General features: G+C 71.7%; 50 protein-coding genes (1 of these 50 running past the window's edge). 33 read left to right on the top strand and 17 right to left on the bottom strand.

Features of this window, described 5'->3' with window-relative positions:
- The 3 genes in view from ABD298_RS12270 to ABD298_RS12260 are tightly spaced (at most 49 nt apart) and all read right to left on the bottom strand, a layout consistent with a single transcriptional unit that may run on beyond the window.
- Positions 1-40, bottom strand: partial view of a flavin reductase gene (locus ABD298_RS12270; protein WP_344299998.1) — the 5' end (the start) only. It extends 1,109 nt beyond the left edge of the window; only the first 40 of its 1,149 coding nucleotides appear in the window; it begins with the start codon at positions 38-40; the stop codon falls past the left edge of the window.
- Positions 41-89: 49 nt separating this feature from the next.
- Positions 90-1,517 carry an MmgE/PrpD family protein gene (locus tag ABD298_RS12265; RefSeq protein WP_344299997.1) on the bottom strand — a complete coding sequence of 476 codons (1,428 nt, stop codon included), beginning with the start codon at positions 1,515-1,517 and terminating at the stop codon, positions 90-92.
- 37 nt (positions 1,518-1,554) lie between these two features.
- Entirely contained in the window at positions 1,555-3,048 is a 1,494-nt protein-coding gene (locus ABD298_RS12260) for a 4-hydroxyphenylacetate 3-hydroxylase N-terminal domain-containing protein (protein ID WP_344299996.1), read from the bottom strand.
- Positions 3,049-3,298: 250 nt separating this feature from the next.
- On the opposite strand from ABD298_RS12260, the gene ABD298_RS12255 reads away from it, so the two are divergent.
- Both ABD298_RS12255 and ABD298_RS12250 read left to right on the top strand, forming a co-directional pair.
- Entirely contained in the window at positions 3,299-4,666 is a 1,368-nt protein-coding gene (locus ABD298_RS12255) for an MFS transporter (protein ID WP_344299995.1), read from the top strand.
- A 161-nt stretch (positions 4,667-4,827) separates the two neighbouring features.
- Positions 4,828-6,162 carry an NtaA/DmoA family FMN-dependent monooxygenase gene (locus ABD298_RS12250; RefSeq protein WP_344299993.1) on the top strand — a complete coding sequence of 445 codons (1,335 nt, stop codon included), beginning with the start codon at positions 4,828-4,830 and terminating at the stop codon, positions 6,160-6,162.
- Between the two features lie 18 nt (positions 6,163-6,180).
- Here ABD298_RS12250 and ABD298_RS12245 read toward each other — a convergent pair whose 3' ends face one another.
- Positions 6,181-7,116, bottom strand: a complete 936-nt coding sequence (locus ABD298_RS12245) for a LysR family transcriptional regulator (RefSeq protein ID WP_344299992.1) — start codon at positions 7,114-7,116, stop codon at positions 6,181-6,183.
- A 79-nt stretch (positions 7,117-7,195) separates the two neighbouring features.
- Here ABD298_RS12245 and ABD298_RS12240 point away from each other — a divergent pair, with 79 nt between their 5' ends.
- The 4 genes from ABD298_RS12240 (at position 7,196) to ABD298_RS12225 (ending at position 13,054) form a co-directional block, all read left to right on the top strand.
- On the top strand, positions 7,196-8,830 hold the full coding sequence (locus tag ABD298_RS12240) for an FAD-binding oxidoreductase (protein WP_344299991.1): 1,635 nt from the start codon (positions 7,196-7,198) through the stop codon (positions 8,828-8,830).
- Between the two features lie 122 nt (positions 8,831-8,952).
- On the top strand, positions 8,953-10,932 hold the full coding sequence (locus tag ABD298_RS12235; RefSeq protein WP_344299990.1) for a flavin-containing monooxygenase: 1,980 nt from the start codon (positions 8,953-8,955) through the stop codon (positions 10,930-10,932).
- Entirely contained in the window at positions 10,929-12,350 is a 1,422-nt protein-coding gene (locus ABD298_RS12230) for a carboxylesterase family protein (protein ID WP_344299989.1), read from the top strand. Before ABD298_RS12235 ends, ABD298_RS12230 begins: the two co-directional genes overlap by 4 nt.
- Positions 12,351-12,379: 29 nt before the next feature.
- Positions 12,380-13,054, top strand: a complete 675-nt coding sequence (locus ABD298_RS12225) for a GntR family transcriptional regulator (RefSeq protein ID WP_344299988.1) — start codon at positions 12,380-12,382, stop codon at positions 13,052-13,054.
- Positions 13,055-13,083: 29 nt separating this feature from the next.
- Here ABD298_RS12225 and ABD298_RS12220 read toward each other — a convergent pair whose 3' ends face one another.
- A complete protein-coding gene (locus ABD298_RS12220; protein WP_344299987.1) occupies positions 13,084-14,337 on the bottom strand; it encodes a MinD/ParA family ATP-binding protein in 1,254 nt (417 codons plus the stop codon).
- Between the two features lie 231 nt (positions 14,338-14,568).
- Here ABD298_RS12220 and kynA point away from each other — a divergent pair, with 231 nt between their 5' ends.
- The 4 genes from kynA (at position 14,569) to ABD298_RS12200 (ending at position 18,622) form a co-directional block, all read left to right on the top strand.
- Entirely contained in the window at positions 14,569-15,438 is an 870-nt protein-coding gene (kynA, locus tag ABD298_RS12215; protein WP_344299986.1) for a tryptophan 2,3-dioxygenase, read from the top strand.
- Positions 15,439-15,440: 2 nt separating this feature from the next.
- The gene (locus ABD298_RS12210; protein WP_344299985.1) at positions 15,441-16,733 is read left to right on the top strand and encodes a kynureninase; all 1,293 of its coding nucleotides are present in this window, start codon (positions 15,441-15,443) and stop codon (positions 16,731-16,733) included.
- Positions 16,730-17,584, top strand: a complete 855-nt coding sequence (locus ABD298_RS12205) for a PaaX family transcriptional regulator (protein ID WP_344299984.1) — start codon at positions 16,730-16,732, stop codon at positions 17,582-17,584. Before ABD298_RS12210 ends, ABD298_RS12205 begins: the two co-directional genes overlap by 4 nt.
- Before the next feature lie 168 nt (positions 17,585-17,752).
- Complete coding sequence (locus ABD298_RS12200; RefSeq protein WP_344299983.1) at positions 17,753-18,622, top strand: PaaX family transcriptional regulator; 870 nt, start codon at positions 17,753-17,755, stop codon at positions 18,620-18,622.
- Between the two features lie 56 nt (positions 18,623-18,678).
- Here ABD298_RS12200 and ABD298_RS12195 read toward each other — a convergent pair whose 3' ends face one another.
- Both ABD298_RS12195 and ABD298_RS12190 read right to left on the bottom strand, forming a co-directional pair.
- On the bottom strand, positions 18,679-19,293 hold the full coding sequence (locus ABD298_RS12195) for a dihydrofolate reductase family protein (protein WP_344299982.1): 615 nt from the start codon (positions 19,291-19,293) through the stop codon (positions 18,679-18,681).
- Positions 19,294-19,562: 269 nt separating this feature from the next.
- Positions 19,563-19,988, bottom strand: a complete 426-nt coding sequence (locus ABD298_RS12190; RefSeq protein WP_255405438.1) for a RidA family protein — start codon at positions 19,986-19,988, stop codon at positions 19,563-19,565.
- Between the two features lie 144 nt (positions 19,989-20,132).
- Here ABD298_RS12190 and ABD298_RS12185 point away from each other — a divergent pair, with 144 nt between their 5' ends.
- From ABD298_RS12185 to ABD298_RS12160, 6 genes are all read left to right on the top strand, one after another.
- Positions 20,133-20,984, top strand: coding sequence for a fumarylacetoacetate hydrolase family protein (locus tag ABD298_RS12185; protein WP_344299981.1), 852 nt, complete (start codon positions 20,133-20,135; stop codon positions 20,982-20,984).
- A 35-nt stretch (positions 20,985-21,019) separates the two neighbouring features.
- On the top strand, positions 21,020-21,514 hold the full coding sequence (locus tag ABD298_RS12180; protein ID WP_344299980.1) for a cupin domain-containing protein: 495 nt from the start codon (positions 21,020-21,022) through the stop codon (positions 21,512-21,514).
- Positions 21,511-22,464 (top strand): acyl-CoA thioesterase, encoded by a 954-nt coding sequence (locus ABD298_RS12175; RefSeq protein WP_344299979.1) that lies wholly within the window; start codon positions 21,511-21,513, stop codon positions 22,462-22,464. Before ABD298_RS12180 ends, ABD298_RS12175 begins: the two co-directional genes overlap by 4 nt.
- A gap of 73 nt (positions 22,465-22,537) precedes the next feature.
- Entirely contained in the window at positions 22,538-24,196 is a 1,659-nt protein-coding gene (locus ABD298_RS12170; protein WP_344299977.1) for an AMP-binding protein, read from the top strand.
- Positions 24,197-24,210: 14 nt separating this feature from the next.
- Positions 24,211-26,619, top strand: coding sequence for a bifunctional salicylyl-CoA 5-hydroxylase/oxidoreductase (locus tag ABD298_RS12165; RefSeq protein WP_344299976.1), 2,409 nt, complete (start codon positions 24,211-24,213; stop codon positions 26,617-26,619).
- 104 nt (positions 26,620-26,723) lie between these two features.
- Complete coding sequence (locus ABD298_RS12160; RefSeq protein WP_344299975.1) at positions 26,724-27,218, top strand: acyl-CoA thioesterase; 495 nt, start codon at positions 26,724-26,726, stop codon at positions 27,216-27,218.
- An 18-nt stretch (positions 27,219-27,236) separates the two neighbouring features.
- Here the strand turns inward: ABD298_RS12160 and ABD298_RS12155 are convergent, their stop codons facing one another.
- Positions 27,237-28,085, bottom strand: a complete 849-nt coding sequence (locus ABD298_RS12155; protein ID WP_344299974.1) for an SDR family NAD(P)-dependent oxidoreductase — start codon at positions 28,083-28,085, stop codon at positions 27,237-27,239.
- A 73-nt stretch (positions 28,086-28,158) separates the two neighbouring features.
- Positions 28,159-29,865, bottom strand: a complete 1,707-nt coding sequence (locus ABD298_RS12150) for a thiamine pyrophosphate-binding protein (RefSeq protein WP_344299973.1) — start codon at positions 29,863-29,865, stop codon at positions 28,159-28,161.
- 277 nt (positions 29,866-30,142) lie between these two features.
- Here ABD298_RS12150 and ABD298_RS12145 point away from each other — a divergent pair, with 277 nt between their 5' ends.
- Positions 30,143-31,462 (top strand): MFS transporter, encoded by a 1,320-nt coding sequence (locus tag ABD298_RS12145; RefSeq protein WP_344300200.1) that lies wholly within the window; start codon positions 30,143-30,145, stop codon positions 31,460-31,462.
- 101 nt (positions 31,463-31,563) lie between these two features.
- Here ABD298_RS12145 and ABD298_RS12140 read toward each other — a convergent pair whose 3' ends face one another.
- Both ABD298_RS12140 and ABD298_RS12135 read right to left on the bottom strand, forming a co-directional pair.
- Complete coding sequence (locus tag ABD298_RS12140; RefSeq protein ID WP_344299972.1) at positions 31,564-33,030, bottom strand: MFS transporter; 1,467 nt, start codon at positions 33,028-33,030, stop codon at positions 31,564-31,566.
- Entirely contained in the window at positions 33,027-34,046 is a 1,020-nt protein-coding gene (locus tag ABD298_RS12135) for an MBL fold metallo-hydrolase (RefSeq protein ID WP_344299971.1), read from the bottom strand. The genes ABD298_RS12140 and ABD298_RS12135 overlap by 4 nt, the downstream gene beginning before the upstream one ends.
- Positions 34,047-34,204: 158 nt before the next feature.
- Here ABD298_RS12135 and ABD298_RS12130 point away from each other — a divergent pair, with 158 nt between their 5' ends.
- Positions 34,205-34,687 carry a cupin domain-containing protein gene (locus tag ABD298_RS12130; RefSeq protein ID WP_344299969.1) on the top strand — a complete coding sequence of 161 codons (483 nt, stop codon included), beginning with the start codon at positions 34,205-34,207 and terminating at the stop codon, positions 34,685-34,687.
- A 14-nt stretch (positions 34,688-34,701) separates the two neighbouring features.
- Positions 34,702-35,436 carry an alpha/beta hydrolase family protein gene (locus ABD298_RS12125; protein WP_344299968.1) on the top strand — a complete coding sequence of 245 codons (735 nt, stop codon included), beginning with the start codon at positions 34,702-34,704 and terminating at the stop codon, positions 35,434-35,436.
- Positions 35,437-35,446: 10 nt separating this feature from the next.
- Here ABD298_RS12125 and ABD298_RS12120 read toward each other — a convergent pair whose 3' ends face one another.
- Positions 35,447-36,268, bottom strand: coding sequence for a PaaX family transcriptional regulator (locus ABD298_RS12120; RefSeq protein ID WP_344299966.1), 822 nt, complete (start codon positions 36,266-36,268; stop codon positions 35,447-35,449).
- A 70-nt stretch (positions 36,269-36,338) separates the two neighbouring features.
- Complete coding sequence (locus tag ABD298_RS12115; RefSeq protein WP_344299965.1) at positions 36,339-37,136, bottom strand: coniferyl-alcohol dehydrogenase; 798 nt, start codon at positions 37,134-37,136, stop codon at positions 36,339-36,341.
- Positions 37,137-37,320: 184 nt separating this feature from the next.
- Between ABD298_RS12115 and ABD298_RS12110 the strand changes: the two genes are divergently transcribed.
- From ABD298_RS12110 to ABD298_RS12080, 7 genes are all read left to right on the top strand, one after another.
- A complete protein-coding gene (locus ABD298_RS12110; protein ID WP_344299964.1) occupies positions 37,321-38,739 on the top strand; it encodes an aldehyde dehydrogenase family protein in 1,419 nt (472 codons plus the stop codon).
- Positions 38,740-38,753: 14 nt separating this feature from the next.
- Positions 38,754-39,689, top strand: coding sequence for an MBL fold metallo-hydrolase (locus ABD298_RS12105; RefSeq protein ID WP_344299963.1), 936 nt, complete (start codon positions 38,754-38,756; stop codon positions 39,687-39,689).
- 92 nt (positions 39,690-39,781) lie between these two features.
- Entirely contained in the window at positions 39,782-40,543 is a 762-nt protein-coding gene (locus ABD298_RS12100) for an IclR family transcriptional regulator (protein ID WP_344299962.1), read from the top strand.
- Between the two features lie 165 nt (positions 40,544-40,708).
- Positions 40,709-41,701, top strand: coding sequence for a PDR/VanB family oxidoreductase (locus ABD298_RS12095; RefSeq protein WP_344299961.1), 993 nt, complete (start codon positions 40,709-40,711; stop codon positions 41,699-41,701).
- A 17-nt stretch (positions 41,702-41,718) separates the two neighbouring features.
- Entirely contained in the window at positions 41,719-42,924 is a 1,206-nt protein-coding gene (locus tag ABD298_RS12090; RefSeq protein WP_344299960.1) for a cytochrome P450, read from the top strand.
- Positions 42,925-42,949: 25 nt separating this feature from the next.
- Positions 42,950-44,347 (top strand): MFS transporter, encoded by a 1,398-nt coding sequence (locus tag ABD298_RS12085; protein ID WP_344299959.1) that lies wholly within the window; start codon positions 42,950-42,952, stop codon positions 44,345-44,347.
- 95 nt (positions 44,348-44,442) lie between these two features.
- Positions 44,443-45,429 carry an aldo/keto reductase gene (locus tag ABD298_RS12080; protein WP_344299958.1) on the top strand — a complete coding sequence of 329 codons (987 nt, stop codon included), beginning with the start codon at positions 44,443-44,445 and terminating at the stop codon, positions 45,427-45,429.
- A gap of 12 nt (positions 45,430-45,441) precedes the next feature.
- Here the strand turns inward: ABD298_RS12080 and ABD298_RS12075 are convergent, their stop codons facing one another.
- Together ABD298_RS12075 and ABD298_RS12070 are read right to left on the bottom strand one after the other, a co-directional pair.
- Positions 45,442-46,101 carry a response regulator transcription factor gene (locus tag ABD298_RS12075; protein ID WP_344299957.1) on the bottom strand — a complete coding sequence of 220 codons (660 nt, stop codon included), beginning with the start codon at positions 46,099-46,101 and terminating at the stop codon, positions 45,442-45,444.
- Entirely contained in the window at positions 46,098-47,345 is a 1,248-nt protein-coding gene (locus ABD298_RS12070) for a sensor histidine kinase (protein ID WP_344299956.1), read from the bottom strand. The genes ABD298_RS12075 and ABD298_RS12070 overlap by 4 nt, the downstream gene beginning before the upstream one ends.
- Positions 47,346-47,612: 267 nt before the next feature.
- On the opposite strand from ABD298_RS12070, the gene ABD298_RS12065 reads away from it, so the two are divergent.
- Entirely contained in the window at positions 47,613-48,740 is a 1,128-nt protein-coding gene (locus ABD298_RS12065) for an ABC transporter permease (RefSeq protein WP_344299954.1), read from the top strand.
- Between the two features lie 42 nt (positions 48,741-48,782).
- Positions 48,783-49,514: an ABC transporter ATP-binding protein gene (locus ABD298_RS12060; RefSeq protein ID WP_344299953.1), complete on the top strand. Its 732-nt coding sequence runs from the start codon at positions 48,783-48,785 to the stop codon at positions 49,512-49,514.
- Here the strand turns inward: ABD298_RS12060 and ABD298_RS12055 are convergent.
- A complete protein-coding gene (locus tag ABD298_RS12055) occupies positions 49,501-51,237 on the bottom strand; it encodes a thiamine pyrophosphate-binding protein (protein ID WP_344299952.1) in 1,737 nt (578 codons plus the stop codon). The two genes, ABD298_RS12060 and ABD298_RS12055, sit on opposite strands and share 14 nt — an antisense overlap.
- Positions 51,234-52,013, bottom strand: coding sequence for a cyclase family protein (locus ABD298_RS12050; protein ID WP_344299951.1), 780 nt, complete (start codon positions 52,011-52,013; stop codon positions 51,234-51,236). Before ABD298_RS12050 ends, ABD298_RS12055 begins: the two co-directional genes overlap by 4 nt.
- A gap of 213 nt (positions 52,014-52,226) precedes the next feature.
- Here ABD298_RS12050 and ABD298_RS12045 point away from each other — a divergent pair, with 213 nt between their 5' ends.
- The 5 genes from ABD298_RS12045 (at position 52,227) to ABD298_RS12025 (ending at position 56,712) form a co-directional block, all read left to right on the top strand.
- Entirely contained in the window at positions 52,227-52,760 is a 534-nt protein-coding gene (locus ABD298_RS12045) for a flavin reductase family protein (RefSeq protein ID WP_344299950.1), read from the top strand.
- A gap of 59 nt (positions 52,761-52,819) precedes the next feature.
- A complete protein-coding gene (locus ABD298_RS12040; protein ID WP_344299949.1) occupies positions 52,820-53,944 on the top strand; it encodes an LLM class flavin-dependent oxidoreductase in 1,125 nt (374 codons plus the stop codon).
- Positions 53,945-54,029: 85 nt separating this feature from the next.
- The gene (locus ABD298_RS12035; protein ID WP_344299948.1) at positions 54,030-55,055 is read left to right on the top strand and encodes an AraC family transcriptional regulator; all 1,026 of its coding nucleotides are present in this window, start codon (positions 54,030-54,032) and stop codon (positions 55,053-55,055) included.
- 92 nt (positions 55,056-55,147) lie between these two features.
- Positions 55,148-56,476, top strand: coding sequence for an MFS transporter (locus ABD298_RS12030; protein ID WP_344299947.1), 1,329 nt, complete (start codon positions 55,148-55,150; stop codon positions 56,474-56,476).
- A gap of 80 nt (positions 56,477-56,556) precedes the next feature.
- A complete protein-coding gene (locus ABD298_RS12025) occupies positions 56,557-56,712 on the top strand; it encodes a hypothetical protein (RefSeq protein ID WP_344299946.1) in 156 nt (51 codons plus the stop codon).
- The last annotated feature ends 5 nt before the right edge of the window (positions 56,713-56,717 follow it).

The following is a 56,717-nucleotide window of genomic DNA, read 5'->3' as shown; positions in this document are numbered from 1 at the left end:
CGACGACCGGTCCGGCGGCGGTGATGGGCTGGGTGGTCATGGTGTCCTCCTTTGGACGGGAAGCTGGGTTGCTGGGAAGGGTGCCGCGCTCAGTCGAGTGCAAGCGAGTCGAGGAGAGGCCCGACGGATGCGGCGCCGGGCAGTTCTCGCGCGAGGGCCAGTGCCCTCCGTGCGCGGGATTGGCTCATGCCGGCGAAGTCCGCGTTGGCGAGGAACTTCGCCTCGACCTGCGCGTCCGTGAGCGGGGAGTGGTGGCGGTCGCCGAGAGGGGCCTCGACCCGCTCGCGGACCGTGCCGCCGTCGTGCAGGAGCACCTCGACCTCTGCGGTGAGGTACTCGCGCGGGGCGAGTGAGGGCACGATCTCAACGGCCTCAGCGGCCGCTGAGATCTCGGGGTCGGCCGCCGTGAGCAGGTGCTCGGGACGCACGGTCCCATGCACCAGCGCGGCCGCCGCGGTGAAGCGGAGGCTGAAGGCGGCATCGACCTCGGGGGTGCGGCCGGGATGCCAGGGGGCCCCGACGAAGCCTGCTGCTGTGCGGGGAGTGACATGCACACGGATCCTCGCGGCATCATCGAGCCGCACACCCCGGGCATGCAGGCGAGCGGCCGCGTCGAGGCTCGGGTGGCTGGCGCGGCACGAGCTGAAGGGCTTGATGACGCGGTCGGCGCAGAAGACCTCGCCGAGGCGTTCGAGCATGACCTCCGGCCGCGGCTCGGAGCAGAAGCGGTCGAGGAAGCCGAAGCGGCCTGCGAGCGGATCGTCCTCGCCGCGGTAGCCGATGCCGGCAAGCTCGACGGCGGTGATGCCGGCCTGCGCCGCGAACGCCATCGGCAGCCGGAACGCGGGCGCGTGGTCGAAGATCGGCGCGACGGACCCCCCGAGCTGCTGTACAGCGATGCCCCACGCGTCGACCAGGCCGTCCGTCCCGATGCCAGCGAGCCTGGCCGCGAGGGCGGTTGCGCCGATGCCGTTGACCGTGCCGGTGTTGTCCTGGCCGGAGTAGACGTCGAAACCGCTGCCCACCGCGAGGCGGGCCGTGATGTCGTCGGCGAGCACCAGAGCGTCGAGCAGGGCCGCACCGCCGGCCCCGCGCCGTTCCGCCTCGGCGAGGGCCACCGGGACGGTCGTGCCCGTGATGTGGGCTGCGACCTCCTCGCCGCCGGGGCCCTCGGCGCTCACGGGCTCGAAGTCGAAGGACCGTGTCAGCACGCTCCCGGCCCACGCCGCGGTGCGCGACGGGACGGCGGTGGAGGTGCCGAGAATGCGGGCCTCGGGCTGGCCTCCCCAGCCGCGGGCGAGGGCCAGGAGGCGGTCGCCTCTCGGGGCCCGGTGCCCCGCCAGGGCACACCCCAGCGCGTCGAGCAGCCGCACGACGGCGCGTTCCCGCGCCTCAGCGGGAATTCCCTCCGGCTGCGTGTCCATGACGTGCGCCGCCAGATGTGCGGTGAGCCGGGCGCGCGCGGCGACCCGGGCGCCGTCGTCCGTCACGCAGTGGTCGGCAGCGGTTGCGCTCATCCTCATCGCCTCCTTCGTGGATCCTGTGGCTTCGGCCTCAGGCGTTGCTCGCCGCGAGGTCGTCGAGCTCTTCGGCCGGTGCCGGTACCGGCGCGATGCCGGCCTCGGCGAACATCGCGGCGAAGGCGCCGGTCTCACCCTTGGCCTGGGCCTTCCGGTGGTCCAGCGCCCTGGCACGTGCCACCGAACCGAGGTAGAACCGCTCGTACAGCTCGATCCGGCTGCCGAGGGCAGATCCCGCGAAGTCCCAGGCGGTGCGGAAGATGCGGGCGCGTTCCTCAGGGGCGATTCCGTTCGCGCCGGGGAGGTACTTGTGGAGCAGCGGCCCCAGCCGGGGGTCTTCGAACGCGCTGGCCGTCGGGGTGGCGAGCAGGTTGTGGGAGCCCATGGACTTGATGATGTCGTTGACCCGGGCCATCCACACGGGCAGGACCGTGCGCAGCGACGAGATGTCGTCGTGGCAGAAGAAGGCGCCACCGCCCCAGTCCGAGGCGCGGTTCTCGGCATCCGCCACCACCGAACGGGCGATGCGGAGGTAGGAGTAGATCTCGCCCAGCATTGCGGCCGTGTCCGGCTTGGCCTCGGTGCCGGTGACCCGGGCCATCTGGGTGCAGAGATCGTAGGCGAACTCGAGTTTGACGGTGGCACGGATTGCCGTCTGCTGCTGGGTGTTGCCGGTGGCCGTCGCCGCGTTGATGGCGTTGTACACCCCCAGGTCTCCGTCGATGAAGACCCGCTCCCAGGGGACGAGGACGTCGTCGAAGATGATGACCGCGTCCTGCTCGTCGAACCGCGAGGAGAAGGGCCTGTCGACGACCTCCATGTCCACCCCGTAGTGGTCTCGGCAGACGGCGACGACGCCGGGGCTCGCCACCGGGATGGCGAAGGAGAGGGCGTACTCCTCGAAGCCCTTCTGGATCGGCGTCGCGGGGTAGACGTAGAGCTCATCGGCGATGGGGCCGAGCGTGGCGAGCATCTTGGCGCCCCGGACGACCAGGCCCTGCTCAGTGCGGTCGACGACGCGCAGCGTCAGCTCCTCGTTGATGCCCTGCAGTTCGCCGACGCTCTTGTCGATGGCCGCGTGCACGATCGTGTGGGTGAGGGCGAGGTCCTGCTCCTGCACGAGCCGCCAGTAGGCCTCCAGACGCTCGAAGTACACCGGGTCGCCGGAGCGGTCATAGATGTCCTTGCGGCTCGCATGCCCGGCCAGGACCACGTTCACGTAGTCAGGGGTGCGGCCCAGCATGCCGTTGGAGTACCGCGCGAGCCGGTCGAACGCCCGGTGCCGGCGGCCGATGTCCTCCGCGCTGCGCGGCCGCATCAGGGACACGTTGTGCTGCTGGCCGGTCTCGGGATCCACCATGAGGCAGTCGTCGGCGTACTTGTGCTGGTAGTCGAAGTACGCGGCCATTCCCGCGATGGAGCCCTGGAAAGCGAGGTGCGTCGAGACGTCGATGCGTGCGTTGCCCAGCCATACCTCTCGGCTGTCGACGAGCCCAGCTCGGTACTGGTCTCCCGTGCGTGCCACCATCGGTGACCTCCTTCTGTAGTGGCCGTGGGCCAGAAAATATAATCTTGACTCGAGATTACAAAGTAGAGGAGTCGCGGCGCAAGTGTTTCTGCGATCTGCCTCACATGCGGGGGTGTCGTCGCGCGCGCAGTGGGGGAGGGGTGGCGGCGGCCAAGGAAAATATTTTCTAGGCCGAAAATGTTCAAACCGTGTTCAGCGTATGCCATCCTGTGGTGAGGACCACATGACTCTCCCGCCGGAAGGCCCGCACATGACGCACGCAACGACGCGAGCTGGGAACCCCTCGGACTCGCTGAATACCAAAGACCTGCGCCGGATCCTCGCTTCGAGCGCGATCGGCTCGATCATCGAGTACTACGACTTCATCCTCTATGCCACTGCCGCATCCCTGATCTTCGACAAGGTCTTCTTCTCGAACCTGCCCCCGGGTGTCGCCCTCTTCGCCTCCTTCGGCACGCTGGCTGTCGGCTACATTGCCCGCCCGCTCGGCGGCGTCGTCTTCGGCCACTTCGGTGACCGGGTCAGCCGAAAGCGCATGCTCGTGGTCTCGATGCTCCTGATGGGCGTCGCGACGGTGGCGATCGGCCTCCTTCCGACCCAGTCCCAGATCGGCCTCGCCGCTCCGATCCTGCTCGTCATCCTCCGGGTGGTGCAGGGCATCTCCGTGGGCGGTGAATGGGGAGGCGCCACGCTCATGGCCCTCGAGCACGCGCCCGAGTCAAAGAGGGGCTTCGCCGCCGCCTTCGCCAACGCGGGCGGACCGGCGGGCGGACTCGTCGCAACGTTCGTCGTCTCCGGGGTCTCCGCGCTGACCGGCCCCGCCTTCCTCGACTGGGGCTGGCGCATCCCGTTCCTGCTCTCCGCCGTCCTCATCCTCATCGGCCTGCTCATCCGCCTCAAGGTGGCCGAATCGCCCGTCTTCCAGGCGCTGGACTCCGAGGCGGCGGATTCGCGGAAGCGGAAGAGTTTCCCGGTCGTCGTGGTGTTCCGCCGGCACTGGCGCCCGCTCGTGCTCACGCTCGTGGCATCCCTCGGCTTCTACACGATGCAGGGGTTCCTCACCTCGTGGGGCGTGTCTGTGGCCAACGCGGAGGGGGTCTCCCGGGAGGGCATCCTCAACGTCAAGGGCATCGCCGCCGTCGTGACCATCATCGGATGCTTCGCCGCCGCCCGGGCCAGCGACAGGCTGGGCCGCAGGGCGGTGCTTGCTGCCGGCGGGGTGCTCGGGATCCTCTGGGTCTACCCGGCGCTCGTCCTCCTCCACAACGGCACCCTGTGGGGCTTCTCGGTAGCCGTGATCGTCGGTAACGGGCTCGTCCAGGGCCTGCTCGCCGGGCCCATCGGCGCCTACATCTCCGAGCAGTTCCCGCCAGAGGTCCGCTACACCGGGTCGTCTCTGTCCTACCAAGCGGCATCGACCCTGGGGGCGGGCCTGACGCCGATGCTCGCGACCCTGCTCGTCATGGTCGACGGCAGCTTCGCCCTCGTCGGGGTCGCCTGGGCGCTGATCCTCGTCGCGGGCCTGGTCGCTGTCTTCTTCAGCCGAGAAGGGGCTCGGCTCGGAGCGGACGCCGCACCTCGTGCGGAGACGGGGAAACCGAGGGCCGCCGTTCGCTGAGCACGGCCGAGCCGCGTCTGCGGATCCAGGTTCCACCTGTCCCATAAAGCCTATTTCTTAGAACATTGAGCCCTAATTTCGATGCTTTACCAGATGAAGTTGGGGTCCCACGATGGAAGTACACCGCGGCGATGCAGCCGGGTGCCCTGAAAGGAACTCTCATGACCAACTCGCGCGGACACCACATGGTGCTCACCACCTTCATGCTGCCGGCGGGCTACCACAAGGACAGCTGGCGCATGCCCGGCAGCCGGGCGGACGAGCTCGGCACCTTCGACTTCGTCGCCGACCTCACGCGCATGGCCGAAGCCGCCAAGCTCGACGCGGTGTTCTTCGGCGACATCGCGCACGCCAACACTGTGATGCGCGGCGACATCAAGATGAACGGCTTCTACGAGCCGATGACGACGCTCGCAGCCCTCGCTGCCGTCACCAAGAACATCGGGCTCATCGGCACGATCTCAACCTCCTTCTACGAGCCCTACAACGTGGCGCGCCTGCTCGCCGGCCTCGATCACATGTCCGGCGGCCGCGCCGGCTGGAACATCGTCACGAGCTCCGACGGCTTCCAGAACTTCGGACTCACGGAAGCCCCGGACGGGCCTGCCCGCTACCGGCGCGCGACCGAATTCGTCGAGGTCGTGCAGAAGCTCTGGGACAGCTGGGAGGACGACGCCGTCATCAACGACCGCGAGTCGGGGTGGTATGCCGACACCTCGAAGATCCACCAGATCGACCATGTCGGCGAGTACTTCCGCGTCCAAGGTCCCCTGCCGGGCCCGCGCTCGCCTCAGGGGCGTCCGGTCCTCGTCCAGGCCGGGTCATCCGGCCCGGGAGTGGAGCTCGGGACCTCAGTGGCGGACGGCATCTACACTGCCCAGCCCCTCCTGCAGCCGTCCATCGAGTTCTACGCGGACTTCAAGGCCAAGGCCGCCGCGAAGGGCCGGGATCCGGAACTGATCAAGGTCATCCCGGGCATCCTCCCGATCATCGGCGACACCCAGGCCGAGGCGGACGAGCTCGCGGAGGAGCTGGCGCGCAACATCCACATGGAGAACGGCCGCCGGCAGCTCGGCGCGGACCTCAAGCTCGACCTCTCCTCCCTCGACCTCGACGAGGCGATCCCCGTCGAGTGGTTCACGGAGGATCCTGCGCGGGGCTCCCGCTACCACATCTACCGCCGCAAGAGCGTGGACCAGGGCATGACGCTGCGCGAGCTCATCGTGGACCTGGCCCGTTCGACCGGCCACCAGTGGATGGCCGGGACGCCGAGCGCCATCGCCGACCGGATGATCGAGTGGTTCGAGGCCCGGGCATGCGACGGGTTCAACCTCAACTCTCCCTTCAACCCCGGGGGCTTCGCACTGATCTGCGACAAGCTGGTGCCGGAGCTCGCGGAGCGCGGCTACTTCCGCCACGAGTACGAGGGCACCACCCTTCGCGAGAACCTCGGCCTCCCCTACCCGTCAGCCACGCGCGAGTCTGCCCTCGCCTGAGGGGCCACGGTGCGCCTCTCAGTCCCCGCCGACCTCGGTGAAGAGCTCGAGCGCCACGTCGATCCAGGCGCGTGCCCTGACCGAGGGACGTGTGCTGCGGGGGCTCGCGAGCGCGACCTGGACCGGCCGGGACAGCTCGGCCCGCGCGCGCAGCGGGAGGAGCCGCACGCCGAGCTCGGCGTACGGCGCCTCGAGCGCGGTCTGCTGGTACAGGACTGCGACGCCGCGCCCCACCGCGACGAGGGACCTCACCGTCGCGTAGGAGCGCGAGCGATGCCGCACCTGGGGGGCCACGCCGGCGTCGTGGAGGAGCTGCAGCACGCGGCTCCCCAGGGGAGGGGAGTCGAAGAGGACGAGCGGTTCGTGCGCGATGTCGGCGAGGCGCACGCCGTCCGCGTCGCCGAGAGGATGGTCGGCCGGGACGAGGACATGCGGGGCCGCGTCCGCCAGGGCGACCGTCGTCAGCGCGGGGTCCACGCCGGCGTCGTACACGAACGCGACGTCGAGCGCGCCGGCGAGCAGCCTCTCCTGCACGTCCTCGTGGAAGCCCTCCACGAAGTCCACTTCCACGCCCGGGCACTGGCGCGCGAAGTCGGTGAGCATCGCCGGGATGATGGTGGGTCCGAGCGTGATGTCGCAGCCCACGGTGAGCGGGCCGCGGAGCTGGGAGCGGTCCTCCCGGGACAGCGCCGCGATGGAGTCCGCGAGGCTCAGGAGCTCGCGGGCCATCCCGAGCACCTGGCGCCCCGTCGCCGTGAGGGCGACTCCCTTGGCGCGGCGCTTGACGAGAAGCTCGGTCCCCACCGCCCGTTCGAGTTCGCCGATCGACGTAGAGATGGCAGAGGGCGCCATGTGCAGCCGACGCGCTGCCTCCGCCAGTGTCCCCGACTCGGCGGCGAGGACGAAGTGCCATGCCTGCCGGAGGGTGAGCGCCGGCTGCTGCTCGGGGATCATGCGCCGAGCCTAGCCTGTCCCGCGCGGCCTCCCCGGGCCAGCCGATGACCACGCCTTGAGAAGAACGAAGGAAATGAACATGTCCGCAGATACCGCCACCTCCTCCCGCGACGAGTTCCTCCGCCGTGCGGCCGCTATCGTCGGCGCCGAGCATGTGGTCCGTCCCGACGCCGAGGACGGATACCTCGACCCGTACCCGCTCAATCCCGGCCGTTCGGCATGGCCCGGGGTCCGGCCCGCAGGCACCGAGGAAGTCCAGGCCCTCGTCCGGCTCGCTGGCGAGACCGGAACCCCGCTGTGGACGTTCTCCCGCGGGAAGAACTTGGGCTACGGCGGCCCGGAGCCGCGGGACCAGGGCATGGTCGCGCTCGACCTGTCCCGCATGAACCGCATCCTGGCCGTCGACGACAGGCTCGGCTATGCCGTCGTGGAACCGGGAGTCACCTTCTTCGACCTCTTCGAGTACATCCGCGAGCACGGCCTCAATCTCTGGATGAGCGTTCCGGCGCTCGGCTGGGGCTCGATCCTCGGCAACATGCTGGACCGCGGCTATGGCATGACCCCGCTGGGCGACCACGTCAAGAGCCTGTGCGGCGTCGAGGTTGTGCTCCCGGACGGCGACCTGCTGCGCACCGGCATGGGAGCGATGGAGGGCACCGACCTCGGGCCGATCTTCCAAGGAGGATTCGGCCCTACCCTCGACGGGCTCTTCACACAGTCGAACCTCGGCGTCGTCGTTTCGGGTGGCCTGTGGCTCATGCCCGCCCCGCAGGCGTTCGCCAACGGGGACATCATGGTCGAGCGCGAGGAGGACCTCCCAGCCTTGATCGACGTGCTCACCCAGCTGCGGCGCGAGGACGTCATCCAGAACAACGCGCTGTGCGGGAACGTCGTGCGCGCCGCAACGATGCGCGGGGCTCGGAAGGACTTCTGGGACGGGGGAGGGTCGATCCCGGACTGGCGGCTGGAGGAGATGCGGCGCGACTTCGGCATCGGGCAGTGGAATGCCAAGTTCGGGCTGTACGGCGACCCGGGACTCGTCCGCAGGCGGCTGGAGATCGTCCGGGACCGCGTCACCGCTGCCGTCCCGGGAGCAAGGGTGGACGCCCGGGTGTACGAGGGCGAGGAGGGCCGCCGGCTCGACCACGAGCGCATCGCCGAGGCGGACCGTACGCAGATGGCCGGTGTCCCGACGCTGAAGCCCCTCTCCACGGTCGCCTGGGCCTCCGAGAACGGCGGCCACATCGACGCCGCGCCCATCATCCCTGCGCGCGGCGAGGAGGTGTACGCGTTCTACCAGGAGGCCAAGGCGCTCTACGCGGAGTACGGCTTCGACCTCTACATCGGGTACCACCTGTACCCGCGGCACATGGTGCACGTGACCATGATCTTCTTCGAGCGCGGCAACGAGGAGATGCTCGCGCGCGCCCGAGAGCTCTACACGCGCCTGCTCGACGCTGCCCGTTCCCATGGCTATGCGCCGTATCGCAGCCACGTCGACTACATGGACCGGATCGCTGCCGGCTTCGACTTCAATGACCATGCGGCCCTGCGCTTCCAGGAGCGCCTCAAGGACGCTGTCGACCCCCGCGGCATCATCTCCCCCGGCAAGCAAGGAGTCTGGCCGGCGCGATTCCGGGGTGCGCACGCGAGCGGGCCTGGGGGCATCCCCCGCGCTGAAGCCGAGCTCACGGCGTCGACCGCGGCCAACTGAGGGCGAAGGCACACGCCACCAGAAGCAAAGAATGCATTTTTCTTGTTTATTGCATTTTAATCGATACTATGGACGGAGACGTGACGCCGCTCACGAGCGGCGCGTGATCCGAGGAGAGCACCGTGACTGAATCCCTGGCCCCTGCCGACGTGCTGAGCGGCATCGACGACCTCTACACCCGAGACGAATACACCCCTATCACCGAGGATGATGCGTTCTTGACGCGTATCGTCCAAAGCGTGGAGCTGCCGGCCCTCATGGTCGCGCTCGCGGCCGCGACCGGAGACTTCAGCCTCCTGCGCGACAGCCTCCGGCCCCCGCAGCCGCCGGTGGACACCGTCGGTAAGCCGCATGGCGCCATGAGCGCAGAGCAGCAGGCCGAGGCCCGCGCCCTCGCCCTCGACGCCCTCAGGAGAGTCCGCGACGAGCGCATCACCCGGGTCCGCACGCTCTCCGACGCCGAGGCTGACGCTGTCGTCGACTGGATCACCAACGGCGCCGACGCTGCGTACCGCCCCCTCCTCAAGCACGACATGGCCCTTGCGCCCCAGGCGAACGGGCGCCCCCGGTGGCGCGTCGACGAGGTGGCTCCGGGACGCAACTTCACCGCCGCCGTCATCGGCGCCGGAGTCGCCGGGATGGCTTCGGCGTACCGGCTCAAGCAGGCGGGGATCGACGTGCGGGTCTTCGAGAAGGGCCACGACGTGGGAGGGACGTGGTGGAAGAACACCTACCCCGGCGTGCGCCTCGACACCCCCAACTACGCCTATTCCTTCTCTTTCGCCCAGCGGGACGACTGGCCCCAGCAGTTCTCCGAGGGCGCCGAGATCCACGCGTACACGAGGGAAGTCGCCGAGCGGGGCGGCTTCCTCGACGACATCGTCTACGGGGCGGATGTCCAGGCCATCACGTGGGACGAGGGCTCCCGCATGTGGGACGTGCGCGTCGCGGTCGACGGCGTGCCGGCCGTCCACCGGGTGAACGCCGTCTTCACCGCCGTCGGCCAGCTCGACCGGCCCAAGATCCCTGACACCCCGGGCCGCGAGACGTTCACCGGTGCGCAGATGCACTCCGCCGAGTGGAACCACGGGGTGGATCTCACCGGCAAGCGGGTCGCCGTGGTCGGAACCGGCGCGAGCGCCTACCAGATCGTCCCGGCGATCGTGGACCGCGTCGCATCGCTCACGGTCTTCCAGCGCAGCTCGCCGTGGATGCTGCCCACGCCCATGTACTACGACAGCATGCCTGATGCCGTCCTGTGGCTCTCCGAGCACCTGCCCCACTTCGGCCAGTGGCTGCGCCTGTGGCAGCACTGGCTCGGCGTCGAGGGGCGCCAGCACACCACTGTCATCGACCCGCAGTGGACCGGCCCGGACTCCATCTCCGAGGTCCATCACCGCGTCCAGGAGTCCCTGCGCGCGCTTCTGGCCGAGCAGTACGCCGGCCGCCCCGACCTGCTCGAGAAGGTCACCCCTGACTACCTCCTCGGCGGCAAGCGCATGCTGCGTGACAACGGAGTCTGGGCGGCGTCCCTCCGCAAGCCCCAGACGCAGCTCGTCACCTCAGGACTGGACCACTTCGTCCCCGAGGGCGTCGTGGACGGAGACGGGGTCCTGCACGAGCTCGACGCCGTCATCTACGCCACCGGGTTCCAGGCGAGCGAGTTCCTCGAGCCGCTCTCCATCACGGGCCGTGGCGGGCAGGATCTCCACGCCTACTGGGGCGGCGACGCGAAGGCCTACCTCGGCATGACCGTGCCCGGCTTCCCCAACCTCTTCATCGTCTCCGGGCCCAACACCGGCCACGTGGTCAACGGCAGCCTCTTCTCGATGATCGAGTACGGCCTCGAGTACGCGCTCGACGCCATCCGCCGCGAGCTCTCCGAGGGGTGGTCCGCGATCGATCTCAAGCAGGAGGCCCTGGACGAGTTCTACGAGCGACTCGATGCCGCCAGCGCCACCAAGGCCTGGGGCCATCCCAGTGTGCACACCTGGTACAAGAACCGGTTCGGCCGGGTCTCCCAGATCTGGCCCCTGCCGGTCCTTGAGTACTGGAACCTCACGCGCTCCCTCGACCCCGAGCAGTACGAGCCGATCCGATGAGCCTCGCGCTCGACGGGCACGCGAAGGAGGCGGGCGACGGCCGCGCGACGCGTGGCGTCGTCGTCACCCGCTGTCGGTGGGCGCGACTCGGCGGTCCAGCGGGCGACGGCGTCCTCCCGCCTGCCGTGCCCGTCCCGCCGGCCGCGGCGGGAACCGTGGAGGACGCGGTCGTGTTCCCCCAGCAGCCCGGGGGCCTGGACTGGCTGCTCGGCCCCGCGGCAGGCGAGGTCGAGCAGGACGAGGACGCCTTCCAGATCAACGTGTACGCTCCCGCCGAAGCGGCTCCCAACGCGCCCCTCGTCGTGTTCCTGCCCGGTGGCGGGTACGTCTCGGGCGGCGCATCGGTCCGCTGGCACGACGCGTCGGCCCTTGCCGAGGGGATCGGCGCGGTCATCGCAGTCCCCGCCTATCGGCTCGGGGCGGCCGCCTGCTTCATCCCCGGACCCGACGGCACTGCACCGGCCGTGGCGGACGCCGTCGCGGCGGTCCAGTGGGCCATCGACCACGCGGCCCACTTCGGCGGAGACCCGGACGACGTGACCCTGGCAGGCCAGTCGGCCGGGGCGTGGCTCGCGTTCGCAGCCGCGCAGGATCCCGCGCTCGCCGGGCGGATCAGACGGCTGGCCCTCTACAGCCTGCCGTACCAGCCTCCGCCGGGTCCCGAGGGCGCTGCCGCCAGGCGCCGGGTGTTCGCTGAGGCGCTCGGCGGCGCCGACCGTTCTGAGCGCAGGCCCGACGACCTCGTGGCGGCCTCGGCGGAGGTGAACCGGGCCTGGGCGGGCCGCGGTCTGGGAGTCCAGCCGCTTGCCGGCGGTCGGCTTCCGGGCGACGTCCAGGACTGGGACGCAGCCGTGGGGCGGCTGGCCGGCGTGGAACAGGTCCTGCTGGCGACGACGGCCCATGAGGCCCGTGCCTTCATTCCGCCCCACGTGGCCGGCAGCCTGCCCTCGTCGGCAGCGGACGCGTACCGGGCGGCCCACTTCGCGACGCCCGGCGAGCTCCCTGCCGCTGACAGCGCGTGGGGGCAGATGACCGCCGACATGACGGAGCACCAGTTCGCCAGTGCAGCCCGCGAACTGGCGGGGCACCTGCGTTCGGCCGGGGTGGCTGTCCACGTTTCGCGCCTCGACGTCGAGGCGGCCGGTGGTGCCGGCTCCGCCCACTGCTTCGACGTGCCGTTCCTGTTCGGGGACCGCGGCCAGTGGCGGGACTCGCCCATGCTCGCGGACCTTGAGGACGATGCCTTCGACGCCGTCGCCGGCGTCTGGCGCGATCCGCTCGCCCGCGCCGTGGCGGGCGAAGCCCCCACCACGGCGCCCGGCGAGGTCCAAGCCGTGGGGTTCGCGGACGGCGTCGTGCACGCCGACCACGTGCCTGACCCCGCCCGCGGCGAGCCGGTACGCAGGGCCGAGCCGTGACCAGCCGGTCGAGAGCCTGAGGAGGGACCATGGGAACGGCTGGACGCCAGGCGTACAGCATGCTGCGCGCCGCGATCCTCGACGGCGTGTGGCGCCCGGGGGAGCGCCTCGCACCCGGTGCGCTCGGCGCGAGGCTCGGCACGAGCACGACGGTGATTCGTGAGGCCCTCACCCGGCTCGCGGCTGAGGACCTCGTCACCCTCCGACCGCAGCGCGGGTTCGCGGTCCGGGACCTGGATGTGCAGGAGCTGCACGACCTGACGGAGCTGCGGTGTCTGACCGAGGTGTACGCGGCGCGGCTGAGCCTCACGCGTGGGGACGTCGCATGGGAGAGCGCGGTGATGGCCGCCTACCACCGGCTGACGCGCACGCCGCGGCGCGACCCGGAAGATCCTGCCGTCACCACTGCTGCGTGGCAGGAGGCGCACCGTGCGTTCCACGAGGCGCTCCTGTCGGCCTGCGCGTGCGCGCCCGTCCTCCGGCAGGCCAGCCAGCTCGGCCGCACCACCGAGCTCTACCGGCGCTGGGCCTCCGCCGCGCCTGCCGCGTCGCAGCGGGACGTCGAGGGCGAGCACCGTGGCCTGCTCGAGGCGGCACTGGCGCACGACGTCGAGGCGATGGCTGCGCGCCTGCGGCACCATTACGAGGCGACGGCGGAGATGGTCCTGGACTCGGGCCTTGCGATGGCCCAGACGGGAGGGTGAGCCTCGGCGGCCCGGCGAAGCCGACAGGTCTAGAGCCCGCGGGCGACCGCGGCGGCCGCGCCAAGCCAGGCCCGCTGGGTCGCGGGCCGGAGGGAACCGTAGCGGAGCGGGCCGCCGACCATGGCGGGGTCGTGGGGGATGGTGACGACCTCGCGTGCGAGCTGGCGGTACCCGTCCGCGATCCGGCGGACCTGGTCCGCTGTTGCCCTCGGATCGGCTTGGCTGACGATGGCGACCGCGTGCTCGGCGAGCCTGGCGGAGTGCTCGTCCCGCTCCGCTAGCGCTTCCAGGAGGAGGGCGCCGGCCTCGGCATGGTCGTCCCGGGTGGTCGTGGCGACCACCAGTTGGTCGGTGCGGTCAATCATGCGCAGCCACATGGGATCGCTCTCGTCGTTGCCGCTGTCCATGAGGATCAAGCGGTAGTACTTGGCTGCAACCGCATGGATCACGTCGACATCGTTCGGCTCCACACGCTGCTCGTGGGCAAGGGCCATCGGCTTGCTTCGGAGGACATCAAAGCGGTCGCGCGTCTGATGGTGCACGAATCGCGCGAGGTCAGCGGACTGGGCGGCGATCCCGAGCAGAGGTTCGACCTGGGGCAGGAGGTCGAGCACGGTGGCCTCGTGCGGTCCCTGCTCGGTGCGCCAGCCGAGCGTTCCCCGGGTCTGGTTGTTGTCCCAGGCCAGGACGCCGGCGCCGCCCTCGCGTGCGAACACGGCGGCGAGGAGGATCGTGCTGGGGGTCTTGGACGCGCCGCCTTTGCCATTGACAACCGCGATCGTGCGGGGTCCCGGCCAGTGCTGGGTGACGGCCTGCACGTCCGCGCGCTCGGTGCGCTCGGCAGCGCCGGGCGGCATCCGGAACCCGGCACGGGTGAGGATCCCTCGCCATCCCTGCGTCGCAGGCTCCTCCGCCTGTTCCTGAGGGAGGAAGGATGTGCGCGACGGGTGCGGTCTGGCGGATTCCGCGGGAGGCCAGCCGGGCTCCGGCGGGCGGCCCTGCGGCCCTGCGCCGGTGGCATCGGGGGCCGCGACCTCTGTGAACGTGCCGTCCGGTGACACGACCACGAGGCTCTGGCCTTCCCCATCCCTCGTGGTGACCTTCACGGGCCGCCCGAGCCGGATCGCCGTTCCGGAGATGAGGGTCAGGGCCTCTCGCAGGGCAGCAAGTTCGTCGTCCGCCTGGAGCGGGTGGGAGGTGCCGTCGATGGTGACCTCTCCGGTGCCGTCGGCGCGCAGTACCGCGTCGATCTTGGGGAAGTCCAGGGCATGGGGTTCCATCATCTCCGCCTTGCTGCCGGCATCGAGACGCATCCAACCTGCGGGCGCTGCATCGAGTTCCTTCGGAGCGGGTGATCTCGCGCTTGTGTCTGTGGGGTCAAGGTACAGCAACGGCAAGACGCCGAGAAGGAGACAGCCGCCAACCGGCCCACTCAGCCGTGCGGCACACGGCGCCTCGGACGAGTGTCAATTTCATTTGCTTGACGTTCGTCACTTATTTGATATCGTGGGGATATGCCCCAGACCACCTCCGCCGAGTCCGCTGGCGTGCGTCAGATCGAGGACGGCGTCCGCACCGACTTCCGCGGCGCCATGACGTACGGGCGCTACCTCGCCCTCGACGAGCTCCTCCACAGCCAGCGCCCGCAGAGCCAGCCCGAGCACCACGACGAGCTGCTCTTCATCGTCCAGCACCAGACGAGCGAGCTGTGGCTCAAGCTCGTCCTGCACGAGCTGCTCGAGGCCCGCCGCCTGATGGACGCCGATGACCTCGGCAAGGCCCTGAAGTGCCTCGCCCGCGTCAAGGCGATCCAGCGGACGCTGACCGAGCAGTGGAGCGTCCTGGGCACCCTCACCCCCCGCGAGTACTCCCAGTTCCGCGGCTCGCTTGGCAACTCCTCGGGCTTCCAGTCGTACCAGTACCGGGCCATCGAATTCGTGCTCGGCAACAAGCACGCGAGGATGCTGGACGTCTTCAGCTCCGAGCCCGAGGCCCACGCGCTCCTGTCCCGGATCCTCGGCGAGCCCACGGTCTACGACGCGTTCCTCGCGCTCGTGGCCCGCAGCGGCTACGACGTGCCGCAGGACATCCTCGACCGGGACGTGCGTGAGCCGTGGACCTTCCGCGAGGACCTCGTGCCGGTGTTCCAGCGGATCTACGAGGAGGACTCCACGCCTTGGGGCCTCTACGAGGCCTGTGAGAGCCTCGTGGACCTCGAGGACAACTTCCAGGCGTGGCGCTTCCGGCACCTGCGCACGGTCCAGCGCACCATCGGCTTCAAGCGCGGCACCGGGGGCTCCTCCGGGGTCGACTTCCTCAAGCGCGCCCTCGACCTGACCTTCTTCCCCGAGCTGTACGCCGTCCGCACGGCGATCGGAGCCTGATCATGACCCTCCCCAGCACCCCCGCCCCGGCCGCGCACGACGCCGGCCGCGCACCCGCCGTCGTCGGCCTCCCCGCGCTGGACGCGGCAGCGCTCGACGACGCCGACCCGCTCGCCGCGTTCCGCAGCCGGTTCCTCAAGCCCGAGGGCGAGCCTGTGGTCGCGTACCTCGACGGGAACTCGCTCGGCCGGCCGCTCGCGGACATCGGCGATCGGCTCGCCGCGTTCACAGCCGGGCCGTGGGGCCAGCGCCTCATCCGGGCCTGGGACGAGGAGTGGATGGACGAGCCGTTCCGGCTCGGCGACCGCCTCGCCGAGGTGGTCCTCGGGGCCGCGGCCGGGCAGACCGTCGTGGCCGATTCGACGTCGGTCATGATCTACAAGCTGGTCCGCGCGGCGCTCGACGCCGCCGGGCCCGGCCGGGATGAGATCGTGATCGACCGCGAGAACTTCCCCACCGACAGGTTCCTCGTCGAGGGCATCGCGGCCGAGCGCGGCGCTGCCCTCCGCTGGATCACGCCCGACCCCGCCACCGGAGTGACCGCCGCGGACGTCGAGGCCGCGCTCTCGCCGCGCACCGCCGTCGTCCTCCTGAGCCACATCGCCTACCGGTCCGGGTACGTCGCCGACGCGCCCGCGATCACCGACGCCGTGCACCGCGCCGGGGCGCTCGTGGTGTGGGACCTGTGCCATTCGGCGGGGTCGGTGCCGGTCGAGCTGGACGCGTGGGGCGTGGACCTGGCGGTGGGCTGCACCTACAAGTACCTCAACGGCGGCCCGGGCTCGCCCGCGTTCGGGTACGTGCGCGCCGGCCTGCAGGAGACGCTGCAGCAGCCGATCTGGGGCTGGATGGGCGCCGCCGACCCGTTCGGCATGACCGAGTCCTACGTCCCTGCCGCCGGCATGCGCCGCTTCATCACGGGCACGCCGCCGATCCTCGCCATGCAGCCGCTCTCCGCCATGGTCGAGCTGATCGCGGAGGCGGGCGGGATCGAGGCCGTGCGTGCCAAGTCCGTGCTCCTGACCGAGTTCGCCGCGTCCCTCGCGGACCGCGACCTGGCCCCGCTCGGGGTGCAGTTCGCGAGCCCGCGCGACCCGTCGGTGCGCGGCTCGCACATCACCATCAACCACCCGCGCTTCCGCGGGGTCACCGCGCTGCTGTGGGAGCGGGGCGTCATCCCCGACTTCCGTCCCCCGCACGGGCTGCGGATCGGGCTGTCGCCGCTGAGCACGTCGTTCGCCGAGGTGGAGGCCGGGATCGAGGCAATCCGGGGCGCCCTGACCGAGCTCGCATGACCCAGAGCCTCCAGGCGGGACGCTCGCCGCGCGTCGCGGACGACATGGTCTCGCGTCCCGGCAGCGCCGTCTCCCTCCTGCGCACGGTGGTGGGGCTGTACCTGCGCGAAGCCGGTGGCTGGATGCCCACCGACGCGTTCCTGGCCCTGCTCGGCGCCCTCGGCGTGCCTGTGCCGCAGGCGCGCACGGCGCTGAGCCGTGTCAAGGCGCGCGGCCTCCTTCATGCTCAGGCGCACGACGGCGTCGCCGGCCTCGCGCTCGCACCCGGCGCCGAGGCGATGCTCGCCCGCGGCGACCGGCGCATCCACGAGCCGCGGGCCATGGCGGCCGACGGCGAGTGGTGCCTCATCGTGTTCTCCGTGCCGGAGGCGATGCGGGACGCCAGGCACCAGCTCCGCAAGCAGCTGAAGTGGATCGGCTGCGGCACCGTGGAGGCCGGGGTGTGGATCTGTCCGGACTTCCTGCGCGGCGAGGTCGAGGACGCCGTCGGGGGGCTCGGCCTGTCCGGGCACGTCGTGCTGTTCACCGCGCGGGGGCTGCCCGCGGGGCCGGTCGCCGCCGGGCAGGTGGGACAGTGGTGGGACCTCGAGGGGATCGCTGCGCTGCACCGGGAGTTCATCGAGGGCCAGTCGGACGTGGCTGAGCGGAGCCAGGGCGCCGCCGAGAGCTTTGCCGCCTACGTCGGATGCATCGACGCGTGGCGGGTCATCCCGTACCTCGATCCGGGCCTGCCCCCAGAGCTGCTGCCCAAGGACTGGCCGGGGCCCGAGTGCATCGCCCTGTTCCTGCGGATCCGCGAGGCACACGCAGGCCCGGCGGCCGACTTCGTCCGGGGCGTCCTCGCCCCGTAGGGCCGGTCGTTGCGGGGTCCCGTCCCGCGCGTTGCGGGGTCTCGTCCCGCGCGTTGCGGGGTCTCGTCCCGTGCGTTGCGGGGTCTCGTCCCGTGACGCGCCGGCTCACCCTCTCGTTGCCCCCGCGCTCAGCGCCGCTCCGCGGAGTCCGGCGGTAGGCTCGGAGGCATGTCCACCGTCGCCGCAGCGGAGTCCAAGGCCGCGGCCGCCTCCCCGCGGCACCAGCAGCTGATCGTCACAGTGTTCGGCCTCTACGCGCGTGAGCACGGCGGCGTTCTGCCGGTCGCGGGGCTGGTGAGGCTGCTCGGCGACCTGGGTGTCGAGGGCGCGGGCGTGCGCTCCGCGGTCTCGAGGCTCAAGAAGCGCGGTGTCCTCGAGAGCGTGAAGCTCGGCAACGCCGCGGCCTACCGCCTGGGCCCCGGCCTCGAAGAGGTCTTCTCCGAGGGCGACGAGCGCATCTTCTCGCCCCGGCGCGCCCGCCCTGAGGACCCGTGGCTGCTCGCCGCCTTCTCCGTGCCGGAGTCGCAGCGCGCCCTCCGCCACCAGATCCGTGCCGCCTTCACACGTCTGGGCTTCGGCGCCGTCTCGCCGGGGCTGTGGATCGCCCCGGCGTCACTCGAGAGGGAGGCCCGGCGACGTCTCGCTCGCGCCGGCGCCGCCGGCTACGTCGAGTTCTTCCGCGCCGAGTACGCGGACGACGGCGAGGGGTCGGGCATGCGCGGCCGCGTTGCCGAGTGGTGGGACCTGGAGGCGCTCGACGCCACGTACGCGGAGTTCGTGGAGGGCCAACGTGAGGTGCGCGAACGCTGGGAAGGCGCGCCGCCGCCGTCGTCCGCGGAGGACGACGCCGCCGCGTTCACTGACTACGTCTCGCTGCTCACGCACTGGCGGCGGCTCCCGTATCTGGACCCGGGACTGCCGGCCGAGTATCTGCCCGGGAATTGGCAGGGGCTTGTGGCGCAGCGGCTGTTCGCGGAGCTCCACGCGAAGCTCGCCGGCCCCGCCCGACGCCATGCGGAGAAGGTGCTGGCGGGATAAGCGAGGGGCTCCCCGCCAGGCCGGCTCGGCCCGGGTCTTCAGATGGACGCCGGCTCCTACTGTTCCCCCATGGTGATCCCCGTGATCGGCGCCCCTGCGCGCTCGTAGGCGAGCAGTACCGCTCCGTGGGGAAACGCCTGGGGCGGCTGCACGAACCGGAACGCGGCGGGCACCCCGGTGCCATCCGGGAACAGCCGCTTGCCCGAGCCGAAGGTCAGCGGGTAGACGAAGAGATTGAGGCGGTCGACGACGTCGGCCTCGAGGAGCGAGCGTCCCAATGCCGCGCTGCCGATGATGTGGATGTCCTCGAACCGGTCCTTGAGCGGAGCGACTTCTGCGGCGCCGGCCAGCACCGTCGTGCCCTTCCAGGATGCGTCGGTCAGCGTGCGCGAGACGACGAACTTGGGCAGGGCGTTCAGGGTCGATGCGATGTGGTCGTCCGGGCTCCGGAAGGGCCAGTAGGCGGCGAAGATGTCGTAGGTCTTGCGTCCCAGGAGCAGAGCGTCCATGCGGTCGATGCCCTCGACGATCGCGGCCCCGGCCTCCTCGTCGGAGTACGCCGCCTGCCACCCGCCGAACTCGAAGCCGCCCTCGCGGTCCTCGTCTGGGGCGCCCGGTGCCTGGTACACGCCATCGAGGGTGATGAACAGGTCGATGGAGAGGATGCCCATGGCGTGCTCCTTCAGGTCCCGGGTGGACACCAGCGTGACCACGATAGCGACCGGGCGCAGAGGAGGTCGAGAGGTCGGTGTGGGCGGCCGGCCGCATTCCTGCTCCGGGGACGGGACCCGCAACCACGGGGACGGGACCCCGCAAACACGGGGACGGGACCCCGCAAACACGGGGACGGGACCCCGCAACCACGGGGACGGGACCCCGCAACCGGGCGGGCGGGACGGGGCGGGGCGGCGCCCGGCGCCCGATGCCCCGGAGCCCAGCCCTACTCCGCCGCCGCGCCCGACCCGATCACTGCGACGCCCTTGATCTCGATGAGCGCCTCCTCCTGCCAGAGCCGGGTGATGCCGATCCCGGCCATGGCGGGGTACTCGCGGCCCGCCATCTCGCGCCACAGCCGCCCGATCTCGCGCCCGTTGGCCATGTAGTCGTCCACGTCGGTGAGGTAGATCGTCACGTCGACGAGGTCCTCGGGCTTCCCACCTGCCTCCTCCAGCGTGGCCAGGACGTTCCCGAACGCCTGCTTGAACTGCTCGACGATCCCGCCGGGCACGATCTTCATGTCCGCATCCAGGGCGGTCTGGCCGCCCAGGTACACGGTGTTCCCGACCTTGATCCCGTGCGCGTAGCCCGAGGGCTTGGGCAGCGACGCCGGGTTGATGGTCTCCTTGCGCGTCATGGTGGCCTCCATGGTGTCCTCCTGCATCCCTCGCGGGCTCGTTCCAGTGTGGGGCTAGTCACGGCGGTGTGAGCCGTGTTACGTTGAGCTTAGTTGACGAACGTCAAGAAAGCGACATACTCAGGAAAGTCGCTCGAGGACCCAGGGAGGAGCCCCATGGAACTGGCCACCATCCGGACCGCGGAGGGAACCCGTGCCGCCGTGCGCAGCGGGGACCAGTGGCTGCCGCTGGGCGCGCCGCACCTCAGCGCGCTCCTCACCGACGCCGCGTGGCGCACGACGGCGCAGGCCGCCCTCGCCGGGACCGCGCCGCACGCCGTGGCCCCGGTCGCGGTGGACGACGCCGAGCTCGTCCTCCCGCTCCCGGCCCCCCGCAAGGTGATCTGCTGCGGACTGAACTACGCCGACCACATCCTCGAGATGGGCCGCGACCTCCCCGAGCACCCCACCCTCTTCGCGAAGTTCGCCGACACGCTCACCGGCCCCACGGACGAGCTCGCCGTGCCGGCCGCCGCCCAGGGTGCGCTGGACTGGGAAGCCGAGCTCGCCGTCGTCGTGGGCGCCGAGCTGCGCAACGCCGGCGAGGAGGAGGCGCGGCAGGGGATCGCCGGCTACACCCTCGCGAACGACATCTCGGTGCGCGACTGGCAGAACCGCACCCTCCAGTGGTTCCAGGGCAAGGCCTGGGACGCCACAAACCCGCTGGGCCCGGTCCTCGTCACGGCGGACGCCCTCGATCCCGAGGCCGGCGTCGAGATCACCTGTGAGGTCAACGGCATCCGCCGCCAGACCGGCAACACCAAGACACTCGTCTTCAGCGCCCCCGCCCTCGTGGCCTACATCTCCCAGTTCACCGTGCTGCGCCCTGGCGACGTCATCCTGACCGGCACTCCCGGCGGCGTCGGCATGGGGATGAAGCCCCCGCGGTACCTCGCCGACGGCGACACGGTGGTGGTCGAGGCCCAGGGCCTGGGCCGCCTGGCCAACACCATCCGCTTCACCGACTGACACCGACACACTAGAGACAAGGCAAAGGAGCCACGATGACTCAGCAGACCGAGACCCAGCAGGCCCAGTACGCGACCGAGGGCGACAACTCCGTCTACGCGCAGCCCGACGGCCGTGTCGTGCCCGTCGTGACCCGCGCCGGGCAGGAGGACACATCCACGATGCAGTCCGGGCAGTGCGTGCGCGTCTCCGGCGTCTCGATCCAGCACACCCCTGCTACCAAGATCTGGTTCGGCCAGGTCTCCAACGAGCCCGGCTACCGCTCCTTCCCGCACCACCACGGGGAGGCCGAGACCGGCGGGTACGTGCTCCGCGGCCACGGCCGCATCTACTTCGGCGAGGGCTACAAGGACTACATCGACATGACCGCGGGGGACTGGGTCTTCGTCCCGCCGTTCATGCCGCACGTCGAGGCCAACATGTCCACCACCGAGGAGCTCGTCTGGCTCACCGCCCGCACGCCGGAGAACATCGTGGTGAACCTCGAGGACGTCGACGACTCCGAGCTCGAGGGGTTCCGTCGGGCATGAGCGCCGGGACCCAGGAGACGCGCACGACGCCGCGCGGCGGCACCGCGGAGACCCTCCTCGCCGCGCTTGAGCTGACCCCGGCGGAGCCGGAGCACTTCGATCTCGCCTTCACCGCGACCACGCAGCCCTGCCCGTGGCCCAAGGCCTACGGCGGCGACATGGTGGCCCAGGCCGCCGCGGCCGCGATGCTCTCCGCCGGGACGGACCGCCGCCTGCACTCGATGCACTCGTACTTCATGCGGCCGGTCGACATCGGCGCCGAGGTCCGGTACGAGGTCGAGCTGCTGCGCGACGGCCGCGGCTACTCGACTCGGCAGGTCCGCGGGTACCAGAACGGCAAGCCCGTCTACGCCGCGCTCGCCTCGTTCCAGGTGCCCGAGGACGGCGCCGAGCTCGCCCCCGCGATGCCCGCCGGCGTCCCGGCCCCCGAGACGCTGCCGACCTCGGCCGAGTACCTCGCGGACGTGGAGCCCGGAACCCGCGAGGCCGGCACCATGACCGAGGAGGCCAAGGCCTACTGGTCCGGCGGCCGCTCGTTCGACACGCGGCACGTCCCCGGCCCCGTGTACGTGCGGGTCGAGGGCGAGCCGGTGCCGCACCAGGCCGTGTGGGTCCGCGCCTTCAGCCCCCTCGAGGGCGCCACGGCCGGTGCCCTCACCGCGGACCAGCTCCACACCGCGGCGCTGGCCTACGTGTGCGACTACACGATCATCGAGCCCACCCTCCGGGCCCTAGGCCTCGCCTGGGCCGACCCGGGCCTCACGACCGCGAGCCTCGACCACGCCATGTGGTTCCACCGCCCGGCGCGCGTGGACGACTGGCTCCTCTACGTCCAGGAGGCCGCCGGCGCCCAGTCCGGGCGCGGCCTCGGCCTGGGCAGGTTCTACGACACTGACGGCCGCCTCGTCGCGACCGTGGCCCAGGAGGCCCTGGTCCGGCCCGGACACTGACGTCCCGGCCCCGGGCCCCCCGCCTCCACAGACCCCCACCCGTGCCCCACCCGCACATCACGAAAGGTGCGCCATGGCTCTCTCACCCTCCGCCCACGCGGACACGTTCGCGCGGGACAACCTTCCCCCGGCCGAGCAGTGGCCGACCTTCGAGTTCACCCTCCCCGAGCTCCAGTACCCCGACCGGCTCAACGCCGGTGCGGCGCTGATCGACCGCGCCGTCGAGCGCTTCGGCGCCAACCGCCCCGCCGTCATCGCCCCGGACGGCACCCGCTGGACCTACGGCGAGCTCCAGAGGCACGCCAACCAAGTCGCGCAGGTCCTCACCGAAGACCTCGGCCTCGTGCCCGGCAACCGGGTCCTCCTGCGCTCCCCGAACAACCCCTGGACGGTCGCCGCCTGGCTCGGCGTCCTCAAGGCCGGCGGGGTGGTCGTGACGACGATGCACGCCCTCCGCGCCCCCGAGATCGCCCAGATCCTCGAGCGGACCACACCCACCGTGGCGCTCGTGGACCACCGATTCGCCGAGGACCTCGACGCCGCGGTCGCCGGCCTCGGTGCCCCGGCCGCCGTCGTGCGCCCCACCGTCGTCCGGTACGGCGGCGAGGGCCCGGACGACCTCACCGCCCGCGCGGCGGCCAAGAGCGGGACGTTCGACGCCGTGCAGACCGCGGCGGACGACGTCGCCCTCCTGGGCCCCACCTCCGGCAGCACCGGGGTGCCCAAGGTGACCATGCACTTCCACCGCGACATCCTCGCCAACGCGGACACGTTCGCTCGGCACGTCCTGCAGCCCACCCCGGACGACGTCTTCGCCTGCTCGGCCCCGTTCGCGTTCACGTTCGGGCTCGGCTCCCTCGTGGTGTTCCCGCTGCGCTTCGGCGCCTCGGCGCTGCTGACCGAGCGCACGACGCCGGTCCAGCTCGCCGAGCTCGTCGCAGAGCACGGCGTCACGATCCTCGCCACTGCCCCGACCGCGTACCGGGCGATCCTCAAGGAGGGCCACGCGGATCTGCTCAAGGGCGTGCAGAAGGCGGTCTCGGCCGGCGAGCACCTCCCCCAGGAGACGTGGCAGCACGTCTACGAGGAGACCGGCCTCAAGCTCATCAACGGCATCGGCGCCACGGAGATGCTCCACGTCTTCATCTCCGCCGCAGGCGAGGACATCCGCCCCGGCGCCACGGGCCGCGCCGTCCCCGGCTACCGGGCCACCGTCCTCGACGACGAGGGCAACGAGGTGGCGCCCGGCGAGCTCGGGCGGCTCGCCGTCATCGGCCCGACCGGATGCCGGTACCTCGACGACGAGCGGCAGGCCTCCTACGTGGTCAACGGCTGGAACGTCACGGGCGACACCTTCTACCGCGACGCCGACGGCTACTTCTACTACCAGGCCCGCGCGGACGACATGATCGTCTCCTCCGGCTACAACATCGGCGCCCCCGAGGTCGAGGCCGCCATCAACGAGCACCCGGACGTCATGGAGTCCGGCGTCGTGGGCCGTCCCGACCCCGAGCGCGGCACCGTGGTGTGCGCGTTCATCGTCCTCCGCGAGGGCGTGGAGGGCGACGACGCCAAGCGGCGCGAGATCCAGGACTTCGTCAAGTCCCGCATTGCCCCCTACAAGTACCCGCGCGACGTCCGCTTCGTCGAAGCCCTCCCGCGCAACCCGAGCGGCAAGCTCCAGCACTACCGCCTGCGCGAGCAGGCCGCCACCAACGGCACCCAGGTTTGAGAGGAAGACTCCCCATGAAGATCGCAGTCATCGGCGGCGGCCCAGGCGGCCTGTACTTCTCCGCCCTCATGAAGCAGCTCGACCCGTCCCACCAGGTCACGGTGTGGGAGCGGAACCGGGCCGAGGACACCTTCGGCTTCGGGGTCGTGTTCTCCGACGAGACCCTCGGCGGGATCGGCAACGCGGACACGGTCGTCGCGGAGTACATGTCGGAGCGGTTCGCCCGCTGGACGGACATCGACATCACGCTCAACGGCGTCCGCCACACGGTGGGCGGACAGGGCTTCGCGGCCATGAGCCGCAAGGAGCTCCTGCAGCTCCTCCAGCGTCGCACCGCGGAGCTCGGCGTCGACGTCCGCTTCTCCACCGTCGCCCCCGACGTCGAGGAGCTCTCCCGCGACTACGACCTGGTCCTCGCGGCCGATGGCGTGAACTCGGCCGTGCGCGCGAAGTTCGCCGACTCGTTCGGGCCGAGCCTGGACGTGCGCCCCAACAAGTACATGTGGCTGGGCACGGACCTCGTGTTCGAGGCGTTCCAGTTCTTCGTCAAGGACACCCAGTGGGGCACCATGCAGATCCACGGGTACCCGTACTCCGACGAGGGCTCGACCTTCATCGTCGAGATGCACGAGGACGTGTGGCGCGCCGCCGGGTTCGACGAGACCGAGGGCACCGCCTTCCCGCCCGGCGTCTCCGACGAGAAGGCCATCGCCAAGGTCCGCCAGATCTTCGCCGAGGAGCTCGACGGCCACGAGGTCCTCGCGAACAACTCGAAGTGGATCAACTTCACGACCGTGCGCAACGCCTCGTGGCGCCACGGGAACGTGGTGCTCCTCGGCGATGCCGCCCACACTGCGCATTTCTCCATCGGCTCCGGCACCAAGCTCGCCATGGAGGACGCTCTCGCGCTCGCGGCCTGCCTGCACGAGCACCCCACCCTCGAGGCCTCCCTCGAGGCGTACGAGACCGAGCGGCGCCCCGTCGTCGAGTCCACTCAGCGCGCCGCCCAGGCGTCGCTCGAGTGGTTCGAGAACATCGGCATGTACACGTCCCAGGAGCCCACGCAGTTCTGCTTCAACCTCCTGACCCGTTCGCGCCGCATCACGCAGGAGAACCTGCGGCTGCGCGACCCGGAGTTCGCCGCGCAGGTCGACGCCTGGTTCGCCGCGTCCCAGGCCGCCGCCGGCCACGGCGACGGCGCGTCCCGCCCCGCGATGTTCCAGCCCTTCCGGATCGGCGGCCTCGAGCTGAAGAACCGCGTCGTCGTCTCCCCCATGGACATGTATTCCGCCGTGGACGGCGTCCCGGGCGACTTCCACCTCGCGCACCTGGGCTCCAAGGCCCTCGGCGGGGCCGGTCTCGTCATGACGGAGATGGTGTGCGTGTCCCCTGAGGGCCGCATCACCCCGGGCTGCGCCGGCCTCTACACGGACGGGCAGAAGGACGCCTGGGGTCGGATCGTGGACTTCGTCCACACCGCCTCGACCGCGAAGATCGGCGCGCAGATCGGCCACTCGGGCCGCAAGGGCTCCACGAAGCTCATGTGGGAGGGCATCGACCAGCCCCTGGAGTCGGGCAACTGGCAGACGGTCGCGCCGTCCGCCCTGGCCTACGGCCCGGAGAACCAGGTCCCGGCCGAGCTGGACCGGGCCGGCATGGACGCGATCCGGGACGAGTTCGTCGCCGCCGCCCGCCGCGCCGGGGAGGCCGGCTTCGACCTGCTCGAGGTCCACGCCGCGCACGGCTACCTGCTCTCCTCGTTCCTCTCCCCGGTCTCGAACCGCCGCGCCGACGAGCACGGCGGCAGCCTCGAGAACCGCCTGCGGTTCCCGCTCGAGGTGTTCGACGCCGTCCGCGCGGCCTTCCCGGCCGAGCGCCCCGTCACGGTCCGCATCTCCGCGGTGGACTGGCTGCCGGACGGCAACACGGTGGAGGACGCGGTCGAGATCGCCCAGGCCTTCGTGGCCCACGGCGCCGCAGCCGTGGACGTCTCCTCGGGCCAGATCGCCAAGGAGGAGAAGCCCGCGTTCGGCCGCTCGTACCAGACGCCGTTCGCGGACCGGATCCGCCAGGCCCTCGAGGGGACCGGCGCAGCCGTCATCGCCGTCGGCGCGATCTCGAGCTACGACGACGTCAACTCCATCCTCCTCGCCGGCCGCGCCGACCTCTGCGCCCTCGGCCGCACCCACCTGTACGACCCGAACTGGACGCTGCACGCCGCCGCCGAGCAGGACTACCGCGGCGACGGCGCGGAGTGGGTGCAGCAGTTCCGCGCCGGCCGGCGGAAGCCCCCGTCGGCTCGCACGGACGCCGTCCGCCCGCGGCTCTCGCTCCTGCGCGAGCCCGACGCCGACGAGCTGCCCACCCACCTGCGCTGGACCCCGGCGGCGGCCCGGAAGCACGAGGCCCTCGCGAACGCCTGACCCTTGTGGGGTCCCGTCCCGCCCGTTGTGGGGTCCCGTCCCGCCCTAGGATCGGGACGGGACCCCACAAACTCTCAGTGAATCGCACAACCCAGGAGGACTCCGTGACGGAGGCGAGCGGCGCCGTCGTGCGCGAAGCGGTGACCCGCACCGTCGAGTGGGTCGACACGGACGCGGCGGGGCACCACCACAACTCGTTCGTGCTGCGCAGCGTCGAGGCGGCCGAGGCGCGGCTGTTCCGGCGGCTCGGCGTGCTCGAGGCGTACTTCGGCGCGGCGCCGCGCGTGCGCCAGGAGGTCGACTACCTCTCCAAGCTCTACTTCGGGCAGGAGGCCACGACTGTCCTCGAGCTCGAGGCGATCGGCCGGTCCTCGATGACGTTCCGCTTCCAGGTCTGGGGCGAGGCGCACGACGGCGGCCCCTCCGGGCGCGTCGAGCGGCGCCTCGCGGCGTCGGGCCGGTTCGTGACGGTGCACGTGCCGAAGGACAGCGAGGCCTCCGCCCCGTGGCCCGAGGCTATCCGCGCAGCGGTGGAGGCTGAGGCAGCGGTGGAGGCTGGGGACGAAGCGCCCCATGGAGAGGCCACTGCCCCGGCATAGGCGCTCGGGCGGCTGCGTTCAGCTCCCGGAGCCGTCGTCCAGGACGGTGATGTCCAGGGGCATCCGGTTCTCGCGGCGGAGGCGTCCTGCCAGGACGCTGCGGATCCCGCGGGTCACCAGCGCCGGTCCTTTCAGCGCGCGGTACTCGGCGGCGTCGGACGTGACGAGGCCGAGGAGCGGGCGGGCCGCATCCTCGGGCGTCTGCCCCCACAGACCGACCACGACCTGCAGCGCGCCCAGCCGCTGCTCGTACCCGCGCTGTGACGTCACCCGTCCCAAGAGGTCCGTCGTCATCAGGCCTGGGTTCATGCCGTGGACCCGCACCCCGGTGCCCTTCGTCTCCAGCCTCAGCGTCTCGGTGAACTGGCGGACCCAGCGCTTGCTCGAGGCGTAGGCGTTCTGCAGGGCCACGGGACCGCGGTCGCCCTGGCCGTAGATGTTGACAAGGTCGCCGTGGCCCTGCGCGAGGAAAACCGGCAGCGCGGCCCGCGACCCATGGAAGGTGCCCAGGATGTTCGTGCGCACCACGCGCGTGAAGTCCTCCACCGGGGTGGACGCCGTGGGCCCGTAGACGCCGGAGATGCCGGCGTTGTTGACCCAGATGTCAAGCGTCCCGAGGCGGCGCGCCTCCTCGCGCAGGGCCTCGACGTCCGCCATCTCCCCGGTGTCGCAGCGGCGGCCGGCAGCCGTGATCCCTTCCGCGCGCAGGCGCTCGACGGCCTCCGCGACGTGGGGCTCGGACCTCGACGCCAGCACCACGGCGGCGCCGTGGCGGCCCAGCATTTGGGCGGCGGCGAATCCGAAGCCGCGGCTGGATCCCGTCACCACCGCCACGCGTCCTCGGAGCAGGTCCCGCTGAGCGTCCATGCTTACCTCATACGCTCCCGGCGTCCGGGAGGGAAGCCCGGAGGAGGCCGCGGCCTCCCCCCGGGTGGCCGGGCTAGAGCCTCTTGCCCGCGTCGAGGGAGGCGGCCATGAACTCGGCGATCACCTTCTGGGAGATGGCGACGTCGAGGACGAACACACCGTCCTCGCCCGTGGCGAGCCACTCCCTGAGGGCCTCGAGGTCGGCGAGGGTGTGGGCCTTCGCCCCGCGCGCGCCGAGGGCGCGCCCGAGGGCGGCGAAGTCGACCTCGTCGATGAGCATCGCTGTGGGGTCCAGCCCCTTGGAGGCGTACTGGTGCAGCTCGGCGCCGTAGGCGGAGTCATTGAGCACGACGACGACGCCGCGCCGCGTGGCCCGCAGGAAGGTCTCGAGATCGGCCAGGCCCATGAGCCCGCCGCCGTCGCCCGTGACGAGCACGGTGGTGCGGTCCGGGCGGGCGGCGGAGACGCCGGCGGCGGAGCCGAAGCCGAGCCCGATGCTCTGGAACGCGGTGCCGACCAGCACCATGGCCCGCGGATCCGGGACCGAGAGGTACATCGGCGCCCAGCCGATGAAGTGCCCGCCGTCCATGACCACCGACCGCTCCGTCGGGAGGATCTCCTCGAGCGCGGCGACGACGGCGCGCGGGTTGAGCCGCCCGTCGGGGCCGAATTCGGCAGGGTCCTCGACCGGCTCGGCGGAGTGGAAGGCCGCGTCGGCGGCCTCGGGCACCCGCGCCCGCCACGTCCGGGCGGCGTCCGCCGCGGGGATGCGCGCGGCCAGGCCGGCCAGCGCCGGGGCCAGGTCGGCCCGGAGGTAGTCGGTGACCTGCGGGTGGGCGAGGTCCTCCGCGGGCTCGTTGTCGATCCGGATCACCCGGGCACCCTCGGGGAACAGCGTGCCGTAACGGGACTGGAAGGCGTTCAGCGACGCGCCGGCCACGAGGACGACGTCGGCCTGCCGCGCGAGCTCGAGGCGGTGGGCCCGCGTGAACCCGCCCGCCACGCCGAGGTCCCACGGCGAGTCGACCACGCCGACGGCCATGACCGAGGTCATGAACAGCGCACCCAGCCGGTCGCCGAGCTTGCGCAGGGGCGCCGCGGCGTCGGCCAGGACGACCCCGCGGCCGGCGAGCACGAGCGGGCGCTCCGCGGCGCGGAGAAGGTCGGCGATCCGGTCCAGGTCGGCGGGGTCGGCGTACCAGGCCGCCTTGGCGGGCAGCGGCTCGAGGCCGGACTGCTCGGCAGCCAGGGGCGCGGTCCCGACGTCGTAGGGGATGGCGAGGACCACGGGCTGGACCGTCTGGCGGGCCAGGTCGAACGCGCGGTGCGCGACAGCGACAGCGTTCTCCGGGGTCGCCACGAGGGTGGCGACGCCGACGGCCGCCGCGGCCATCGTCTGGTCGATGTCGAACGGCCGGGGCCCGGTGGTCGGGGCATCCCCGACCACGAGGACGAGGGGGATGCGGGCCAGCCGCGCCTCAGCCAGGGCGGTGTAGGTGTTCGTGAAGCCCGCCCCGTAGGTGGTCGTGGCGACGCCGACCGTGCCGGTGGCCCGGTGCCACGCGTCCGCCATCGTGACGGTGGCGGCCTCGTGCCGGGCGGAGGTGAAGGGGAAGCCGGCGTAGGTGAGGTGGCTGATCAGGTGGGCGTTGCCGTTGCCCATGAGTCCGAACAGGTGCTGGGCGCGCTCCGCGATCACGTCCGCCACGGCGGTGGAGACGGTCGGGGCGCTCGCGGCGACGGCGGAGGCGGTCTGCTGGGAATCGGCGGTGGTGGTCATCTGGCCCCTCCTCGATGATGGGCTGCGCATCGGTTCCCCACGACGGTAAGTGTGAAAGACGTCACTGCACAAGCTCCTGTGTTTCGATGGCGCACGCTGTCACTTCTGCATGGTGAAAGCGGCTCTTGATGTGACAATTTGTCCATTCGGCTTCGCCGCCCTGCCGGATGCCGCCGCTGCGCGCTAGCCTCGTAGGGTGACTGAGGGGGCCCGGACTCCTCCGGCGGGCGCGGCCGCCGAGCACGCGCCCGGTGGCGTGCATCCGCCGTCGGACGGCATGCGCGTCTTCGTCGCCCTGCTCGCCAACACGATGGTCGCGAACGTCACGACCAGCTACCTGTGGTTCGCCCTCACCTTCTGGGTCTACCTCGAGACGCGGTCCGTGCTCGCCACCGGGATCGTGGGCGGCGCGTACATGCTGCTGGTCGCGGTGTTCGCGATGTACTTCGGGACGATGGTCGACCGGCACCGGAAGCACCGCGTCATGGTGCTCTCGAGCGTCGTCCCGCCCGGGGCGTTCCTCGTGGCCGCCGCTGTCTACCTCCTCCAGCCTGAGTCCGCGATCGTGGACCTCGCCGGGATGTGGTTCTGGATCTTCTCAGGCGTCATCCTGCTCGGCTCAGTCGTGGAGCAGCTGCGCAACATCGCGCTCTCGACGACGGTGACCCTCCTGGTGCCGGTGGAGCGGCATGCGAACGCCAACGGCATGGTGGGCACGGTCCAGGGGCTGGCGTTCATCACGACGAGCGTGTTCAGCGGGCTCTCGGTCGGCCTGCTGGGGATGGGGTGGACGCTGGCGATCGCCGTTGCCCTCACGCTCGTCACGCTCGTGCACCTGATGTTCGTGCGCATCCCCGAGGAGAGGCCGGCCCCGGAGGGAGGGAAGGCGCCTTCGGTGGACATCCGCGGCAGCCTCGCCGCCATCCGCGGCGTGCCCGGGCTCTTCGCCCTGATCCTGTTCACGACCTTCAACAACCTCATCGGCGGCGTCTACATGGCGCTCATGGACCCGTACGGGCTGACGCTGTTCTCGGTGGAGCTCTGGGGCGTCGTGCTGGGCGTGACGTCCACGGGGTTCCTCATCGGAGGCGCGGCCATCGCGAAGTTCGGGCTGGGCAGGAACCCCGTGCGCACCATGCTGCTCATGGTCGTCGCCATGGGCCTCCTCGGCGCTCTCTTCACCATCCGCGAGTGGTGGTGGGTCTATGCGCTCGGCATCTTCGCCTACATGACGCTCATCCCCGCCGTCGAGGCCTCCGAGCAGACCGTGATCCAGAGGGTCGTCCCGTACCGGCGGCAGGGCCGGGTCTTCGGATTCGCCTCCGCGTTCGAGGCCGCGGCAGCGCCGATCACCTCGTTCCTCATCGCGCCCATCGCGCAGTTCTGGATCATCCCGTACATGGCGTCCGACGGCGGCCGCCAGACGTGGGGGTGGCTGCTCGGCGAGGGCCAGGCCCGGGGGATCGCCCTCGTCTTCCTGGCCAGCGGGCTCCTGCTCACGGCGCTCGCGGTGATGGCCTTCAGCACCCGCTCCTACCGGCTCATCTCGCGCGAGTACCAGGGGACGCCGGTGTCCACGTCCGAGCCGGGATCCTGAGCGCCGCTGCCGCCTGGATGTGCCCCCGTTCCGGACGTCCCGCGCCGAGGCACGGGCCGCGTCCGGAACGGGGGCACATTCTTCTGCGCGTCCAGCCGGGCCTACCCGCTGAACGCGAACCGCTCCTGGAGCCGCGTGCCCGTCCGGTCGGGGTTGAGCAGGAGGACGCTGAGCGCCCCCACGAGGACGAGGTACACCCCGATGGCCCAGAACGAGGTGTCCATGCCCGCCCCCAGCCGGGCGATCATCTCCGCCGACTCCTTGACGCCCTTCGGCGCCGGGACGTAGCCGGCCGCGTCCATGAGGCCGCCCACCATCGCGGGGGCGATCACGCCGCCGAGCGAGGCGAGGCCGGTGAGGGTGGCCATGACCGCGGCCCGCTGCTTGGAGCTGACGCAGAAGGCCACGGCGGTGGGGGCGAGCGGGTAGATCATCGCGAGGCCCGCGCCGACGGTCACGACGGCGATGGCGGCTGCTCCCTGCAGCCCCGGCAGGAGCAGGAAGCACACGCCGGAGACCAGGAGCGTCCCGCCGAACAGTGCCCCGAGCGCCCACCGCACCGTGACCCCGCGGCGCATGAGGAACCGCGACGCGTACCCGAGCGCCAGGAGCGCGAGTGCGCCGACGATCCACGGCAGGGTCGAGAGCGCCCCGATCGCCTCGGGGGAGACCGCCACGATCGAGGAGAGGTACTTGGGCGACCACGTCGTGAGGAAGCCCTGCGCCCAGAAGCAGCCGGCGCCGGCGAGGACGGCGACCGCGAACATCCGCGTGCCCAGGATCCGCCGGATCGGCACGATCCCGAGCGCATCCGCCCGGTCCGCGATGCTCCCTGACGTGGCGGTGCCGGCTTCCGCCGGTCCCGCTGGCACAGCCGGCGCCGCCGCGACTGCCGGTGCCCCCGCGGTGGCGGCGGTGCCGCGGCGCCGGGCCGTGTGGCTGAACGGCCCGTCCCGGCCCACGAGCAGCCAGGCCAGGGACCAGACCAGCCCGAGGACCCCGAGGAAGCCGAACGCCCAGCGCCATCCGAGCTCGGGATGCGCGATGATCCAGGCGAGCACGGGCGCGGCGATGATGGGCCCGAGCGTCGAGCCGGCGGCCACGAGGCTGCTGGGCAGGCCCCGCTCGGCCGGCGCGAACCAGCCGTGCACGTGCTGGAGCGTGATGGGCGTGGCCGGGCCCTCGGCGGCGCCGAGCATGATGCGGGTGACGAGCAGGACCGCGGCACCGCCGCCGGCCAGCATCGGGAACTGGATGACGGCCCACGCGACGCCCATGCTGAGCAGGAGCCACTTCGTCGGGACCCGGGCTGCGACGAACCCCACCACCACGGCCGAGATCGCGAAGAGGAAGAAGAAGGAGCTGCCGATCATCCCGAACTCGCCCGCGGTGAGGCCGAGCTCGCGGATCGCCGGGTCGGCCACGAGGCCCAGGACGGCCTTGTCCGCGAAGTTGATGATCTGGAACACCACGAGCAGGGCCGTGACCAGCCACGCGCGCCGGTTCATGCGGCCGTTCGCGATGGCCCCGCGCAGGGTGTGGTCGGCGACCTGCGGCGCGGCGCTCACGCGTTGCTCCCGGCGAGCTCGTGGCGGACGACGCCGGCCGGGTCGCCTTGGGTGCCGATGCGGAAGACGTCGTTGTCCTCGGCGATCCGGACCGGCCCCGCGAAGTCGACGCGGGCGCCGGCAAGGATGGCCGCGAGGTCCGCGGCGCCGGGCGTGTTCGGGACGATGTGGTGCAGGACGAGCTCGCCCACTCCCGCGCGGGCGGCGACCTTGCCGACCTCGCTGTAGGGGGTGTGCGACTCGCGCAGGTGCACCTCGATGCCGGCGCGGGTAGGGCCGTCGGGGAAGGTCGCGAGAATGGAGTCCAGGTCGATGACCTCGTGCAGGAGGAGGTCGGCGCCGCGTGCGAGGCGGACGAGGTTCGGCGACGGCGCGGTGTCGCCGGAGACCACGACCGAGCCGTAGCGCGAGTCGACGCGGAAGGCGAAGGCCGGGTAGCAGAGCCGGTGGTCCACGAGGGCCGCGGTGATGCTCACCAGCTCGTCGCGGTACACCTCGAACGGCTCCGTCTCGGGATGCCGAGTGGCCTCGTCGGCGCCGGCACCGCCGGGCACGGCGATGTCCTCGGCGAGGATCCATGCGCGTGGGTCGCCCCGGCGCTCGTCCTCGCGCCGGACGGCGACATCGGAGGCGAACACGGTGCCCAGGAGGGCCTCGACGATCTCGGTGGTCGACGCGGTGGTGCACCCTTCGGTTCCGACGGAGGCCGTGCCGGGGCCGAGGACACGCACCGGGCGGGAGAACGACTCGCCCGGCACCTCCCAGCCCGTCACGAGGTAGGCGCCGAGGTCGTAGAGGTGGTCGGAATGGTGGTGCGTGAGGAGGACGGCGCGGAGGGCGCCCCAGGTCGAGTGGGAGCGGTAGTTGCGGATGCTGCCCATCCCGGCGTCGATGACGTAGGTGGCGCCGTCGACGGTGACGGCGGTGGAGGTTCCGGCGCGGCTGGAGGAGACGATGGGGCCGCCGCCGGTGCCGAGGGCGTGGACGGTCATGCCGGGCGTGGGGGGAGAGGTCATGGCGTGGCCTTTCTTCGGGTCTGGGGGTGTGGGCAGTCCGCTGGCCAGCGTGTGACGAACACCATATACACCATTTTTGGCGATCGCAATGGGTATTGCATAAGGGTCTGGGGGCGTGCCATGCTGGCCGGACCTTCCACCGAAGAAAGGAACAGGCAATGGAGCCGACGAGCCAGGAGATCATCCTCGGAGACCTTCCCAAGGGCATCACGCTCGCGAGCGAGGCCATGGGCAACAAGACGTGGAACGTCCTCGGGCACACGTACCTGGCCAAGGTCGAGTCCGCCACCAGCTTCGCCTGGCTGTCCCTCGACCCCACCGGGACCGGCGTTCCGCCGCACGTGCACCCGACCCAGGACGAGCACATCTATGTCCTCGAGGGGACGTACACGCTGTACCTCGACGGGGAGTGGACCACGGCAGGCCCCGGGGACACCGTCCGCATGCCCAAGGGGCTCCCGCACGCCTACTACAACAAGGGCGAGACCCCCGGTAAGTCGCTCTTCTGGGTCAGCCCGGCCGGCCAGCTCAGCAGGCTCTTCGACGAGCTGCACAACCTCGACGACCCCAAGGAGGTCGTGCGCCTCTCGGCCCTGCGCGACGTGGACTTCCTCCCGCCGGGCTCCGTCCCGGGCGCCTGAGGCGAGGGACCCGCATGAACCGGCCCGACGGCGTCGTGCGCTACGGCTCCCACCCCGACCAGCGCGTCGAGCTCCACGACCCGGCCGAGGGCAGCCAGCCCCGCGGGGTGGCGCTCGTGGTCCACGGCGGCTACTGGCGCGAGCGCTTCACGCTCGCGCTCATGCGCCCGCTCGCCGCGGACCTCGTGGCGCGCGGCTGGGCGGTGGCGAACGTGGAGTACCGGCGCGGTGCGTCGGGCCCATGGCCCGCGCCCGACGACGACGTCCGGGCCGCCGCTGCTGCCGTCGCCGCCAGTGCGTGGCGCTGGAGCTGGGGCGGCCCGCTGGTCGGGATCGGGCACTCCGTCGGCGGCCAGCTCGTGCTGCTCGCATCGGGTGAGCTCGACAGTGCGGTCGCCCTCGCACCGGTGACCGACGCTGGGCGGGCGTGGGCCGAGGGCCTGGGCGACGGCGCCGCCGCCGAGTTCTTCGGAGCGGGACCGACGGAGCTCCCCGGCGCCTACGCGGAGGCCTCGCCGATCCGCCGGCTGCCCCCGGGATGCCCCGTCCTCGCCGTGCACGGCGACGCCGACGACCGGGTGCCGCTCGCGCACTCCCTCGACTACGTGCGCGCGGCCTCCGGCGCCGGCGGCAGCCCCGTCGGCCTGCTCGAGGTACCTGGCCTGACCCATCTGGGTGCCATCGACCCGGCGGCGCCGCACTGGGAGGCGACGGTCGGCTGGATGGCGGGGGCCGCCGTCGTGCGCTGAGCGCCGGGGATCACGCGGCCTCGAGGGCCCTGCGGGCGTGCCGCCCCGCGGGGCCGGCCAGCTGCGCGTGCAGGCGCAGGAACGCCGCCTTCGCTCGGGGCGCCTTCCAGCCCTCCGGCAGGTACTCGAGCGGGATGTTCGGATCGCGGTAGGGGAACCGGCGCCAGCGCGTGAGCATGGGCACGTAGGCGGCGAACGCGGCCAGATCCGCCTCCGGGCCGTCCGGCGCGGGGGCCTCGAGGTGCTCGTAGTCGCCGATGAACGCGGCATACTGCTCGTCCAGGGCGCCCAGGTCCCACCACTGCCCGACCTTCGCCCGGATGTCCGCGCCCGTGAGGTACTCCCCGGCGAAGCACTCGGTGTAGCCGTCGAGGCCCCGCGCCGCGAGCCGTGCCCTTGCCTGGTCGAGGACGGTCCGCGGCGCGATCGCAACCCCGGCCGCGACGAAGCCGAAGCCCAGGCTCGCGAGCTCGCTGCGCAGCTCGTAGCGGCGGTTGCGCTCCGCCTCGGGCACGGAGAAGACGACGAGGGACCACGGGTCCCCCGGGACGGAGCGCACGGGGGCGAAGATCCGCTCGTCGTCGGCGCGGAACAGGTCCAGGACGTCGGGGGAGAGGGCGTAGAGGCTCGTCCCGCCGGCCCGGCGCTGGTCCAGGATCCCCTTGCCCTTCAGGCGGGAGACCGTGGCGCGCGCCGCCTGCCCGTCCACGCCCACCCCGTCGAGCAGCCGCACGAGCCCGGCCACGGGCAGTTCGCCGGTGCGCGGGTCGGCGTAGAGGCCGTAGAGGGTGACCACGAGCTCCTGGACGAGCGGGGTCGGGCGCGGCGGCATCTTCTTCCTCAGGACGGCGGCGGGGTCCCTGCCATCCTAGGTCCGGCCGCGCGCCCGGCGGGCCGGCCGCTCAGGCGGGCTGCGCCGCGGCCTCGGTGAAGCGGTGGGCGCCGAGGCCGCCGTCCACCCGGACGTCGCTGCCGTTGACCCAGCGGGCGCCGTCGGAGGCGAGGAAGACGACGACGTCGGCCACCGCCTCGGGCGTGGCGGCGCCGCCGGTGAGGCTGATGGCGCCCTCGACCTTGTCCGTGCCGTGGTCGCGCTTGAAGTCGTCCAGGATCGGGGTGCTGACCGGGCCGGGGCTCACGGAGTTCACGCGGACGCGCCCGAGGGAGGCCGCCGCCTGCGCCTGGGCGAGGACCCGCACGCACTCCTTCGAGAAGCGGTAGGAGTTGCCGGTGACCTCGGCGTCGTCCTCGACAGAGGCGAGGGCCTCGGCGTCATCCGCGTGGGAGAGGAATGCGCGGAGCTGCGGGACGCGGGCGGCCCAGCCGTCCGCGACGTTCGAGGCGAGGTGCACCACGGCCCCACCCTCTGCGATGGAGGGCAGCAGGGCATCGGTGAGGGCGCGCAGGCCGAGCACGTTCACGCCGAGCACGGTCCGCCACGGCGCGGTACCGGGCACGCCGGCGATGTTGGCGAGGTGATCGATCCTCGGGGCCAGGGCGCGGACCTCCTCCGCCGCGGCGGCGGCTCCCGCCGAGCTCGAGAGGTCTGCGCGCACGAAGTCGCGGGCGCCGTCGGGAACGTTGCGGTCCACCCCGATCACCCGCGCCCCAAGACGGGCGAAGGCTGCTGCGGTCGCGGCCCCGATGCCCGAGGCGGCTCCGGTGACGACGACGGTGCGGCCGGCGAGGTTCGGTTCCATGGGTCCTCCTGCTGAAGAGTGGCTGATGTCTCTCCCACCACTGTTGGCTCCCGCGATGTGACCGGCAACGCGCTCTTTCCACTGGATGGAGAGCCCGCATTGTCCGGCCCCGCGTGCCGGGCCACGCTGGGAACCAGATCCGAGACCCGGCGCCCCGCGCCCGGCCCGCCGAAAGGGACATCGCATGACAACGACGTACGAGGTGTTCGACCCCGCCACCCTGGAGCCGGTCGGCACCGCCCCCCTGCACGCCGAGGCGGACGTCGACCGCGCCGTCGGGCGGGCAGTCGCCGCCGGCCCGCGTTGGGCCGCCGACCGCGACGCCCGCCGCGCCGCCCTGCGCGGCGCCGCCGCGGCCCTGCGGGCGAAGGCGCCCGGGATCGGCCGCACCCTCTCCCTCGAGCAGGGCAAGGTGCTGCGCGAGGCAGTCGGCGAGGTCCTCGTCGCCGCGGACGTGTTCGACTACTACGCGGCCCTGGACTGGGACGAGCAGGAGGCCCTGCCCGAGCGCGGCGGCCGGCGGCTCACCGTCCAGCGGCGGCCGGTCGGCGTCGTCGCCGCAATCACCCCGTGGAACTTCCCGATCTCCCTCCTGAGCGTCAAGCTCGCCCCCGCGCTCGCGGCTGGCTGCACCGTGATCGCCAAGCCGTCGCCCACCACGCCGCTCTCCACCATCGCGCTCGTGGACGCCGTCGCGGAGTTCGTCCCGGACGGCGTGGTCCAGTGGCTCACCGGCCGGCGCGCCGTGAACCGCGCGCTCAGCGAGCACCCCCGGGTCCGGAAGATCTCCTTCACCGGTTCCACCGAGGTGGGTGCCGCGATCGCGGCCCAGGCCGCCCCGACGGTCAAGCGCGTCACGCTCGAGCTCGGCGGCAATGACCCCGCCATCGTCCTGCCCGACGCCGACGCGGCGTTCACCGCGGCGGGGATCGTCGGCTCGGCGTTCCGCAACGCCGGGCAGGTCTGCATGGCGGTCAAGCGCGTGTTCGTGCCCGCCGAGCGGGAGGCCGAGTTCGTGGAGGCGATCGCCGCGGAGGCCGCCAAGCTCGTCCTCGGCCACGGCGTCGCGGAGGGCACCACCATGGGCCCGATGCACAGCCGCTCCCAGCTCGAGCTCGTCCAGGGCCTGGTGCGGAACGCGCTCGACGGCGGCGCGAAGCTCGCCTCGGGCGGCGGCCGGGGGACCTCCCTGCCGGGGTACTTCCTCGAGCCGACCGTCGTCGCCGGAGCAGCGTTCGACACCCCCCTGGTCGCCGCCGAGCAGTTCGGAGCAGCCCTGCCCGTGGTCGCCTACACGGACCTCGACCGGCTCCTCGAGGGCCTCAACGGCCAGGAGTTCGGCCTCGGCGCCTCCCTGTGGACGCCGGACCTGGACCGCGCCGACGAGCTGGCGGGCGGGATCGAGGCAGGCACGGTCTGGGTCAACCAGCACACGCAGGTGGAGCTGGACGCCCCGTTCGGGGGCTGGAAGGCCTCCGGCGTGGGACGCGAGCGCGGCCCGTTCGGGCTCGAGCCCTACCTCGAGCTGCGCACCGTCAACGCCCGCAGCCACACCGCCCCGAGCCCAACCCCCGCGGCTCCTGCCGCTGTCACGGCTCGCTGATTCGGAGGACCCGCATGCACCCCGCGAACAGCCCGGCACCCGCCGGCCTCGACGTCATCACCCTGGGCACCGCGGCAGGGCCCGCGATCCGCAGCGGTGCGCCCGGCATCGCGACCGCGATCGTGGTCGACGGCGCCCACTACCTCGTCGACTTCGGCCTCGGCTGCACCCGCCAGGCCAACGCCGCCGGCCTCCGCGGCCAGGACCTTCGGGCCGCCTTCATCACCCACCTCCACTCGGACCATGTGGGCGAACTGCCCGCGTACCTGCTGTGGAACTGGGGCAGGCCGGTGGACGGCTTCACCAGGGACGTCCCGGTCTACGGCCCCGGGCCGCAGACGAGCGAGATGGTCTCCCACCTCCTCGCGGCGTTCGACTATGACATCGCCATCCGCATTGTCGACGAGGGGCGCCCCGACCTGCGGCGCATCGTGCGCCCGGTGGACATCGAGCTCCCCGCGGACGCCGCGGGGGGTGGCCCTGGCTTCACCCCGGCCATGCGGCCGTTCGAGGTGTACACGGACGAGAACGTGACGGTCACGGCCATCCTCGTCGAGCATCCGCCGGTGTTCCCGGCCTTCGCGTTCCGCTTCGACACCCGCTACGGCTCGGTCGTCATCTCGGGGGACACCACCGAGTGCGGGAACGTCGCGACCCTCGCCGCCGGCGCGGACCTGCTCATCCACGAGGCGGTCAACCTCGCCTACTTCGCGGCCCGGGACTTCTCGCCTGAGTTCCTCAACCACCAGCAGATCTCCCACACCACCCCCGCCGGGGTCGGGCGCGTGGCCCGAGCGGCCGGCGTCGGGCACGTGGTCCTGTCCCATCTGGCGGGCGTGGCCACCGACGAGGAGTGGGCGGCCGGCGTGGCCGAGGAGTTCTCCGGGCCGATCACCGTGGCCCAGCCGGGCCAGCGCTTCGTCCCAGGGCGCATCCCGGCCCGGAGCTGACCGCGCCGCCGGGCACTCCGTGCGGCCGTGGCGCAGGTATCGTGAAGGGGGCGCTCGGCACCGTGCCGCGCGCCTCATCGGCGAGGTGGGCAGTGGCAGGTCATACGAAGGCCGCCGGGAAATCCGTGACGTCACGGGCGCTGAACGTGCTGGCGGCGTTCGACCAGGAGAACCCGGTCCTCGGGCTCTCCGAGATCGCCCGTCGTTCCGGCACGCCCGTGGCCACGTGCCACCGCCTGCTCGGCGAGCTCACGGAGTGGGGGGCCCTGGCCAAGACCACCGACGGCCGGTACCAGATCGGCTACCGGCTGTGGACGCTCGGCATGCTCGCCCCCGTCCAGAAGGGCCTGCGCGAGGTCGCGGCCCCGTACATGCATGACGTCCTCTTCGCGACCCGTCACGTAGTGAACCTGTTCGTCCTCGAAGACGCCCGCGCGCTGCTCCTGGAGCGCATCGCGGGCACCGCCGTCGGGCAGCCCGTGGCGCGCGTGGGGGAGCGGCTGCTCCTCCACACGAGCGCGGGCGGGAAGGTCCTGCTCGCCTATGCGCCGGTGTCCGTCCTCGAGCAGGCGTTCGCCGAGCTGAAGCAGGAGACGCGGCACAGCATCACCGACCCGTCCAAGCTCCAGCGCGAGATCGTGAAGATCCGCGAGCAGGGCTATGCCACCACCGTCGAGGAGCACGCCCTCGGAACGTCCGGCCTCGCCGTGCCCGTGTTCGGCGCCGGCGGACGCGTCATCGCTGCCCTCGGCGCCGTTGGCATCGGGGCCACGCCGCCGCCCGTGCAGCGCACGCTCCCGGCCCTCCAGGTGGCCGCGAAGGCGATCGGGAGGACGCTCGGCGCCACTGGCTAAGCGCCCAGCCGAGGGCCGGGGGGCGCGGGGAGAGCCATCTGGCCCCGCCTTTCCATCCAGCGGTAAAGACCGCGTGATCCGGACCACGCCGCGGACTTAAGGTCTCTGGAGAAGGCGCGGCAATGGAGGGAATCCTCCCACCCGCATCAGCGAAAGGACATCCCGATGACGGCACAGGCCGAGGCAGACATGGAGCACCTCCTGCCGGTCTCCGCGACGCTGGACGCGCTCGTCGCCGAGCGCCGCGAGGCAGCCGACGGCGTCGCCCACCTCACGCTCCGCCCCGCGGGCGGCGGCCTGTTCCCCGAGTGGGAGGCCGGAGCGCACATCGACCTGCACCTCCCCGGGCACACGCGCCAGTACTCGATCTGCTCCTCGCCGGCCAACCGCGCGAGCCTCGAGATCGCCGTCCTGCGCGAGCCCGAGTCCCGCGGCGGCTCGGCGTACGTCCACGAGGAGCTCACCCCGGGCACCCGGGTCGTCGTCGGAGGCCCCCGCAACAACTTCTCCCTGGCCCCCTCGCGCAAGTACCTCTTCATCGCCGGCGGGATCGGCATCACGCCGATGCTCGCGATGATCGAGGCGGCGGAGCAGGCGGGCAAGGAGTGGCGCCTCGCGTACGGCGGCCGCAGCCTCGCGACCATGGCCTTCGCGCAGGAGCTCCTGGAGGCCTACGGCCCCGAGCGCGTGCTGCTCTTCCCCTCGGAGGAGTCGGGCCGGCTGGACCTCGAGGCGCTCCTCGGCGTTCCGCGGGCGCTCACCCTCGTCTACGCGTGCGGCCCCCAGCGCCTCCTCGACGCCATCGAGGACTACTGCCTCGGCTGGCCCGCCGGCGCCCTGCACCTCGAACGCTTCGCCGCCGCCCCGGGCGCCAGCGGGTCCGCGGGCCCGTTCGAGGTCGAGCTGAGCCGGACCGGCCGCGTCGTCGAGGTCGCCGCGGACCGCACCGTCCTCGACGCCGTCGAGGAGGCCGGCATCCGCGTCCTCTCCTCATGCCGCCAGGGGGTCTGCGGCACGTGCGAGATCCCCGTCCTCGCCGGCGAGGTGGACCACCGCGACGCCATCCTCAGCCCCGAGGACCGGGCCCGCAGCGCCACGATGATGGTCTGCGTCTCCCGCGCCGCCTCCGGCTGCAGCCGCCTCACCCTCGACCTCTGAGACCTACGGAGAACACGATGTCGCTTCTGACCCACCGCGAGGCGCCGATCCTCGACGCGGACCCCTTCGCCCCCGAGAACCTCGTGGGCCGCTACGCCCTCCACGAGACCCTGCGCGAGGCCGGCCCCGTGGTCTACCTCGAGAAGTACGGCGTCTACGCCGTCACCCACTTCGACCCCGTCCGCGAGGTCCTCATGGACTTCGAGACCTACTGCTCCTCCGGCGGAGTCGGCCCGAAGGACATCCGCAAGCAGGCCGAGTGGCGCCCAGCCGGCATCCTCGAGTCGGACCCGCCCACCCACACCGCGATGCGGCGGGGCCTGTCGAAGGTCATCCACCCCGGCTCGGTCCGGGACCTCGCGGCCGGCTTCACCCCGCCCGCAGAGAGCCTCGCCGGCTCGCTCGTGGCCCGCGGCGCGTTCGACGCCGTGACGGACCTCGCGCAGGTCTACCCGCTGCGCGTCTTCCCCGACGCCGTCGGCATCCCCGACTCGGGACGGGAGAACCTCCTGCCCTACGGCAGCATGGCCTTCAACGCCTTCGGCCCGCGCAACGAGATCTACGAGCGCGCCTTCGTGGGGGCCGAGTCCGTGGCCGCCTGGGTCGAGTGGGCGTGCGCCCGCGGAAGCCTCATGCCCGGCGGGTTCGGGGAGAAGATCTGGGAGCAGGCCGACCTCGGCAACATCACCGACCAGGAGGCCTCGCTGCTCGTGCGGGCGCTGCTCTCCGCGGGCGTCGACACGACCGTGGCAGGCATCGGCAACACGCTCCTGTGCCTGGCCCGCGAGCCCGAGCAGTGGGCGCGGCTGCGACGCGAGCCGCACCTCGTGAAGTTCGCCGTCGACGAGGCACTGCGCCTCCAGTCACCGTTCCAGATGTTCCACCGCACCGCAACCGCGGACTCCGAGCTCGCCGGGGTGCACATCCCGGCCGACTCGAAGATCCTGCTCTTCCTCGGCGCCGCCAACCGCGACCCCCGGCGGTGGGGCGACACGGCGTCGGACTTCGACCTGGATCGCAACGCGACCGGGCACGTCGCCTTCGGCATGGGACTGCACCAGTGCATCGGCCAGCCCATCGCCCGCCTCGAGATCGAACTGGTCCTCAAGGCACTCGTGGCGCGGGCCGCCACCCTCGAGCTCGACGGCGACCCCGTCCAGGAGCTCCACAACACCCTCCACTTCTTCACCTCCATCCCCCTCAAGGTCTCCGCTGCCGCGTGAGCCGGTTCTACGAAGGAGTAGACCCATGACCCAGCTTGCTCCCCCCACGCCGCCACAGGCGCTCCCCGCCGTGTCGAAGGACCCGGCCGCCTGGTCCTACGAGAAGCGCCGCCGCTACGGCTGGCTTGTCACCGTCTCGCTGCTGTTCCTCATGATGCTCAGCTGGGCGGACAAGGCCGTCCTGGGCCTCGCGGCCGTGCCCATCATGAAGGACCTCCAGATCACCCCGGAGATGTTCGGCCTCGTCAGCAGCGCCATGTTCTTCACGTTCGGCGTGGCACAGCTGGTCGCCGCCCCGCTGGCGAACAAGGTCCAGAGCCGCTGGATCCTGCTGGTCATCTGCATCCTCTGGTCGGTGGCCCAGGCCCCGATCCTCGTCTTCTCCTCGCTGCCCGCCCTCTGGGTCAGCAGGCTCCTCCTCGGCGCCGGCGAGGGCCCGCTCGCACCGGTCATGATGCACGGCGTCTACAAGTGGTTCCCAGAGAAGAAGGGCGCCACCCCCGCCGCGCTGGCCTCCTCCGGCGTCACGCTCGGCATCGTGGCCTTCGCCCCCGTGCTCGCCTGGGTGATCGGCGCCTACGGCTGGCACGCCGCTTTCGCGCTGCTCGCCGTCGTGGGCCTCGCGTTCGCCGCCTACTGGCTCATCGTCGGCAAGGAGGGCCCGTACACGAGCCGCGCGGCCGAGCTGAAGCTCGACGGCGACCGGCCCGCACGCGCCGGCGCCGCCACGCCGTCGTCCGCCACCGCCGTGGTGGAGAACCGCGTGCCCTACCTGCGGACCATCCTGTCCCCGAGCTGGATCTTCGCGGTGCTGACCTCGTTCTTCGGCTACTGGACCTTCACCCTCGCGATGTCCTGGGGCCCGGCCTACTTCCAGACCGTCCTGGGGCTCACGGGGCAGCAGGCCGGCAGCCTCATCGCCCTCCCGGCCGCCTGGGGCGCCATCGCGACCGTGGGCCTGAGCGCCCTCACGCAGCGCCTCCACCTGCGCGGCGTCCCCACCCGCAAGTCGCGGGCCTGGGTCCTCGGCAGCGGCGCGGTCTTCGGGGGAGCGGCCCTCCTCGCCGCCTCCCTCGTGCCGGACCCGGTGGTCGCGGTCGCGCTCATGGTGTTCGGCTTCGGCACCGCGCCGGCGCTGTTCGCCCTCAGCTACCTCGTGGTCGCGGAGCTGACCTCGGTGGCCCAGCGCGGGGCGAACCTCTCCATCGCCAACGCCGTGTTCACCACCGGCGGCGTCTTCGCCCCCGCGGTCTCCGGCTTCCTCATCGGCGGCGCGGCGACGCAGGCCGCCGGGTACTCGGCCTCCTTCGCGCTCGCCGGCGGCCTCCTCCTGGCCTGCGGCGTGCTGTCCCTGGTCTTCATCAACCAGCAGCGCGACCGCCGCCGCCTCGGCCTCGACGCGGCGCCGGTGCCCGCCGCCTGATCCGATACCGGCAGGGGCCGCGCGACGACCGGTCGCGTGGCCCCTGCCCGTGCGTCCGCCGCCCTGCGTGAGCCAGCGCACTATAGTCGGACACCATGGAAGAGCGTGTGCTGGGACGGACTGGCCGGATCGTTTCGCCGATCGGCCTCGGAACGTGGCAGTTGGGGTCCGACTGGGGCGAGGTCGGCGCAGCCGACGCCGCCCAGGTGCTCGACGCGGCAGCCGAATCCGGCGTGAGGTTCTTCGACACGGCCGACGTCTACGGCGACGGCCGCAGCGAGCAGACCATCGGTGCCTGGCTCGCGGCACATCCCGACGCCGGCATCACGGTGGCGACCAAGATGGGCCGGCGCGTGCCCCAGGTTCCCGAGAACTACACCCTCGAGAACTTCCGCCGGTGGCTCGACCGTTCCCGCCGCAACCTCGGCCAGGACACCCTCGACCTGGTCCAGCTGCACTGCCCGCCCACCCCCGTCTACTCGGACGACCGGGTCTTCGACGCCCTCGACCAGCTCGTCGAGGAGGGCGTCATGCGCAGCTACGGCGTCAGCGTCGAGAGGACCGAGGAAGCCCTCGCCGCGATTGCCCGGCCCGGTGTCGCCACCGTGCAGATCATCTTCAACTCGTTCCGGCTCAAGCCCCAGGAGGAGGTCTTCCCAGCCGCCCAGGAGGCGGGCGTCGGGATCATCGTGCGGGTGCCGCTGGCCTCAGGCCTGCTCAGCGGGAAGTACAGCCGCAGCACCCGGTTCGACGAGCGCGACCACCGCAGCTACAACCGGGACGGCTCGGCCTTCGACGTGGGGGAGACGTTCTCCGGCGTTGACTTCGAGCAGGGCCTCGACGCCGTGGCCGAGTTCCAGAAGCTCGTCCCGGAGGGCCTGACGACCGCGCAGGCCGCCCTGGCATGGATCATCTCCCAGCCGGGGGTCACCACCGCGATCCCCGGGGCGAGGAACGCTGCCCAGGCGAGGGCTAACGCCGCGGCTGCCGACGCCGCAGGCCGTCTGGGCCCGGAGTTCGACGCCGGGGTGCGGCGGATCTACGACGCGTACTTCCGCGAGGCGGTCCACCCGCGCTGGTAGGACCAGGCATGCTCAGCCCTGGGCGCCGGGGCCCCGGATGATGCGGCGCTGGGTGGCGGCGGCGATGGCTGCCGTGCGGTTGTCCACCCCGAGTTTGCCGTAGATGTGCACGAGGTGGGTCTTGACGGTCGCCTCGGAGATGAAGACCCGCTTGGCGATGGCCCGGTTGGACAGGCCGGTGGCGAGCAGCTCGAGAAGCTGGATCTCCCGTGGGGTGAGCGACGGGACGGGATTGCTGATCCTGTCCATCAGCAGGGCCGCGACCCGCGGCGCCAGCGCCGTCTGGCCAGCGGCGGCAGCCAGCACGGCCTGGTGGATCTGCTCCGGAGGGGCGTCCTTGAGCATGTAGCCGCTTGCGCCTGCCTCCACTGCCGCCAGGATGTCGGCGTCGGTGTCATACGTGGTCAGGATCAGGACAGGTGGGGGGCCCTCCAGCTGCCTGATCCGCGAAGTGGCCGTGACGCCGTCCATTCCGGCCCCCATCTGCAGGTCCATGAGCACCACGTCGACCCTGTCCGCCAGAATCCTCAGCCGTTCCAGCTCTTTCAGTGCCGCGTCGCCGTCGGCCGCCTCCGCCGCGACGGAGATCCCCTCGAACGCCGTGAGCATCGCCCTCAGCCCGGCCCGGACCACCGGATGGTCATCGACGAGCACAACGCGGATCTCCTTCATCGTTCCGTCCTCCCGGCGACCTCTCGCAGGGGCAGGCGCACCGCGACCACCGTCCCCTCCCCGGGAACCGACTCCAGGTCGAGGGAACCGTCCAGCTCCTGCACCCGCTGCTGCAGCGACCGGATCCCATAGCCGGTCCCGTCAGTCCGCGCAGCGGTCTGCGCCGCCAGGGTGCCGGGGTCGAATCCGACGCCGTCATCGTAGATGTCCAAGGCGACGTCGCTGCCCAGGAAGGCGAGGGTCACGACGGCGTTGCTGGCGCCGGCGTGGTCCGCGACGTTTGCGAGGCTTGCTTCGGCCGCCCGGAGGAGTGTCACCCGATAGGGCTGGGGCAGCTCCGCTGGCTCCCCGTCGAGTTCGACCCTGCACCGCAGCCGCACGCCGCGGGCCGCGGCAGTGGTCTCGGTGCGCTCGCACAGCCGGCGCAGGCTCTCCAGAAGGGAAGCCCCCTGCAGCTGCGGGGAGGAGAGCCCTCGGACGAAGCTGCGGGCTTCCGAGAGGTTCTCCGACGCGGTCTGCTGCACGAGGGCGAGGCGCGCGGCGGCGGTGGCAGCGTCGCCGTCGGCGAGGGACTTCTCCGCCGCGCGGGCCATCAGGACGATGCTCGAGAGGCCTTGGGCGAGCGTGTCGTGGATTTCCCGGGCCAGCCGCTCGCGCTCGGCGAGGACCCCGGCGTCGTGCTGCGATGCGGCCAGCTCTGTGCGGGTCCTTCGCAGTTCATCGACTGCCCGGCGCTGGCGCTCCGCTTCCCGGTAGAGCGCCCGGTAGGCAAGCCCCGTCACGATGGAGAACCCAGCACCGAAGAGCGGGCCGATGACCATTGCCGGCTGGGGGGCGGGCAGCCCGCTGGAGGCCCACTGCGCGGCGACGACTGCTGCCGTCATCAGCGTGATGGTCAGCAGCGCCACCCGCCGCGGCAGAACGTGCAGGTGGAGGAAGAAGAGGGGGAACGCGAGCCAGGAGAACTCGGCGCTCGCGGACAGCAGGACGAGCCAGAGCGCGGTGACGATCCCCAGCCAGAGGACTCCGTAGCGACGAGGGTCCATGCCGGTTCCGGCCGCGGCGAAGCGCTTCTCCTGCAGCGTCCCGGTGAGGTAGACGCCGGCCAGGACACACGCGGTCGCGGTCCAGACGTAGCCCAGCACGCCGGCCTGCCCCGTGCTCAGCAGCCTCACGACCGCCACGCCGAGCAGGGCGGCGAAGCCGACGTGCAGCGTGACCCTCAGGACGCGCAGGATCACCACAGTCGGCGCCGTGCCGGGATCGCTGGGAAGGTCCCCGCCCGGGTCCCGAGGACGAGAGCTGTCCGGTGCGGGGGGTGGGTCTGCGGCAGGCACTGTACCAGCGTATGCGCGTCCGGATCAGGTGGGGTCAACCGAATGGTTGACCCGGATATCAGCCGTTCCTCCTGCGGGGTCAACCGCCTGCACGATGATGTGCGCCCCGGCCCGCGGGAGAGTGGATCCGAGAGCCTTTCGGCTGCCAGACACCCCACTGAAAGAAGACGGAACATGTTCCTAGCTGTCCGCGACATTCGTTATGCCAAGGGACGATTCGCCCTGATGGGCGGAGTCGTCGCCCTGATCACCCTGCTCCTCGTCATGCTCTCCGGGCTCACGGCCGGCCTGGGGAACCAGTCGACCTCAGCCATCGCCAGACTCGGCGCCGTCAGCCCCGCGGGGGTCCCGTCGATGGCCGTTGACACCATCGTCTTCGGAGCCCCGGGCACGAGCGAGCCCAAGGCCTCGTTCACGGAGAGCGAGATCAGCGCCGACCAGGTCGAGACCTGGAAGAACGCCCCGGGCGTGCAGGCCGCGGAGCCCCTCGGCATCAGTCAGAGCCGCCTCCAGGCCGTCATCGGGGGCAGCGGCGCCGGCACCGCCAACGTCGCCGTCTTCGGCGTCGCACCCGACGGGCGGCTCGCCCCGTCCGGCGTCGGCGCTGACGCGGTCGTCATAGGCAGGACCGTCGCCACCGCCCTGTCCCTGGGAGCCGGCGACACGGCCAGGGTCGGCAGCATCGACCTGACCGTCAGCGCCGTCGTCGACGACCAGTGGTACTCCCACACCAGCGTCGTCTGGACCGCCCTGCCGACCTGGTCCAGGCTCGCCCACGTCAGCAGTCCTGGACAGCTCGCCACCGTGGCCGCGGTCACCTACCAGAACGGTGCCGCCGTTGACGAAGCCGCCGCCAACACCGCCGCGCACACAGTCAGCGCCTCCCGCACGGGTTCCTTCCAGGCGCTGGGCTCCTACAAGAGCGAGAACGGCTCCCTGACCCTGATGCAGGGCTTCCTTTACGGCATCTCTGCGCTGGTCATCGTGGCCTTCCTGACAGTCTGGACTGTCCAGCGCACCCGTGACATCGCGGTGCTCAAGGCGATGGGGGCCTCCGCAGGCTACCTCCTCCGCGACGCCCTCGCCCAAGCAGCCATCGTCCTGCTCGCCGGGGCCGGACTCGGGGGCGTGGTCGGTGTCCTCGGCGGCCTGGTGGCAGCGACAGCCGCACCCTTCCTCATCACCCCGGCCACGACACTGCTGCCCGTCGTCGGGATCGTCGCCCTCGGCCTGGCCGGGGCGGCCCTGGCCGTCCGCCAAGTCACCAAGGTCGACGCCCTCGTCGCGCTCGGCGGCAACTGATCCACGCCGCAGCCCGGCCCTGAACCTCAAGGAAGCATCATCATGTCCTCCACTCCCGCTCCCCTGGCCCTCGTCAACGTCACCCTCGAGTACCCGGACGGCGACGGAACCGTCAGAGCCCTCGACGCCGTCGATCTCAGCGTCCATGGCGGCCAGATGGTCTCCCTCGTGGGCCCGTCAGGTTCCGGCAAGTCCAGCCTGCTCGCCGTCGCAGCCACCCTCATCCGCCCCACCCACGGCCTGGTGCTCATCGACGGCACCGATGCGACAGGCCTCGGGGACAAGGACCTCGCGGTGCTCCGCCGCGAGAAGGTCGGCCTCATCTTCCAGCAGCCGAACCTGCTCGCGTCGCTGTCCGCGGCAGAACAGCTCGTCATCGGCGACCATCTGCGCGGGCGTCCCGCCAAGGCCGCGCGCGCGAAGGCCGCAGAGATGCTCGACGTCGTCGGGCTCGCCCCGAGCGCTGACAAGCGCCCGCACCAGCTCTCCGGCGGCCAACGCCAGCGGGTCAACATCGCCCGGGCGCTCATGGGCGAACCCAAAGTCCTGCTCGTGGACGAGCCCACCGCGGCTCTTGACCACGAACGCAGCGAGTCCATCGTCCGGCTCCTGCGGCGCATCACCGACGAGTTCAGGGTCGCCACCGTCATGGTCACGCACGACACCGAATTCGTTCCGCTGACGGACTCGGTCGCGACCATGCGCGACGGCAGGCTCGCCGCCCCCGTCCCCGCCGCGGGGACGGGGGACTTCCCCTCGCTCAGTGCCCCTTGAACGCCTCCTGCAGCCACCAGGCGCCGCCGTCGGAGGCGACCTTCGCGTCGAGCACGAGCGGCCGGTCCGGGACCCCATTCGGGCCGGAGGCCAGCCAGCGCCCCACGGCGTCGAGATCGTCCAGCGTCCGGACCGTCGCGGCCTCGCACCCGATCCCTCGGGCGATGGACGCGATGTCCGTCTCCGGGAACGTCACCGTGGAGAGGTCCACGCCGGGATCGTCGACACCGAAGTGGTGCACCTCCGCCCCGTAAGCCGCGTCGTTGTACACGAGGCACACGAGCGGCAGCCTCAGCCGCACCGCGGTCTCGAGCTCGGACAGGCCCATGAGGAATCCGCCGTCGCCCGAGCCGAGCACCGGAAGGCGCCCCGGCTGGGCGAGTGCGGCGCCGATCGCCGTCGCGAGTCCCAGCCCGATCGACTGGAAAGCCTGCGTGAAGCAGAACCCGAACTCGTCGGGGACGTCGAGGTACTGGCTCGGGTAGCCCATGAAGTTCCCCGAGTCGACGGCGACGATCCGCTCCGCGGGCAGGAGCGCGTCGAGGCGGCGGGTGAGCTCGCGCGGGTCGATCCGCTCCAGCCCGTCCGCGCCGGGCCCCGAGAGGTCCTCCGTCTCCACGTCCTGCCACCGGGAACCGGCCGCGATGCGCTCGCGCACCTCCTCGGTGCGGTACGCCGTCCGCGGCGCGGCGCCGGCGAGCGCCTCGAGCACGGCGGCCGCGGTGGCCCCGGAGTCCCCGACGACCGCGAGCGTCACGGGGCGGTGCGCGCCCAGCGCCGCGTGGTCCAGGTCCACCTGCACGACGGCGGTGTCCGCACCGATGAGGTTCCCGTGTCGCATCGTCCACATGTTCAGCGCGCACCCGAACGCGACGATCAGGTCCGCGCCCGCGATGAGCTCCGCCGTCGTGGGTGAGGAGAAGCCGCCCGAGATGCCGAGGCTGAACGGCTCCCCGGCAAAGAGGCCCTTCGCGACCGCGGAGGTCGCCACGAGGGCCCCCGAGTGCTCGGCCAGCGCCAGGATCTCCTTGCGGGCCCCGCGGCCCCCGCGCCCGGCGACGAACACCGGCCGCTCGGCCGTCGCAAGCAGCTCGGCGAAGGTGCGCACCGAGTCCTCGGCAGGGCGCACCGGCGCCGGGGGTGCGACCCGCAGCGGCGAGGCGCCGGACGACGGCGCGTGGCCGGCGTCGTGCGCGGTGCTGTGCAGTTCCTGCACCTGCACGTCGAGCGGCAGGTTCAGCACGACCGTGCGCCGGCCCTCGAGTGCGGTCCGGAAGGCTCGCACGGTGTCCGCGACGGCAGACGCGGCGGAGTGGACGCGCTCGGGCACCGCGCCGACCGACCGGGCGAGCGCGGCCTGGTCCATCGCGAAGTTCGAGTGCACGGCAGCGCCTGCCGTCTCCGCGGCGAGGACGATGAGCGGGGTGCGGGACTTGGCGGCCTCGCCGATGCCGGTGGTCGCGTTCGTCAGCCCGCAGCCCTGGTGGACCGAGACGAGGCCGACCTTGCCGGACATGCGGGCGTAGGCGTCGGCCATGGTCGCGGCCCCGCCCTCGTGCCGGGCGGCGGTGAACGGGACGCCGCTCGCGACGAGCGCGTTCGTGACCGCGAAGTTCCCCGAGCCGACCACTCCGAAGCAGTGCCCCGCCCCGAGCTCGGCAAGCGTGCGTGCAACGACCTCGGCGACTGTCTCGGCGCCCACCCCCGCGGATGCGCCGCTCACGCTGCGCCCTCCTGCACGAACGCGAGGACGCGGGCCGGAGAGCCGGTCCCGCCCACGATCGGCAGGGGCGCGACGACGACGAGCGCGCCGGTGGTCGGCAGTTCGCCCAGGTTCTGCAGCGACGTGATGCCGTACTTGTCGTGCCCGAGGAGGAAGTGGTGCATCGGGAACGGCGGCTCCATCCCCCCGGCCGACCCGGCGTCGATCCCCACGGTCTCCACGCCCACACCCGAGAGGGGCGTCGACTCAGCGAGCCACTGCGCGCACCGCGCGGTGAAGCCGGGGGAGTGCGGTCCGTTCTCGTCCGCGTTGAGGAAGCGCTCCCGGTCCTGCGCGTACGCCTCCCAGCCGGTGCGTACCAGGAGCCACGCGTTCTCGGGCAGCGGCCCATACTCGTCCTGCCAGGCCTCGATGTGCTCGATGTCCACGAGGAAGTCGGGGTCCTCGGCCACCTGCGCGGCCACGTCCAGGACGCAGGCCGGCCCGACCAGGCGGCCGGGCTCGATCGAGGCGACATCCTTGCCGTCCCTGCCAGTGGCCCAGTGGACGGGTGCGTCGAGGTGGGTGCCGATGTGCTCGCCGGTGGAGATGTTGTGGTGCTTCCAGAACGGGCCCGGCTCGTTGTACGCCGAGACCTCCTCGAGGCTGAAGTCCACGAGGTTCGCGAACGGCTCGGGGAGCCGCAGCGTCGGCGTCTGGGGGGAGAGCCGGTTCGTGAGGTCGACGACGCGCGTGGTGCCGGCGGCGAGGGACTCGATGAGGGTGGGCAGGGGCATGGGGACTCCTTCGTCCGGGCGCACACCAGTGGCGCATAACCTGATTCCGTGACCTCCGTCACGAAAGGTCCATAGTCCGCTACGGTACATCGCGTTCCGAGGGCTGCCTAGAGTCTTCCAGAATCCGGGTTCCCCGCGCGGCGGCGCCGCGGGAATCGGACAGGAGACCGCAGTCAGCGGATAGCCGCGGCGGCCGGCGGACCGGGAGCATCGATGCCATCCCCGAAACCCCTTCCCCGGGGCCGACCCCTGGAGGTCACCATCGAAACAGCACTCACCCCGCCGGTCGTGGCGCAGGCGCTGCGTCAGGCCATGCGCCACTGGACCACGGGCGTCACCATCGTCACCGCCCGCCCCGAGGGGCATGCTCCCATCGGCCTGGTCTGCAACAGCTTCACCTCCGTCTCGCTCGACCCGCCGCTCGTCTCGTGGTGCGTGGACCGCGCCTCGACGAGCTTCGGCGCGTGGATGTGCGCGGACTCGTTCTCGGTGCACATCCTCGCCGAGGAGGACGCCGCTCTCGTCCCCCGCTTCGCCACCCGCGGCGCGGACAAGTTCGCCGGCCTGGCCCCGGACCTCACCCACCTCGGCACCCCGGCGCTCGACGCCGGCGTCGCCCGCCTCGACTGCCGCGTCTGGAAGACGTACGACGGCGGCGACCACGCCATCGTCGTCGGCCGCGTCGAGCGCATCGAGGAGCGCGACGGCGCCCGCCCGCTCGATCTCCGGGCGCTCCGGGGAGTGTGAGCACCCACCCGGCCCAACCCGCTTCCCACCACACAACCCACCGAACGAAGGAGTTCACCATGACGCGCAGCATCCTCGACGGCCGCGGATTCAAGCTCGGCCTCTTCTCCCCCAACTGCTCGGGCGGTCTCGCCGTGACGAAGATCGATGAGCGCTGGAGCGCGAGCTGGGAGGACAACCTCCGCCTCGCGAAGATCGCGGACGCGGCCGGCATCGACTTCCTCCTGCCGATCGCCCGCTGGATCGGCTACAAGGGCGAGACCAACTTCCACGGACACGTCCTCGACCCGATCGTGTGGGCCGCGGGCATCCTCGCCTCCACCGAGCGGATCAACGTGTTCTCCACGATCCACACGGCCTTCAACCACCCTCTCGCGGTCGCCAAGGCCATCGCGACCCTCGACCAGATCGGCGGCGGCGGCCGCGCCGGCCTCAACATCGTCGCCGGGTGGAACCAGCCCGAGTACGAGACCATGGGCGTGGACATGCCCCAGGCACACGACGACCGCTACGCGTTCGCGCAGGAGTGGTGGGACGTGATCCGCGACGCCTGGTCGCGCAGCGACATCTTCGACCATGCGGGCACGTACTTCAATTTGGCCCACATCGAGTCCGAGCCCAAGCCGCGCGGCGGCCGCGTGCCCGTGCTCAATGCGGGCTCGTCGCGCCAGGGCCGCGAGTTCGCCGCCCGGAACTCCGACTTCGTCTTCACGATCATTCCCGACACCGAGACGGGGGCCGGCATCGCCGCCGGCCTCAAGGAGCAGGCGCGCGCCGAGCACGGCCGGGATGTGGGCGTCCTGACGCTCGGGCACGCCGTCTGCCGCCCGACGCGTGCCGAGGCCGAAGAGTACGTGCGCTACTACGCCGAGGAGAACGCCGACTGGGGCGCCGTGGACTACCTCATGGGGCTCCAGGGGCTGCACGCGCAGTCCTTCACTCCCGAGATGCTGGCCACGATGCGCAGCCGCTTCGCCTCCGGCCACGGCTCGCTGCCGATGTTCGGCACGCCCGACGACGTCGCTGACGCCATCGAACGCGTGCACCTCGCCGGCTTCGACGGGATGACGCTAGCCTTCGTGGACTACGCGGGCGAGCTGCCCTACTTCGCCCAGGAGGTCCTGCCGCGGCTCGAGGCGAAGGGCGTGCGCCTGCCCGACGCCTCTCTCGCGGCCGCCCGCTGACCCCGGCGTCACGGACCGCGCCCGTTCCGTGACGCCCGTCACGTCCCGGTATCATGGGGTGACTGGTCATCCCCGAGGAGGCAATGTGGCCGCAGTGAGCCTGCCGTCCGATCCGCTCCCCGGCACCAGGGGGATCCTCGGCGGCAGGCCGCTCGTGCGCAGCAGCTCGCCGACGGTGATCCGCGAGGCCGTCGACGGTCTGACCCGGGAGCATCACGTCCTCCGTCTGCGCGGGCGGCGGGAGCTTGCGGGCGCGGTCGACGGGCTCGCCCTCGGTCCGCTGGGCATCGTCCATGTCGCCTACGGCGCGCCCGTGCTCGTGGACAGCCCGCCGTCGGGGCGGCAGGTCGTCGTCGTGCTTCCCCTGGGCCCGATGGAGGTCGAGTCGAACGGCCACCGCTGGGTGGCCCGGGAGCCGTTCGCACTCAGCTCGTGCCACAGCACCGCCATGTCACCGGACCTCGAGCGGGGTGCCCTCGTGGGCTCCGTGCCGGCCGACGCCGTGGAGGCGCACCTCGAGTCGCTTCTCGCGCGCCCGCTCGGCGCGCCGCTCGAGCTCTCCTCCGAGAGGCCGCTGCGGCTGGCCTCCCCCACGCTGGTCCAGTCGGCGTGGTTCGAGGCCTGCCGCGTCCTCGGGGCAACGGCCGAGCCCGACGACGTGACGCAGCGCGCGCTCCTGTCCTCCCTCATGTCCACCATGGCGATGGGACTCGCGCCGCACCTCGGGCCCACCGTGGCCAGCCCGCACGCGGTGGGGATGGCAGACCCTGGTCCCCGCTACGTGCGCGAGGCCCAGCGCGTGATGGAGGCCCATCTGGGGGAGGACCTGCGGGTCGAGGACCTCGCCGCGGCGGTCAGGATCAGTCCGCGCCAGCTGCATGCCGCGTTCGCCGAGCACGTCGGCATGCCGCCCGCGCAGTACCTGCGCCGGCTCAGGCTCGAGCGGGCCAGGTCCCTGCTCCTGGACGCCGCAGCGGGCGGGCGGACTGTCGCCTCCGTGGCCGCCCGCGTCGGCTTCAGCCACCTCGGCCGGTTCGCGGCCTACTACACCGAGCGGTTCGGTGAGCCGCCGTCGGCTACGCTGCGGAGGACCGGTCCTTCAGGCAGCTGATTATCGTTCTTCCTTGACGGTCGTCATGCGTGCGTCTTATGGTCGTTCGGTGACGCACGTCACAACCGCGCAACTCAACGAGGAGTCCGCCCATGGCCGCTGCGCCGTCGTCCACCGTCACCGGAAGCCGGGCCGGAGCCTGGCCGGTGCCGAAGAGCACCACCTCGAAAGTCCTCTTCTGCTGCTGGCTGGCCATCCTCGCCGAAGGCTACGACGTCGGCGTCCTCGGCGCCGTCCTGCCGGCTCTGGCCGACTACAGGCCGTGGAACCTGAGCCCGCTGGCCCTAGGCGGCCTCGGCTCGTACGCCCTCGTGGGCATGCTGATCGGCGCGATGTTCATCGGCACCCTCTCGGACCTGTTCGGGCGCCGCCGGATGCTCGCGGTCTCCATGCTCATCTTCACCACGACCCAGCTCGGCGCAGCCTTCGCTCCGACGCCCGAGCTGTTCGGCCTGTTCCGCCTGCTGGGCGGCCTCGGCATGGGCGGCATCATCCCGGTCGCCGCGGCCCTCACCATCGAGTACTCGGCGCCCACCAAGCGCTCCTACAACTACGGGCTCATGTACTCGGGCTACTCGCTCGGCATCGTGGTCTCGGCGCTCTGCGCGCTCGCGTTCCTGCCCACGCTCGGCTGGCGGTGGGTGATCGGACTCGGGGCCGCACCGCTGGTGATCCTGCCGCTCATCCTCGCCTTCGTTCCCGAATCGCTCGAGTTCCTCATGGCCAAGGGCCGCCGCGACCGCGCCGAGACGCTCGCCCGGAAGCTCGGCATCTCCCCGTTCGTCGCCGAGGACTGGACGCCTCGGGCCGATCCGGGCAAGGAGGCCGGCGCCTCGTGGAAGAGCGTCCTGGGCACGATGTTCTCCCGCCGCTACGGCGTGGCGACCGTCTGCTTCTGGATCTCGCTCTTCTGCGGCCTCCTCCTCGTCTACGGCCTCAACACGTGGCTCCCGGCCATCATGAAGAAGGCCGGCTACGACCTCGGCTCGTCGCTGACGTTCCTGCTCGTCTTCTCGCTCGCCTCGGCGATCGGCGGCGTCCTCATCGGCGGGGTCGCGGACAAGTACGGCAAGAAGCTCATCCTGGTGGTCTTCTACGCCCTCGGCTCGGCGGGCATCCTGGCGCTCATGTTCCCGGGCAGCCAGTTCGTGAACTACGTGTTCGTCGCGGTGGCCGGCGTCGGGTCGATCTCGACCTCGCTCGTCCTGACCGGGTGGGTCGCCGACTACTACCCCGCGCACGCCCGCGGGACCGCCACCGGATGGGCGCTCTCCTTCGCCCGCATCGGGGCCATCGCGGGCCCGATGATCGGCGGTGTCATCGCCGCCGTCCAGCTTCCGTTCCAGTGGAACTTCGTCATCTTCGCCGGGATCGGCCTCGTCGCTGCCGCCGCCGTGGCGTTCATTCCGAAGAAGCCGTAGGCGGCACGCCCTCTGGTCTCACCGCATCCCATTCGGCATATTGAGTCGTGCAGGCTGAACTCGGATGAGAGGGGCAGACCATGGGCACGAATCCCGACGAGCGCGAGCCGATCCCGGAGGAGCCGAGGGGCGAGAGCATCCCCGACAGCGACGAAGGGGTGGGCCTGGGCGCCGGCGAGGAGGCCACGACCTTCGAGCCGGAGGAGGACCCGGAGGCCACCACCGGCGACGAGTAGCTCCC

The organism is Sinomonas flava, from assembly GCF_039531875.1.
GTDB classification, from domain to species: domain Bacteria; phylum Actinomycetota; class Actinomycetes; order Actinomycetales; family Micrococcaceae; genus Sinomonas; species Sinomonas flava.
Note: the sequence above shows the minus strand (reverse complement) of the source record. Positions and strands in the feature narration are given on the sequence as shown.

Bases quoted from the DNA above. Each gene is read 5' to 3' on its own strand.
- ABD298_RS12250 (WP_344299993.1), top strand. From the start codon at position 4,828: ATGACCAACTCGCGCGGACACCACATGGTGCTCACCACCTTCATGCTG.
- ABD298_RS12175 (WP_344299979.1), top strand. From the start codon at position 21,511: ATGAGCGCCGGGACCCAGGAGACGCGCACGACGCCGCGCGGCGGCACC.
- ABD298_RS12155 (WP_344299974.1), bottom strand. From the start codon at position 28,085: ATGGACGCTCAGCGGGACCTGCTCCGAGGACGCGTGGCGGTGGTGACG.
- ABD298_RS12200 (WP_344299983.1), top strand. From the start codon at position 17,753: ATGTCCACCGTCGCCGCAGCGGAGTCCAAGGCCGCGGCCGCCTCCCCG.
- ABD298_RS12130 (WP_344299969.1), top strand. From the start codon at position 34,205: ATGGAGCCGACGAGCCAGGAGATCATCCTCGGAGACCTTCCCAAGGGC.
- ABD298_RS12185 (WP_344299981.1), top strand. From the start codon at position 20,133: ATGGAACTGGCCACCATCCGGACCGCGGAGGGAACCCGTGCCGCCGTG.
- ABD298_RS12085 (WP_344299959.1), top strand. From the start codon at position 42,950: ATGACCCAGCTTGCTCCCCCCACGCCGCCACAGGCGCTCCCCGCCGTG.
- ABD298_RS12260 (WP_344299996.1), bottom strand. From the start codon at position 3,048: ATGGTGGCACGCACGGGAGACCAGTACCGAGCTGGGCTCGTCGACAGC.
- ABD298_RS12190 (WP_255405438.1), bottom strand. From the start codon at position 19,988: ATGGAGGCCACCATGACGCGCAAGGAGACCATCAACCCGGCGTCGCTG.
- ABD298_RS12135 (WP_344299971.1), bottom strand. From the start codon at position 34,046: ATGACCTCTCCCCCCACGCCCGGCATGACCGTCCACGCCCTCGGCACC.
- ABD298_RS12230 (WP_344299989.1), top strand. From the start codon at position 10,929: ATGAGCCTCGCGCTCGACGGGCACGCGAAGGAGGCGGGCGACGGCCGC.
- ABD298_RS12210 (WP_344299985.1), top strand. From the start codon at position 15,441: ATGACCCTCCCCAGCACCCCCGCCCCGGCCGCGCACGACGCCGGCCGC.
- ABD298_RS12205 (WP_344299984.1), top strand. From the start codon at position 16,730: ATGACCCAGAGCCTCCAGGCGGGACGCTCGCCGCGCGTCGCGGACGAC.
- ABD298_RS12090 (WP_344299960.1), top strand. From the start codon at position 41,719: ATGTCGCTTCTGACCCACCGCGAGGCGCCGATCCTCGACGCGGACCCC.
- ABD298_RS12150 (WP_344299973.1), bottom strand. From the start codon at position 29,865: ATGACCACCACCGCCGATTCCCAGCAGACCGCCTCCGCCGTCGCCGCG.
- ABD298_RS12045 (WP_344299950.1), top strand. From the start codon at position 52,227: ATGCCATCCCCGAAACCCCTTCCCCGGGGCCGACCCCTGGAGGTCACC.
- ABD298_RS12240 (WP_344299991.1), top strand. From the start codon at position 7,196: ATGTCCGCAGATACCGCCACCTCCTCCCGCGACGAGTTCCTCCGCCGT.
- ABD298_RS12050 (WP_344299951.1), bottom strand. From the start codon at position 52,013: ATGCCCCTGCCCACCCTCATCGAGTCCCTCGCCGCCGGCACCACGCGC.
- ABD298_RS12165 (WP_344299976.1), top strand. From the start codon at position 24,211: ATGAAGATCGCAGTCATCGGCGGCGGCCCAGGCGGCCTGTACTTCTCC.
- ABD298_RS12075 (WP_344299957.1), bottom strand. From the start codon at position 46,101: ATGAAGGAGATCCGCGTTGTGCTCGTCGATGACCATCCGGTGGTCCGG.
- ABD298_RS12245 (WP_344299992.1), bottom strand. From the start codon at position 7,116: ATGATCCCCGAGCAGCAGCCGGCGCTCACCCTCCGGCAGGCATGGCAC.
- ABD298_RS12110 (WP_344299964.1), top strand. From the start codon at position 37,321: ATGACAACGACGTACGAGGTGTTCGACCCCGCCACCCTGGAGCCGGTC.
- ABD298_RS12255 (WP_344299995.1), top strand. From the start codon at position 3,299: ATGACGCACGCAACGACGCGAGCTGGGAACCCCTCGGACTCGCTGAAT.
- ABD298_RS12025 (WP_344299946.1), top strand. From the start codon at position 56,557: ATGGGCACGAATCCCGACGAGCGCGAGCCGATCCCGGAGGAGCCGAGG.
- ABD298_RS12115 (WP_344299965.1), bottom strand. From the start codon at position 37,136: ATGGAACCGAACCTCGCCGGCCGCACCGTCGTCGTCACCGGAGCCGCC.
- ABD298_RS12225 (WP_344299988.1), top strand. From the start codon at position 12,380: ATGGGAACGGCTGGACGCCAGGCGTACAGCATGCTGCGCGCCGCGATC.
- ABD298_RS12180 (WP_344299980.1), top strand. From the start codon at position 21,020: ATGACTCAGCAGACCGAGACCCAGCAGGCCCAGTACGCGACCGAGGGC.
- ABD298_RS12065 (WP_344299954.1), top strand. From the start codon at position 47,613: ATGTTCCTAGCTGTCCGCGACATTCGTTATGCCAAGGGACGATTCGCC.
- ABD298_RS12060 (WP_344299953.1), top strand. From the start codon at position 48,783: ATGTCCTCCACTCCCGCTCCCCTGGCCCTCGTCAACGTCACCCTCGAG.
- ABD298_RS12120 (WP_344299966.1), bottom strand. From the start codon at position 36,268: ATGCCGCCGCGCCCGACCCCGCTCGTCCAGGAGCTCGTGGTCACCCTC.
- ABD298_RS12220 (WP_344299987.1), bottom strand. From the start codon at position 14,337: ATGATGGAACCCCATGCCCTGGACTTCCCCAAGATCGACGCGGTACTG.
- ABD298_RS12040 (WP_344299949.1), top strand. From the start codon at position 52,820: ATGACGCGCAGCATCCTCGACGGCCGCGGATTCAAGCTCGGCCTCTTC.
- ABD298_RS12125 (WP_344299968.1), top strand. From the start codon at position 34,702: ATGAACCGGCCCGACGGCGTCGTGCGCTACGGCTCCCACCCCGACCAG.
- ABD298_RS12080 (WP_344299958.1), top strand. From the start codon at position 44,443: ATGGAAGAGCGTGTGCTGGGACGGACTGGCCGGATCGTTTCGCCGATC.
- ABD298_RS12145 (WP_344300200.1), top strand. From the start codon at position 30,143: ATGCGCGTCTTCGTCGCCCTGCTCGCCAACACGATGGTCGCGAACGTC.
- ABD298_RS12030 (WP_344299947.1), top strand. From the start codon at position 55,148: ATGGCCGCTGCGCCGTCGTCCACCGTCACCGGAAGCCGGGCCGGAGCC.
- ABD298_RS12170 (WP_344299977.1), top strand. From the start codon at position 22,538: ATGGCTCTCTCACCCTCCGCCCACGCGGACACGTTCGCGCGGGACAAC.
- ABD298_RS12195 (WP_344299982.1), bottom strand. From the start codon at position 19,293: ATGGGCATCCTCTCCATCGACCTGTTCATCACCCTCGATGGCGTGTAC.
- ABD298_RS12265 (WP_344299997.1), bottom strand. From the start codon at position 1,517: ATGAGCGCAACCGCTGCCGACCACTGCGTGACGGACGACGGCGCCCGG.
- ABD298_RS12105 (WP_344299963.1), top strand. From the start codon at position 38,754: ATGCACCCCGCGAACAGCCCGGCACCCGCCGGCCTCGACGTCATCACC.
- ABD298_RS12095 (WP_344299961.1), top strand. From the start codon at position 40,709: ATGACGGCACAGGCCGAGGCAGACATGGAGCACCTCCTGCCGGTCTCC.
- kynA (WP_344299986.1), top strand. From the start codon at position 14,569: ATGCCCCAGACCACCTCCGCCGAGTCCGCTGGCGTGCGTCAGATCGAG.